Source organism: Hydrogenophaga sp., assembly GCF_011390835.1.
GTDB lineage: Bacteria > Pseudomonadota > Gammaproteobacteria > Burkholderiales > Burkholderiaceae_C > Hydrogenophaga.
This window is the reverse complement of sequence record NZ_JAABRQ010000020.1, coordinates 1-56119: the sequence shown is the minus strand read 5'-3', so window position 1 is coordinate 56119 and position 56119 is coordinate 1. Positions and strand designations below refer to the sequence as shown.

Below are 56119 nucleotides of genomic sequence, written 5' to 3'. Positions count from 1 at the left end.
CCGGGCCGGAAGGACCCAGTGGACCACAGAGCTCAGGCGAATGCCGGCTGGAGGCGGACCTTCGCCAGCGCAGCAGGGGTGTGACGCGACAAGCGGCGCCAAACGGGACCATCAGGGTGAGGCGACAGCGCTGCTGCCTTGGCCATCGCCGGCAGCGAGTGTGGCGCAATAGGCCATCAGTCCCTCGATCTCGTTGGACTTGTCGAACACCCTGTCTGCGCCCAGCGCGAGACACTTCTGGCGCATGACGGGTGTGGCGTAGTTGCTCAGGACCACCAGTCTGTAGCGCTGCGGCAGCGCTTGCGCCGCCCTGAGCACCCCCAGGCCGGAGCCCCCCTGAAGAAAGATGTCGACGATCACCAGGTCCACCGGATGAAGTGGGTCTCCGAGCCAGCGCACGGCGGTCGCTTCGTCCACAGCGGTGCCCACGACCTCGGCCGGCACCAGTTCTTCCAGCGTGGCGATCAGGTTCTCGCGGATCACCGGGCTATCTTCGACGAGGTAAATATTGAGCAAGTGGAAAAGCGCGTGGCCTGGTTGCAGCCTGCAACCCAAACCATGGCCCATGTGAAACGATGGGATTCATTGACAAGGCGATGTCGGGCCGTGCCAACGCACGTCCACGGACACGTGAGGGGAGGATACCCTCGCCAAGTCGGTCAAGCTGTCTCTCGACTCCACGACCTTTTGTAGGACCTCACCTACTCGCCACCCGCTGCAGTCCGTGTTCACCGCACACCGCAAAGCGCACCTGTAGGACTTCGATTACTCCGTGAGGCGGCAACGTCTGCTGGTCGTGCCGTTGCGTCGGTCGTAGTCTCTGTTCAGCCCATGAGCACGGCCTCCCCCTCGCATTGCCCGCTCGGGCATCTTTCCGGAGGCCGCCCCGCCACCGGGCGCAATTTTGGTCATACTGTTGCCTCAGGAGATATCTCATGCTGGAAACCATCGCGGTCGTCCTCATCGTGCTCTGGCTGGCCGGGGTGGTCAGCGCCTACACCATGGGTGGCTTCATCCACATTCTGCTGATCATCGCGGTAGTCCTGATCCTGCTTCGCGTGATCCAAGGCCGGCGCCTGTGACGACCACTTTCACCACCCCGGGGCACGATCGCACCGCGACCGAGACCCGACAACAGGAGACTCAACCATGAATTCCCTCAAGATGGTAGGCATTGCGCTGCTCGTGGCCGGCGCCATCGGCCTGGCCTACGGCAGTTTCAGCTTTACGAAACAAACCCACGAAGCCCAGGTGGGTCCACTCACACTATCGGTCGAGGAAAAGCAGACCGTCAACGTACCGGTCTGGGCAGGCGTCGGCGCGATGCTGGTCGGCGGAGCGCTGCTGATTTTCGGCGGCAAGCGAAGCTAGCTGCGGCCACAGCCAGTCAATGGCGAGCACAGCGATAAGACACGCTCAGGTCACCGCATTCAACCGGAGATGCTATGACGAACTTTTTTGTTGTCACGATAGCGAGCCACGGCTTACACGTTGCACCGCCGAAGCTGGACTTTACTCAGGCCGTCACCACGGTGACCCAGGTCCCCAAGGTGGAGGGGCTTGGCGTCTTCGCAGCAATCGATGTCCAGGCCACGATAAATGCCAAGCCCGGTGTCGACCGTCGCCTCCATCGCATTCAGGGCTCCTACAGTGCACCGATGGCGCACAGCGGAGCCCGGCAGCTGAGTCTGCCTGCTGCTGCCAGCGAAAGCACGCAGTTCGACGCCTGGTGCCGTTCGGAGGCATTTGCACTGGCGCCGGCAAACAGCTGCCCACAACTGCATATTGGAAGAAAACGCCACGAGCCTCGGTACGCTGCTGTTGATTGTCGGTGCCGTCCCGACCTGGGGCCACGGCAAGAGCTGGAGCCACGGGACGATCAGTGGGCGCGGCCTAGTGGCCGACATCCAGGTCGCTTTGCTGCTCACGGGGCACTTGTGATCACGCGTCCCACACCGGCGACCAGATGGTCGCCGGTGTGGGGCACGCAGTCTGAAGCCTGAGCACACGGTGATGAAACTGCACACGCTCTGGTGGGCCAGTCTGGCACTGGCCCTGGGTGCGTGCAGCAGCCTGCCGAGAATCAATCCGGATCTGGAGGGTCGGACCCGCCCGCCCGTACAGCTCGAGGGTGCACGAGGCCCCCTGTCGGCCGCACAAAGCAAGGCCGTGATCGACCGTCTGAAGAAGAGCGGCAACGTGACCGGCCTCTTCGACCGCCACCTGGCAGTGGCGGAAACCATTGCCGGCAGCCCGCTGACCACCGGCAACGAAGTGCGCCTGCTGCAGGACGGTCCGGCCACCTACCGGGCAATGGTCGCCGCAATCGAAGCGGCCAAGGACCATATCAACATGGAGACCTACATCCTCGACGACGACGAGGTCGGCCAGCGATTCGCTGAGGCCCTGATTGCCAAGCAGGCGCAGGGCGTGCAGGTCAACCTCATCCGCGACAGCGTGGGCACCGTCGGCACGCCGGCGGCGTTCTGGGAGCGTTTGACGGCAAGCGGCATCCGCGTGCTCGAGTTCAACCCGATCAATCCCCTGGCCGCGCGCAAGGCCTGGTCGTTAAACCAGCGCGACCATCGCAAGCTGCTGATCGTCGATGGCCACACCGCCTTTCTTGGCGGTATCAACATCAGCAGCGTCTATTCGGGTGGCTCGTTCAAGCGCGGGTCGCGCGCTCAGCCCAAAGTTGACGCGCCAGGGGCCCAGGAACTGGGCCCGGCCTGGCGCGACACCGACCTGCGGTTGCGCGGCCCCGTGGTGGCCGATTTGCAAGAACTATTCATCAACACCTGGGCCCAGCAAAAGGGCGCCGCGCTGGACGAGAAGAACTACTTCCCGCCACTGCAAAGCGTGGGCCCGCATGTGGTGCGCGCCATCGGAAGCTCGCCCGAGGAACCTTACAGCCAAATCTACGCCACGCTGCTGTCGGCGATTGGCAGCGCCGAGAACAGTGTGTGCATCACCAATGCCTATTTCGTGCCCGACCTGCAGTTGCTGGCCGCGCTTGAGGATGCGGCGCGGCGCGGTGTCGATGTCAGTCTGATCCTGCCCAGCCAGACCGATTCATGGCTGGTCTTTCATGCCGGGCGCCGCTCCTACGCGCGACTGCTGCGCGCCGGCGTGAAAATTTTCGAGCGCCAGGGCGTGATCCTGCATTCGAAGACCGCCTTGATCGACGGCGTATGGGCCACGGTCGGTTCGACGAATCTCGACTGGCGCAGCTTCCTGCACAACCACGAGCTCAACGCCGTGGTGCTTGGCGCGGAGTTCGGCCAACAGCTGCAGGCCATGTTCGACCGCGACCTTGCTGCGTCGGATGCCATCACGCTCGAAGCCTGGCAGCGCCGTGGCCTGGACTTGCGGGTCAAGGAGCTGTTCGCCGGGGCCTGGGAATACTGGCTTTGATCGCCAACGCGTTGGTCTGAAGGGGGCTACGCGGTCCACGAACAGCGCGCCACAACCCGCAGGGGGCTGGTCAGGCCTCGAGCATCTCGCCAACCGGCTTGAGGTCATCGACCCGGTCGCACACGGCCTTGATCATCAGCAGGATCGGAACGCCGAGCACCAGGCCCCACACCCCCCACAGCCAGCCAAAGGCGAGCACAGCGATGAACACGGCCACCGCGCTCAGGCGGCTGGCGCGGCCTGTCATCCAGGGCATGAGCAAGTTGCCCAGGATGATCTGGACCAGCGTGGAAACGCCGGCCACCAGCAGCGCCATCTCGACACTGCCGAACTGGACGAAACCGACCAGCGCCGAACCGCCCACCAACACCAATGGGCCCATATAGGGAACGAAGTTGAGCACAAAAGCCAGCAGTCCCCACACAGCCGGGTGTTCCAGACCGATGGCCCAATAGACGAGCCAGGTCACCAAGCCAGTGATCGCGCTGACCTGGACCTGCACGATTAGGTACCGTTGTATCTGATGCGTGATTTCGTCCAGGGCTTGCACCGTGACCCTTCTGCGCGCCAAGGTCGGACCGGCGAGCTTGACCACCTTGCGGCGAAAGGTGTTGCCCGAAGCCAGCAGAAAAAAGGTCAGAAAGATCACCACCGTGGCTTGTCCGATCGATGCCGCCATGGTGGGCATGCTGGTCCAGAGGTAGTCTTTCAGGTTGAACTGCGCCCGTTCGATTTGCACCCGCGTCACGCCCTTCGCCGCGGTAGCGGGCGCCGCTCCCTCCTTGGCGGCCTCTTCGAGCTGCGTGGCCGCGATCTGCACCTTGTCGATCGTGGTCGCGGGTTGGTGGCGAGTGGCGCGCGCCGCCTGCCGAATCTTCAGGGCTGCGTCGGGCAGGGATTCAACGAACTGGGTCGCGTCATCGCTCAAGGTGTAGACGACCCATCCGGTGCCACCGATCACCATCATCATCAGCAGCGCAGCACCAATAGCGCGTGGGATGCGCCATCGCTGCAGTCGGGTCACAGCCGGCGACAGGGCGTAGCTAAACATCACACCCAGCAGCAACGGGATGAATACCGGGCTGGCCCAGTGCAGCATGAAGATCGAGCCCAGTGTTGCGAGCAGCGCCAGCGACACACCTCGATGGCCATCCGATCGGTGCAAAAGAAGTGGCACTTGTGCAGACGGCGCGAGATCACCTGTCGGCTGAACGCCGGTTGGGGTGATAGCTTCAAAAGGGGTGGTGGGCGGCGTGTCGGTCATGTGCAAGCGTAAGGCACGCGACCCGTGCTGTGAGAAGTGATTGCATGAATGAAAAGAGCGGCGCGCAGGCTGCGTCCGAGCGGCTCGGTTCTGCCGTCACGGCCTGTTGTCCTACCTCGACTTGCTGCTCCCGCTGATGGCCGGGTCCGGCACGACCGGTCACAGTCGTGCTCAAGACAGGCCTGCGCAATGCAAACAGCGCAGGTCCTGCGGTACACAACCACGAATGAACTTCATGAAAACACTGGCTCTCCTGGTCCTTGCTGGCGCTGTCCTCACACCGGCCCATGCCGTGACCAACATCGGCATCTCCATCGGCATCCATGCGCCGGGCCAATACGGCCGCATCGACATCAACAACTACCCGCAGCCAAGGCTCGTGTACGCGCAACCGATCGTCCATGCACCTTCACCGGTTTCCATGCACCAGAGACCGATCTACCTCTATGTGCCACAACGCCACCAAGCCGACTGGGGCCGCTACTGCCGCAGCTACCGTGCCTGCGGGCAGCCGGTGTATTTCGTGCAGGAAGCCTGGGTGCAGGACGAGTACCGCCGTGAACACGACAACCGCAATGGCCGCAAGAAGTTCAAGAACAAAGAACGGGACGATCACAAAAAGGGACGCGGCCATTGACAACGCTCCGATCGATCTTGGCAACCCGCCAGCGACAGTCACCTCAACCACCGATGGAATCACCATGAAAATCCAACGCGCACTCTCTCTCCTCGTCATCACCGCCGCCTTCATGCTCGGTGGGTGTGCAGGCATGTCACGCCAGGAGGTCAGCACCGTGACCGGGGCGGCCGTCGGCGCCGTCGCCGGCGCAGCGGTGGGGGGTCCCATTGCCACCGTGGGCGGCGCAGTCGTCGGTGGCGTGGTCGGCAACGAGGTCGGCAAGAAGTAATCGCCAGGCACTTGAAGCCAGGCGCGCTAGGGGCGCGCTTTTTTTCGTCTTCTTGGTTATCGAACTTCTTCATGTGACGAAGCGCTGAAAGCGCCTGGACCGCGCATGCGCGTTTGCCGATGCGGTGCAGACTGTAGGGCGCGTCCTACAGCCATCTCGCTGCTGGTCCGATGGTGCGATCCGCCTTGCGGGACCACCATGGCTTGACTCAGCGCCCGCAATCCGCCGGCCGACTTGAAAGCCCGTCATGCACAGCTCAACCACCCAAGGAACGGCAATCGCAACAGCACAAGCGATGCTGGAAAACCGCCTGCATCGGCCGTCCCGTTACCCGTACGCCGTGTCGCCGCGCGCGTCGGTCTGGCCTGCGGTGGTGGCCACGATCTGCGCCGGCGCGCTGCTGTGGTCATTTCACCAGGTGGTGCAAGCGAGCGTTCAACAGGCCGAGGTCAGGACCCAGGCCGCCGCCGATCATGCCCACGCGGCCCTGAGATGTCACCCCACTCTCGGAGCGGTGCAGCGGGCGCATTGCCTCGAACAGCTCAACCCCTCTCGCCGGTATGTCGCTGCGCTGAGCACGACGGGTGGCGTCGAACCGGGCGTCGGGCTCCTGTTTCAGCGTTGATTCCGGTACTGGCCCGGCCTTCGGGCTCGCTCCATCAGCTTTTGACCAACCGCCACACGAACCCCAAGAAAGTCCGAATGACCAGCTGCCCATCATCACCAAAACGTTTGCGCTGGATGCTCCTTGCGGCGTGTGCCGCACTGGGTGCCGTGCCTGTGCTGGGCGCGGACAAGGAGGCGTCAAGTGGCTCGGAGGCACGCTACCAGCGCGATGTCGCAGCCTGCAGGACAGTTGCCCAGGGAGCCGACCCAGCCGCTTGCCTTCGCGAAGCGGGTGCGGTACGAGACAGCAAGGGCGTCAGCCGTGTCGACCCCGACCCCGAGCGCTTGGTGCGCAACGCACTGAAGCGTTGCGAACCCCTGCCCGAGCCCGAGCGCAGCGAATGCGTGGCACATATCCACGGCAATGGCAGCACGAGCGGCAGCGTCGCCGGCGGTGGCGTCTTGCGCGAGCTGGTCACGCCCAAACCAGCTGCGCCAATCGCGTCGTCGGCAGCCAGCACAGCACCGCCCACCGCAAAGTAGTCCATGTGGTCGGTCAGTGGCCAAGTGCGTGGTTCGCTACCCATCATTTTCAATCGTGGACATCGGCTCAGCATTCCCCTGAGGGCTGGTCGGCAAGGTCACCCATCGCCGGCGCAGTCGCAAAGCCCAAACGCGCTGCCGAACACCGAAACGGCTCCCTGAAACCGGGCGCCGTTGACGGCGTTGCAAAGGCTTTTCGCTCGGAGCAGCGTTCAGATGCGGTACAGCTGGCCATCCTGCACCTTGATGCGGTCACCGACACGCAGGTCGTTGATCTGCTGGAAGTCAAACTGAGCAATGCTGCCGGTGTCCAGGCGCACGCTGACGCGGTAAATCTCTCCGTCGCGCTTCTTGCGCTGCTCGACCTGGTTGCCGATCACCGCCCCGCCGACCACCCCCACGGCGGTGGCCGCCGTACGTCCACTGCCCCCGCCGACCTGGTTGCCAAGCACGCCACCGATCACGGCACCCAAGATGGCGCCTCCACCCGAGGTGCGATTGGCCACCTGGACGATCTCGATGTTGCTGACGTTGCCGAAGGTGATGCCTTGGCTTGTGACGGCCGGGGGGTTGACCACTGCCTCGTTGCGCGGCGGGTTGGCCGAGCAGGCCGCGATCAGCGCCAGCGCAGATAGCGAACCGACAAGGGAAAGTGTGCGTGACATCATGCTGTGACCTCAATGGGTTGAAGGGAGGGATTTCGGGTATCGGTGGCGGGCAGGGCGCGCCCCATCGGCGCGGGGTGCGCGCTTCACAACCGCCCTGTGAGCAACAAGATCAGGACGATGATGACCAACAGGCCTAGGCCCCCACTGGGCCAGTAGCCCCAGCTTTTGCTGTGGCCCCAGGTCGGAATGGCACCCACCAGCATCAAGATCAGGACTATCAACAGAATCGTACCCAGGCCCATGGCGTTCTCCTTGGAGTTGTGGTTGTAAAGATCAGTTCGTCGGTGTCGAGGTTGCGGGCTCGACAACGATCACGGTCATGTCGCCACCGGTTTTTCCTGTGGCGCCGGTGCCGCCGGTTTCGCCTGTGTTGCCCTGACTGCCGGTGTAGCCCGTGTTTCCGGTGCTGCCCGTCTCGCCCGTGGCGCCTTGCGGACCAGCTGGTCCGGGGACAGGCACAGGCACAGCGACCACCGCAGGTCGATCGCAGGCTACAAGGAAAAGGGTGGCCAGCAGGGCTGTGAGCGCGATGGAATGTTTCATGAAAAGGGCTCCTTGAAAAGTGATGAACCACCGACCGCGCAGGCCGTGAAGCGCTCGTGACCAGGGATGGAAACTGCCTGGTGCCCAGGTCCGCGGTGATCGACTTAGCGTTGTGCGGTGGACAGTCTCAGTTTGGAACAGGCGGCTCGAGTGGTCTGTCAGATATGCCTGATATCGGCGTAGGACGACAAGAGATTTGATCGCAGGGGCGCTCCAGGCGTGGCGCCTGGTTCGGGTGCGCCATGGCCCGTATGCCTGAATGCTCCTTTCACGCTGCAATTTGCCGCTCGAACGTCATTTGATCCACCGGAGCCTCGTCGGCCCAACGTGGGTCTATCAAGAAAAAAAACGGCCCCGAAGGGCCGCAATGCATAGCAAGGTAGCCTGCCTCAAACGCGCGGTTCGCCCCGTTCGTTGACCGTCACCGTGGCGCCAGGTGGCTTCGTCATCTGCATCCGATGCTCGACGCCGCGGAAGTTGTAGGTCACGTCCCAGTACGCGGGACGACCCTGGCCAGGCGCCGACACGCAGCGCCGCACATCCTGTGTCGCGGTTTGCTGGCCGCCACCCAAGCTGCCGCTGTTGGCACCGATGACCGCCCCGGCGACGGCACCCACGCCAGTGGCCAGATCTTTGCCACTGCCGCCGCCGACCTGATGGCCGAGGACTCCACCGATCACGGCCCCGATCAAGGCCCCGGGAACGTTGCTGCTGCGGCCCTCTTGCGCCACCTGTTGTTGTTCAACCCAGCAGCGCTCGCCGGCGTCTTCGACCACGGCACGAACCGAGGTGATGCTGGCTTCGTATGTCTGTTCGTACTGGCGTCTGCCGTAGTCGCCCACCGCCACTGGTGCCGGCGCGTAACGACCGTCTTCGATGCGTACCGACCCACTCGCCGCACGCACCGACGAGACGCGGTCGTTCAGACCCATGGCGGTCAGCGAGGCGTATTGTCCCGGGCGCAGCACGGTGCAGCGGCCCACGTAGCCCGCCTGGTCGCACACCTCCCAGCGTTCGCCGCGAACCACCGCCGATGACGCCCGGTCATTGAAGCCACTGCGGCGGAAATCGCCAACGGCTGCGTCGGCCGTGAAACTGCGACCCTCGAAGCCCTCGTGTTCATAGAAGACCACCTGGCTGACCGGCTCGACCTGCTGCATCGGGGCATAGCGCCTGTCATCGACACGAGCCGATTCGCTCACCATGCGCACCGAAGAGACGCGGTCGCCCAGACCCATCGCGGCCAGCGACGCATACTGGCCCGGGCGCAGCACGAAGCAGCGGCCAGCGTAGCGAATATCCTGGCAAACCTCCCAGCGCTCGCCGATGACCACGACCGACGAGGCGCTGTCATTGAAGCCGCTGCGGCGGAAGTCGTCCAGCGCTGCGTCGACCGTGAGGCTGCGGCCTTTGAAACCCTCGTGTTCGTAAAACACGATCTGATTCGCCTGTGCTGGCGATGGCGGTGGCGCTGGCGCGTAGCGGTCGTCGTTATACCGGGCATCGCGCGCGACGGCGCGCACCGACGAGACCCGATCGTTCAAACCCATGGCTGCCAGCGAAGGGTAGTCGCCGGGTCGCAAAATGGCGCAGCGGCCGCGATAGCGTTGGTCCTCACAGACCTCCCAGCGATCCGACCGATCGCCCTGGACAGTGACCGACGACACGCTGCCCTTGAAACCCGAGCGGCCCAGGTTGCTGATGGGCTCGCTGGTTGTGACGGAGCGGCCCTGAAATCCGTCTCGCTCGTACAAGGTGACCTGGGCCGCTGCTTGACCGGCCATAGTGAACCCGAGCACGGCCAGCCAAAGCCTTGAGATTCTTCGCATGCGATTCCCCGTTGAGGAGCAGACAGTGCCGGGGATCGACATGGCCCCCGGGATGCTTGCCATCGCACCAGTGTGCAAGTCGTCTCGCAGGCGGTCCATCGGACGTCGTCTCGGCGCAGCGTAGCCGCTGTCCTACGCGGTCCATCTGTGCGCGAGCCTCTTCAACTCGTCGCAGGCACAGCTGACCGAGGGCCGAGCGCAACCGGCGCCAGTGCTTCCCTGGACGGGTGCTACTGAATCAATCCGTTTTTCAATGCGTAATAGGTCAGGTCACTGTTGGAGGCCAACAGCATCTTTTCCATCACCCGCGTGCGGTAGGTGCTGACCGTCTTGACGCTGAGCGACATGCTCTCGGCCATGTGGCCCACCGTCTCGCCCTTGGCCAGGCGCAGGAAGACCTGCAGCTCGCGCTCGGACAACTGCTCGTGCAGCGGCTGGTCGCGACCCGCGCCCAGACCCTCGGCCAGCCGCTCGGCCACACCGGCGGTGATGTACTTGCGTCCGCGCACCACGGTGCGGATGGCCTTGACGATTTCTTCCGGGTCGCAATCCTTGTTCAGGTAACCACTGGCCCCCTGGCGCAGCAGCGCGGTGGCGTAGTGCTCCTCGGCAAAGCCGCTCAGGATCAACACTGGCAACTCTGGAGCGCGGGCCTTGATGCCGGCGAGGACGTCAACGCCGCCTTGCTCCGGCATGCCGATGTCCAGCACGATCACGTCGACATCGCCCTGGCGCACGATGTCCAGCGCCTCGCGACCGTTGGCAGCCTCGGCGACCACACTGAAGTCGACCTGGTCGGAAAAGAACTGGCGTAGCCCGGCGCGAACCATGGCGTGGTCGTCGACGATGGCGATTCGAATCATGGGCTGAGCGTGCGGTGCATAGCCGGATGATCTCACCCTTTGAGATCCATGCACGATAAAGATATGGTCCGCCAACGCCTGGCGGGACAGCTGGCGCCACGCGACGCCTTGACTCGATGACACCGAGCGAGCGCCACGCGTCAGGTTGACCGGAGTCGGTCGATGGCTGACGCCCCACCCTCAATGAAAATCCCGGCTGCGTCCCGCCGCCAGCCGGCCCAGCAGCGGCGTCAGGTCTTCCAGGTGGCCGGCGATCAGGTTGCGCACCTCGCCTTCTCGCTGCCAGGTGCCGTAGACCGCGAGCAGGCGTGATCGGGTGAGGGCTGCGCGCTGGCGTTCGCGCAGGGCTTTCCAGACGATGACCTGGACCACGCCGGTTTCGTCTTCCAGGCTGACGAAGACCACGCCATGGGCGGTCTCAGGCTGCTGGCGCAGGGTGACGATGCCGCAGTGGCGCACCAGCCGGCCGTTGGGCGCATCCTTGAGTTCTTCGGCGGTCTGCAGACGGCGCTTTTGCAACAGCGGGCGCAGCAGCGCCAGCGGGTGGCGGCGCAGGGTGAGACCGAGCGAGGCGTAGTCCCACACGATGGCTTCGCCTTCGGGCGCTTCGGGCAGCTTGAGCACGTCTTCCTCCACCGGTGCGTGGCTGAGCAGAACGGGTGCCGGTTTGAGCGCGGCGGCGTCCCACACTTGTTGCCGGCGGTGACCACTCAGGGATTGCAGTGCATCGGCTGCCGCGAGTTGGCGCATATCTTGTTGGCCCAATCCTGCACGGCGCGCCGCATCGTCTGCGCTGTCGAAAAGCGAATCGGTGCGCACAGCCACGATTCGGTTACCCGCTTCTTTCGACAAGCCGCCAACCAGACGTAGCCCCAGACGCACGGCCGGCTGCTCGCCAGCCGTTTCCTCCAGCGTGCAATCCCACTCGCTCACCATCACGTCTACCGCCCTCACCTCCACGCCATGGCGCGTGGCGTCTTGCACCAGCTGGCTGGGCGTGTAAAAGCCCAGCGGCTGGCTGTTGAGCATGGCGGCGAGGAATTCGGCGGGGTGGTGGTGCTTGATCCAGCAGCTGGCGTAGACCAGCAGCGCAAAGCTGGCGGCGTGGCTTTCGGGGAAACCGTAGCTGGAAAAGCCTTTGACTTGCTCAAAGACGCTTTGCGCAAACTCGGGTGTGTAGCCGCGCTCGGCCATGCCATCGATCAGGCGGCGCTCGTATTTCCCCAGACCGCCTTTGCGTTTCCACGCAGCCATGGCGCGGCGCAGACCATCGGCCTCGCCGGGGGTGAAGCCGGCGGCCAAAATGGCGATCTGCATGCACTGCTCCTGGAACACCGGCACACCCAGGGTGCGGCCCAGAGCCTGCTCCAGCGCCGCGCTGGGGTAGCTCACCGGCACCTTGCCTTGCCGCCGCTCCAGATAGGGGTGGACCGCGCCGCCCTGGATCGGCCCGGGGCGCACCAGCGCCACCTCGATCACCAGGTCGTAAAAACAGCGCGGGCGCAGGCGCGGCAACATGCTCATCTGCGCGCGGCTTTCGATCTGGAACACACCCACGGTGTCGGCGGCGCAGATCATGTCGTAGGTGCTGGCGTCTTCTGCCGGGATGTCCTGCATCTGGAACACCTGGCCCTGGCGCGCGCCGATGAGGTCGAGCGACTTGCGGATGGCCGTCAACATGCCGAGCGCGAGCACGTCCACCTTCAAGAGGCCCATGGCGTCGAGATCGTCCTTGTCCCACTGAATCACGGTGCGCTCGGCCATGCTCGCGTTTTCGATCGGCACCAGGCGCGAGAGCGGCCCGCGCGTGAGCACAAAGCCGCCGGTGTGTTGCGACAAATGGCGTGGAAAGCCCATGAGCTGCGCGGTGAGGCGAACGAGCTGGCGTACGGCCAGGCTGCTCGGGTCCAGCCCCACCTCGGCCAGGCGCTCGGGTGTGATGCCGCTGCTGTCCCACCAGTAATGGCCTTTGGCAAGGCGGCTCAACAGGGCTTCGTCAAAGCCGAGCGCCTTGCCCACGTCGCGGATAGCGCTGCGCGGCCGATAGCTGATGACGGCGGCGGTGAGCGCGGCTCGGTCGCGCCCGTATTTGGCGTACAGGTACTGAATGACTTCTTCGCGCCGCTCGTGTTCAAAGTCCACGTCGATGTCGGGTGGCTCGTTGCGCTCCTTGGAAATGAAACGCTCAAACAGCACCGCCGTGCGTGCCGGGTCCACCTCGGTCACGCCCAGGCAGTAGCAGACCGCGCTGTTGGCCGCCGAGCCGCGTCCCTGGCACAAGATGCCCTGGGCGCGCGCGAAGGCCACGATGTCGTACACCGTCAAAAAATAGTGCTCGTACTGGAGCTCGCCGATCAGCGCGAGCTCGTGCTCGATCTGGTGGTGCACAGACGCCGGCACGCCCTGCGGCCAGCGCCGCCCCGCGCCCTCCCAGGCCAGGCGACGCAAATAGCTAGCCGGTGTTTCGCCGGCGGGCACCACCTCGTCGGGGTACTGGTAGCGCAGCTCGTCGAGTGAAAACACACAGCGCTCGACCACGCGCAAGGTTTCCCGCATGAGGTCTTCCGGATACAGCCTCGCCAGCGCCAGGCGCGAGCGCAGGCGCTGCTCGGCGTTGGGCGCGAGCGCGTAACCGCATTGCGTGAGCGGCAGGCCAACGCGCGTGGCGGTGAGCACGTCGTGCAGCGGCTTGCGCGAGCGCAGGTGCATGTGCACATCGCCCAGCGCCACCAGCGGCACCGCCGTGAGCGCGCTGCTCTGGCGCAAGCGGTGCAGCAGCATCTCGTCATCGATGCGGCGCAGCTGCTCCACGCCCAGCCAGCAGCGGCCAAGAAAGTGGGCCAGCAACCAGCGGGCGGTGTCGTCCATCTGCGCCTGGGTGTTGTCGCGCTCGGGCACGGCGATGACCACGTTGTCGGCCAGTTGCTGCGCGCTGATGTCGCTCAGGCCGAGGTGGTAGGTGCCCTTGGGCGATGCTCTGCGCAGTCGCGTGATGAACTCACACAGGTTGCCGTAACCGTTCAGGTTGCAAGCCATCACCACCAGCGTGAACGGGTGACCGCAGTCCACCTTGAACTGGCTGCCCACCAGCAACTTGAGCCCCTGCTCTTTCGCCGCCACATGGGCGCGCACGATGCCAGCCAGCGAACACTCGTCGGTCAGTGCCAGCGCGGCGTAATCGAGCGCTTTGGCGCGCTCGACCAGCTCCTCCGGGCGGCTCGCGCCGCGCAGAAAACTGAAGTTCGAGAGGCAGCGCAGCTCGGCGTAGGGCGGGATGGGGTGGGCCGCTGCCGCTGATGCCGAGTGGGATGAAGGGGGTGCCATGGTGGTGACGCGTGCACAGATCGGGTTCAGGCGAAATGCCCGTGCAAGTACCAGGCGGGCGCTTCGTCCAGCCTCGTCTGGAACACCCACAGCACGCCGGCGTGTTCCGACAGCGCCACCCAGTAGTCGCGCGTCACGTTGCGCGTGTGGCCGGGTTGCTCCGCATCGGCGGTTTCGATGCGGTCCCACCAGCCGCCTTCGATGCGCTGCGGCCCGGCGAGCAATAGCAGCTCGCCCTGGTAGAGCGGCCGGTTGCCACGCATGGCGAGCTTGAGCGGCTGAGGCAATACGAAGGTGGGTTGCGGGCCTTCGGGACCGGGTATCGATTTGCGCGGCAGGGCCAGGGGCGCAGCCTGCCATCGGCACATCCACTCGGGCCGGTGGTCTTCCGCCAGCAGCGGGCGCAGCACGCGCTCCGGCCCCAGGCGCGCCGCCAGGCGCTCGAGCACCAGGTGCAGGGTTTCGCCCTGGCGCACGCTGTCGGGCAGCAGCGAGTGGCTGGTGGGCTGGAGCTTGTGCACCTCGTCGGCGGTGAGCCGCAGGTCACCCACGGGCGCGGCGAGCTCGACACGGGCCAGGTGTTCGGCCAGCAGGCGGCTCAGGTGCTCCACATCGCGCATGGGCTGGGCGGTTCGCACGGTCCAGCGATCGCCCTCGCCCACCGACCGTGAACGCATGGCGTCGTGCGCCCAGTGCAGGGTGAAAGCAGTCACGCCACTGTGGCGCGCGCTCAGCCAGCCGCACAGCTGCAGCAATAAACGCCGCGCGCCGAACAGCAGGGCGCTGGCGTCTTCCACGCGGTGCATCAGCTCCAGCCGCGCGTCAAACGTCTCGGGCAATTCGATCCACTGGTGGATCTCGGGCGCCAGACCATAGGCCTGATCGAGCGCGTGCAGCAGCTGTTTGTCGAAGCGCCTGGCCACGCCGCCGCGCGGCAAGGTGCGCAGGTCGCCCAGTGTGAGGCAGCCGATGTGGGCCAGGGTGACGGCGTGCGGGCGTGCAGCGCTCAGGGTGTGCAGGGGCAAGGCATCGAGCAGGCTGGCCAGTGGCTGGGTTGGGCTGTGGGGCAAGCCGTTTTGAACCCCGGCACGCGCCAGCGCCAGCGCGGCCAGGCTGTTGGGCGCCCAGGCGAGCTGGCGCACGCCGAGCTCCTGGCCTTCGGTCCACACACGCTCGGTGAGCGCGCGCCAGCCACCCCACAGGCGCACGCTGCCCGCCACCTCCATGACCACGGCTTCGTCGGCGACGGCGACCCGGGGCGTGAACTGCAGCGCCCAGACCGCCAGCGCCTGCAGCGCCGCATCAATGGAGGGGGACGCGTCGTCGGGGCGGGGCAGCAGCAGCGCGGACCAGCGCATGGCGGGTGTCGGCGGAAGATCGGGGGACCGCCGCCTGGGCGGCGGCTGGCGCGGTGACCTGCTCCGGCTGGCGCGGCAGCCAGGCGCTGGGTTGTTGCAAGCGCGGCGTGAGGATGGCCAGCAGTCCGGCCGGCACCGAGGGCAGGTGCAAGGTGGCGGCCAGCGGCGGCCCTTTGCGCTTGAGCACATCGAGCTGCAGCGCCCAGTCAGGCCCCACGCGGGCGAGCACGCGCAGCGGCGCCGCAGAAGACTCTTGCGCCGCCGTGCTGGGCCGGCATAGAAATACCGGCCCCTCGTGGCCGGCGGCCAGCACCTGCAGGCGGCGCACCTGCTCGGGGCGCACCTGCGGCAGCCAGACCAGCAGGGCACCGCCCGCGTTGGCCTTGACCAGCTGTTCGGCCGACCACAGGCGCTCGGCCGGTGTCTCGGCCTGCACCCAGATCAAAAGCCGCTCGTTCAGCCCGGCCAGCCGCAGACCCGGCAGGTGCGGCGAGCGCGGCGGGCCCACCACCACCACCGAGTGCCCGGTGGCACACAAGCGCTGCAGCGCAGGGCCAAGCAGCCGCCACTCCAGCGTGGCGCTCTGCGGACTCAGGATCTCGGTGAGGCTGTGGCCCGGCCAACCGCCGCCGGGCAGTTCAGCGTCAAGCGCATGGAAACCACTGGGATGCACAGTGGTCACCGGTGCACCGAGCTGGTCGCCGCGCCACAGCGCCGCCGACACCGCAGCCGGCAAAGCGCCCGCCGCAAAGACCGGGCGGCTGGCGCAGGGGACAGAAGGTCCGGCCGACGGCGTGTCGGCCAGCAAGGCGGTGGAGGGAGGCATGGAGGGGTAACAAGGGCAAAGGCAGACAGCGGCTGGAAGAGCCAGAAAGTCGATACATACTGTTTTTTTGTACAGTATCAAAGATGCTTCGGCCTGTCCAGAGAAACTTGCAAACCCGACCGGCAAGGCCTGGCAGGCAAAATCGCCGAGTAGGGCAGCCGCCGCTTCACGGCGCCCTCACCCAAGGGACATGACCACCACGTTTCTCTACTTCGCTTACGGCTCCAACATGAGCGCTCCGCGCCTGCGGACGAGAACACCGTCTGCAGAACCCATAGGGACGGCTGAGCTGCGGGGCTTTCGGCTGGTGTTTGACAAGTGGGGGCGCGATGGCTCTGCCAAGGCCGATTGCGAACGCACGGACGCGCCCGACCAGGTGGTGCACGGTGGTCTTTTTCGCATTCATGCGGTGGACCGCCCGGCGATGGACCGCGCAGAAGGCCTGGGCCAGGGTTACGACGCCTGCGAGGTGGCCTTGAAGACCGAACGCGGCGCCGTGACCGCATGGACCTATGTGGCCACCGACAAGCGGCCTGGCTTGTTGCCCTACAGCTGGTACCTGCAACACGTGCTGATCGGCGCCAAGGCATGGCGGCTCCCACACCGCTACATCGCATCGATCGCCAGCCTGCCCACGGTGGCCGACCCCGATACCGCGCGCCACGCGATGGAGTTGTCCATCTACGCACCGCGCTGATGCGAGGCCTGTGAAGCCGGCTCAGGCGCTGATCAGCTTCAGGTCCAGCACCCGCTCGGCCAGCCACACCAGGGCCAGCAGCATGATCAGCAGCGAGCCACCCACCAGCACGCCCCAGCGGTAAAAGGCCGTGTGGCGCAGCCAGAAAATCACCGGCAACAAGGCCACCACGATGGTGAGCTGGCCGGCTTCCACACCCAGGTTGAAAGCCACCAGGCTCAGCACCAGGGTGTCCTGCGGCAGGCCGAGCTCGGCCAGCACGCTGGCAAAACCGAAGCCATGGATCAGGCCAAACACAAACGCCACCAGCCAGCGCCGCCGGTTGAACAGCGGCACGATGTTATTGAACGCCGCTAGCACCACCGACAGGGCAATCGCCGACTCGACCAGCCGCGACGGCAGCGAGATGAAGCCCAGGGCGGCGAGCGACAAGGTGATGGAATGCGCCACGGTGAACGAGGTGACCACCCACAGCACCTCTCGCACCGACTCGCCGAGGCGGTCCACACCGCGCCAGCCGCCGTTCACGCGCACCATCACCACCGGCAGCAACAGCGACAGCAAAAACAGGATGTGGTCGAACCCGATCCAGATGTGCCAAACACCTTGCACCAGAAACCGGCCAAATTGCACCAGCCGGGACACGCTTTCACCCGAAAAGGTCTGGCGACGGCTATCGGGCGCGATCACGGTCGAATGCGTCAGACCATCCAGGTCCAGCCGCAGCAGGCCCCGGTGCAAACCGTCCAGATCGAACAGCAGGCGGTAGTCCAGTGCCAGATCGCCCGTCTCGGCCGGGCAGGTGCCGGCGAACGTCAGCACCGCGTAGGTGCCATCGGTGTGCTCGTCGACCTGGTGCTGCGTGACCTGCAACGGGCAGGCGCCGCCGCGCTCCAGCGTCAGGGCGCTGAAGGCCCAGGCCGCCACCGCGTCGTGTCGGGCGCGCAGTTCGCCCCAGGTGATCTCGCCGTTGCCGTCGGCATCCAGTCCGAGCGCAAAGTCGATGTCGCGCAAGGCAATGTCCCACTGCCCGCTCACCTGCGCGCCCTGCACATCGAGTCTCAAATAGCTGTCACTGGCCTTGTGGGCCAGCACCGGGCCGCAGAGCAGCAGCCAGCAGCAGATCAAAAAGCGGCGCCAGTTCATCGTGTGGCCCCAGTATCGGTGCCTGAGGCCTGGCCGAGGCGGCGCAGGCGGGCGTCTTCAAAGCCGCTGCTGCGCAACCAGTCGCGCGCCGGCTGGGCGCTGGCGCTGTCTTGCGCGGCAATCGCGGCCTCCAGCAGGATGCGGGCATCGCGCGGCTCGCGCTGGACAGCGTAGTTGTCGCGCGCAAGACCCACCGCCCTTTTCGCGTCCTGGCGCAAGCGCAGCTCGAAGCGCGCCTCCTCTGCGCGGTGTGTGGTGTCGCCTCGGGCCCGGGCGGCGGCAAAGCGGTCGGCCATCGTCTGGCGGTAGCGCGCGGCGTCGGGCAGTTGCAGCGCGGTCCCCGCTTCGGCCAGGCGCAGCAGCAGGCTGTCGGACGCCTCCCAAGCCTGCAGCCACTGCACCACCTCGGCGGGCCGTCCGGCGTCGAGCAAAAAGTCGGTCCAGGCGGCCAACAGGTACACGTCGTCCCGCCCCAGGGCCAGTGCCGCGCGGTAATGGGCCTCAGCCTGCGCCGGCTGGCCGCGCCAGGCCGCCACCTCACCCAGGCGGGTCTGCAGCCAGAGCTTGTCTTCGGGAAAACCGGCCAGGCCCAGGCTTTTTTGTAGCGTCTGATAGCCCGCATCGAGCTGGCCGCCATAGGCCTGAACCAGCCCCAGGCAGCCGCCCGCCAGCACATCACGCCCCAGGCGTTGCAGCGCATCACAGGCCTGCCCTGCTGCCGCGTAGTCGGCTTTCACGAGAAAGATGGCGCCGCGCCAGGCCTGGGCGCTGGCGTAGCCCGGGTCTTGTTTCAACGCTTGGTCGAGGTCGCTTAATGCGCCGGCGAAATCGTGCCGGTACTGGCGCAGCATGCCGCGCAGGGTCAGCAGCGCTGCGCTGTTCGTGGCCGGGAAACGGCTCACCACAGCATCGGCGTAACCGATGTAACGGGGATCCCCCTGGGCCATCGCCAGATCGAAGTAGCGCCAGGCCAGCTGGGTGGCGGCGGCCTCGTCGGTCGGCGCCTGAACCAGGGCCGCCCGCAGGCGGCTCAGTTCGCGCGCCGTGCTGTCGCCCGCCCGGGTGGGCAGTTTTTCCAGCACTTCGGCATCGTTGGTGGGCGTGCGCGGAGCGGCCTGTGCACCCAGCGCCAGCAGCAGGCCCGTCGCGGCCAGAAATCCACCGCGAAAGGACAAAAAATTTGGTAACAACAATAGCCCCTATATGCAGTACATTGCGCGGGCACCCATTTCGGTGTCAGTCATTTAATGAGTCACTGGAGACCCCCTATGCGCAACCTGATTTCTGCCCTGATCGCTTCGACTTTTGCCTTCGCCTCGTTCGGCGCCCTGGCAGCTTCCCATGGCGGCGCCATGACGGATGCCCAGAAAATGGAAGCCTGCAAGAAGATGGACGAATCCAAGGCCGACGACAAGATGAAGGCCGAGTGTAAGAAGATGATGGAAAAGAAGTAATCGGTTTTCCGATGTCCTTCAAAACGGGCCAACTGGCCCGTTTTTTTTTGGGCGCCAGGGCTTGCTCCCTGACCCGACGCACACCCTGGGTGTGCGGCCCTGTTGCGGTGATGAACATCTGGTCACGCTTGCATGCACCTGTCCGCCGCGCCAGGGCTATGGTGAGTCTCTACAGGTCAAGGAGGCCAGCCAATGAAATCCCATGCGTTGCCCAATGTGAATCTTGCCGAGCACAGCGTTGCGCCGGTGGCGTCCGAAGCGCGGGTCGCCACGCTGATCGGGCAGGTGTACGAGGGTGCACCCGCCGTGGACCGGCGCCGCTTGCTGGAATACATGTTGCCCCGAGTGGGCGTGTTGTCGCTGGCCGTGGTGGCAAACGGTCTGTTTGCCCACATTCTTTTTCGCAACGAATCGCCGCGCATCTGCGTGGGGCTGGAAGACGTCGGGCGGGTGCGGGGCAACGATGTGAGCGCTCTGGTTGAGCGCTTGCAGCAAGTCAGCACAGACGCCGTCTATGGGCTGGCTCACATCGTGGCGGCTTCTCCGGTGATGGCCTCGTCAGCGGCGGCGGCCCTGCTGGTGACCGTGCTGGTGCAGCGGTCGCGATCCCAATTTGCAAACGATGCCGACCCGGGCAATCCCCTGGATCAGGCCGCCGCCCGTAGCGATGCGCCGTAGCGCGCGATGGTCAGGCCCTCGGTGTCGATCTCGGGCTGGCCTCCGCCCATCCAGTCGGCCAGCAGGCGGCCGGTACCAGCGGCCATGGTCCAGCCCAGCGTGCCGTGGCCTGTGGCCAGCCACAGACCGGGCAGGCGGGTGGGACCGACGATGGGGGTGCCGTCTGGCGTCATGGGGCGCAGGCCGGTCCAGAACTCGGCGCGCGAGACATCGCCACCGCGCGGGAACAGGTCGGTGCACACATGCTCCAGCGTCTTGCGGCGGCTGGCGTCCAGCCGCAAGTCGAAACCCGAGAGCTGCGCAGTGCCGCCGACCCGGATGCGGTCGCCCAGCCGGGTCACGGCCACCTTGTGCGTCTCGTCCATGATGGTGGACTCGGGGGATTTGGTGGCGTCGGTGATCGGCACCGTGATCGAAAAGCCTTTGACGGGGTAGATCGGCACGTTCAAACCCACCGGTGCCAGCATCTGGGCAGAGTAGCTACCCAGCGCCAGCAGGTAGCGGTCGGCCATGACCAGCCCGGCGTCGGTTTCCACACCGGTGATGTCGGCGCCGTCGGAACGCAAGCCGCGGATGTTGACCCCAAAACGAAACTGCACGCCCAACGTCTTGGCCATTTCGGCCAGGCGGTTGGTGAACAGGAAACAGTCGCCAGTTTCATCGCCTGGTAGGCGCAGCGCACCGACGAACTTTTCTTTCACGTCGGCCAGTGCCGGCTCGTACTGCAGGTACCCGGCGCGGTCCAGCAACTGGTAAGGCACGCCGTACTGCTGCAAGATCTCTACATCCTTGGCTGTGCCGTCGAGCTGCTTCTGGGTGCGAAAGAGTTGCAGCGTGCCTTGCATTCGCTCGTCGTAGGCGATGCCGGTGTCTGCGCGCAACTGCACCATGCAGTCACGGCTGTACTCGGCCAGCCGCACCATGCGCGACTTGTTCACCCGGTAGCGCCCCTCGGTGCAGTTGCGTAGCATGCCCAGGCCCCAGCGCCACATGGCCCAGTCCAGCATGGGCTTAATGACCAGCGGGCTGTGGTGCATCAGCAGCCACTTGACCGCCTTGATCGGGACCCCCGGGCCCGCCCAGGGCGCCGAATAGCCCGGCGAGACCTCGCCGGCGTTCGCAAAACTGGTCTCCAGCGCCGGCCCAGCCTGCCGCTCCAGCACCGTGACCTCGTGCCCAGCCTTGGCCAGGTAGTAAGCGGCTGTCGTACCAATGACGCCGCTGCCCAGAATGGTAACTTTCATGAATGCACTATAGGCCTTGGGTGGCTGGCTGCTGAAATGGGCGGGTGTCTCGAAGGCAAGCGCTGGCCGGGCCTCGAGCTTCTTGGCCCGGCACCCGGTCTGCGGACCGAACATCGATGTTCATAGACTAAATTTGCTATTTAATCAATAAAATCAATGGCTTACATAACATCTTCCCATTGAAATTTCAACTATCGAGTCGCACTGAGTCCTGAATTTCTCCGAACTCGCCTCACTGAGTTCTGAATTTTCGGAAGGGTGGTGGCGCCCCGATCTACCAACCATCTCGCTTCTGGCAAGCAGACTCCGTGCAGCAGACCGATTCGACGCTCAGCAGTCGATGTCTGATGTGATCTGAGTGGCCGAAATGCAGCGGTTGGAGCCTGTCGCCAGCGGCGAATGCACTCACTCTAACTGGCACCAAGCGGCAGCTGTGCCCAGCGACAGGCGACGGTCCGAACGGCAGTTGTAAAAGGCATTGCAGCACAGGAGGGGGCTAGGCAGACCGCGCGACACCGCCGACTGCTTCTTTTCCACCTGAACTTGCGGTGCCGACACTAAGCCGACACGCGCACAACCTGCCTAAAGCGGACGATCAACCTGTTACGGCCCAAGTACACGCTTGAAGAGTCGACTTCAAATATCGCTGATCGCACCATCCACCGTCGAGCTAAATGAATGTTGAATGCCATCTGCACTTCTATCAGCACGCTGAGCGCGAGTCGTTTATCAACGCTTGACCCTGCAGTCTCCGGACTTCTAAAGGTTCATCTCACTGAGCCCTCAATGCTCAAGGCAGAACAACCACCTGCCGGATCCCGAGCGAAAACCAGGATGTCACTGGCTCGCGTTGCACAGCCCAAAGAAGCGGCCGTCGGGTCTCGATCAAAGCGGCACAGACGCACCAATAACGCGCAGATGGCACGGCTTGAGCGGTTGATGGTTGGACAAGATGTCGCATTTTGGTGCGATTCAGCCGCGGGGACCGCAAAAGGTTGGAAGATCAGCCTGGCACGCTTTCTGCTCACATCATTGGGGCAAGAAGAGAGATCCGTGATTCGCACGGTTTCCTCAACCGCACAGGTGCACTAGGGTTCCGACTGTCTGCACGGCAGTGTCTGGTCCGAGAGTGTGCCGGCCTCATCGCAGGCTCCACGGAGGGACAAAAGCCCGGGAGAACGATCGCTGATCGATCTTCCTGCATGTCCTCACCAACCTCGGAGCCCCCATGAAAAAAGCTTGTCCCCCCACCTGCGTCAGCCCTTCTTCGCGGCGCAACCACTTCCTCAAGCCGGCTCTGGGCCTGGCACTCTCATTGGCGCTGGCACCCGCCATTGCGCAAACACCCGCGCAGCTCAAAATCGCCACCGTGGTGTGGATCGGGTACGGTCCTTTCTACGTTGCCGAAGCACTCGACCTCTATAAGAAATACAACCTCAAAGTCTCGCTGCAGGTCTTCAACGACCCAGCGCTGATCCCAGCAGCCATCTCGTCGGGCGCCGTGGATGGCGGCATGCTGACGTACGACCAAGTGGTAGGTCAGGTCGCGGCTGGTCGCAACATGAAAGTGGTCATGCCAATCGACTACTCCAATGGCGGTGACGCCATCGTGGCCGACGCCAGCATCAGCAAGGTCACCGACTTCAAGGGCAAAAAGGTGGGCTACAACCCGCTGTCACCCAGCGACTTTTTGCTCTCTTATGCGCTCAAGATCAATGGACTGGGCGAGAAAGACATCAGTCCTGTCAGCATGACGCCAGAGGCTGTTCCCGCCGCCATGGCATCGGGCCAGCTGCCTATTGGCGTGACCTACGAGCCGAGCTTGTCGCAGATCCTCAGCCAGGGTGGCGGTAAGAAATTCAAGGTGGTGTTTTCCTCCAAGGATGCGCCGGGGCTGATTGCCGATGTGCTGGTGTTCGACGACAAGGTCATCAAGGCCAAGCCAGCGGAAATCACCGGCATCATGAAGGCCTATCTGGATGGTCTTGCCTACATGAAGGCCAAGCCCGACGAGGCCAACAAGATCATCGGCAAGTTCATGGGTGTGTCGGCCGTCGAAGTGAAGGAACAGCTCTCCGGCGTCTACAACATCCCCAAGGCCGAGATGCCAAAGGCTTTCCTGCCCGCCAAGGAGACCACCTCCTACTACGCCAGCGGCGAGATCATTGCGCAACTGCTCAAGGCCAAGGGTCAGATCACCACAATCCCGGCGACCGAGGCGACCTTCGACGCCAGCCTGGTCAAGGCACTCAAGTAATCCTTGAGACAGGCGCACCGGTGCCCGCGCGGGCGCTGGTGCGCTGATGCGGTTTGCCGAAACCGGCATCGACAGCGATCACTACAGAAGGCATTTTCATGAAACCGGTTTTCCGATACGAGGACGGCGTGTGGCCGAATATCGCCGCCATCAGCCTCACCGTGCTAGGTTGGCCTGCGGGCATTGCCCTGCTGGGGCAGACGAGCTGGCTCCTAAACGCACTGGGTGTGCTGCTGGTGGCACAAACGCTGGTGTGGTCGGCCTACTTTATCCACGAATTCGCGCACAACGCCATCTTCCGCACGCCCCAGGCCAACGAGCGCTGGGGCACCCTCATGAGCTGGATCAACGGCAGCTGCTACGCCAGCTTTGCCGACATGCGCCGCAAACACATGCGCCACCATGTCGAACGAGCCGACGTCATCACCTTCGATTCTCAGGCTTTCCTGCGCGCCCACCCTCTCGTGCGCCGTGTGGTGCTCGCGCTGGAATGGGCCTACATCCCTGCGGTGGAGTTCGTCATGCGCGGCTACGTGATGGCCATGCCCTTCATAAGCGAGCAGAAGAAGTCAGCACGCTTGCGCGTCGTGGGTACCGCCGTGTTGCGCATCGCTGCCCTCGCCTTGCTCGGCTGGTGGTCGCTCAAGGCGCTTGTGCTGTATGGCGTGGCCTTCCTTGTCTTCATCACCGTACTGCGCTTTGCCGACTGCTTCCAGCACACCTACGACGCCTACCCCATCCTGGACGAAACGCCCATCCCCAAGGACAAAGTGCGTGACCGCGCCTACGAGCAGGCCAATACCTACAGCGACGTGGTGAGCCTGGACGCGAAGTGGTTCAACATGGTGTGGCTCAACTTCGGCTTCCACAACGCCCACCACGAGCGGCCCACCGCGCCGTGGTACCGCCTGCCCGCGTTCCACCGCGAGCTCTACCCCGACAACTACGCGCAGGTGATCACTGTGGGCGAACTGCTGCGCAGCTTCCACATCAACCGCGTCAAACGTGTGCTGGCCAGCAATTACGGCGAGGTGCAGCCACCCGGCACACCTCATCGCGCCGATGGTTTTCTGGGTGCTGTCGGCGTGTCGTTCCTCACCGCCGTCTGACATGTCCTCCGTAAGCTACGGCCTGCAAGACAAGACCGTGCTCATCACGGGCGCGGCGGGTGGAATTGGTGATGGCCTGGCGCGAGCCTTTGCCGCACAGGGCGCCCGGCTGATGCTGCTCGACCGCACCGGGAGCGCCCTGCAGGCACTGGCCAGCGAACTCGGCGCCAAGGCGGCCGAGTGCGACCTCGGCAACGCCGCACAGGTGGCCACCGTGGCCACGCAGGTGCGCGACCAATGGGGCACGCTCGACGTGCTGGTGAACAACGCCGGCACGGAGTACCCCACGCCGCTGATGGACGCCGCGCCCGATGCCATGGACCGCTGGGCTAGCTTGCTCGACAACAACGTCACCTCCATGGTTCGGCTCACGCAAGCGCTGTTGCCGCTGCTGCCCAGTGGCGCCAGCGTCATCAACCAGTCTTCCATCTGGGGCCGCATCGGCGTGTCCGGCTTTTCGGCCTATGTCGCCAGCAAGCACGCGGTGGTGGGCCTCACGCGTTCGCTGGCCCTGGAGCTGGGTCCACGCGGCATCCGCGTGAACGCGGTCTGCCCCGGCTGGGTCCGCACCGAGGCCGCGCTGCGCTCGCTCGCCGCCATGGCGCAGGAGCAAGGCCGCAGCGAGGCCGAAGTCGAGCGAGAGATCCTTTCGCGCCAGGCTCTGCCCGGCATGCTCTCCCCCGCTGACATTGCTGGCGTTTTCCTTTTTCTCGCCAGCAGCGGTGCCCGATCGCTGACAGGCCAATGCATCGTGGCGAGCCATGGCGAGGTGATGGCATGAGCGTTTCCCTGTCACTGGCGGGCCAGACCGCGCTGATCACCGGAGCGGCCACCGGCATCGGTCGGGCCACAGCCCTGCTGTTTGCGCAGGCGGGTGCGCGCGTGGTGGTCAACCACTGGAACCAGCCTGAAGATGCTGCCGCGGTGGTGCATGCCATCGAAGCCCTAGGCGGCCAGGCGCTGGCCATCAGCGCCGACGTGAGCGATCCGGTTGACGCGAAACGGCTGGTTATGGAAGCGCTGCAGAGCGTGGGCCACATCCATGTGCTGGTCAACAACGCCGGCATCCTGCAAGAGAAGCCCTTCCTCGACACAACCGACGCCGACTGGCAGCGCATGATAGCCACCGACCTCGGCTCGGTGTTTCTCATGTGCCGCGCCGTGCTGCCAGGTATGGTGGCGCAGGGCAGCGGGGTGATCGTCAACATCGCATCCGATCTCGGCATCACCGGGCGCGCGCAGTTCGCGCCCTACTGCACCGCCAAGGCCGGCGTGATCGGCCTGACCAAATCGCTGGCGCAGGAGTTCGCGCCCACCATTCGCGTCAATGCCATTGCACCCGGCGCCGTAGCCACGGCCATGGTGTCGTTGGAGCAGATGAGTCCTGAGTGGATGGAGAAAGAGCTGGACATCCCGCTGCACCGGCTGGGCGAGGCCCAGGAGATCGCTGCCACGGCGCTGTTCCTGGCATCGGACCTCTCGCGCTTTTACTGTGGGCAGGTGCTGGGCCCGAACGGCGGCTCGGTCATGCCCTGAAGAACAGCCCATGAACCTGCTGCCAGACAGCCCCACCGACCGCTTGGCAACTGGCGTTCTGCTGTTCTCCGCCACTCTCTGGGGCCTGACCTGGATACCGCTGAAGGGCTTCATCGCCCAGGGTCTTAGCGGTCCCCAAGTGTCCTTGCTGACATACGGTTCGGTGGGCGTGCTCGCGACAGCACTGCTCTGGCGAGATCGTGCCGCATGGCGCGCCCAGTGGGGTCTGGTGCTGACGCTCGTCGTGGTGGGCGGCTGGGCCAATACGTCCTTCGTCAACGCCATCATGCTGGGCGACGTGGCGCGGGTGATGTTCCTGTTCTACCTCTCGCCGGTGTGGTCGGTGCTCGGTGGCTGGTTGTTCCTGAAGGAGCGGATCCCACCCGCGCGCTGGGTGGCGGTGGCTGGCGCCATCGTGGGTCTGTGGCTGGTGCTGGGCGGACCGGGAATCGGCGGCGCTGAGGTGCTGGCCTTCACCTGGGTCGATGCACTCTCGCTATCGGCCGGCTTCGCGTTTGCCGCCAACAACGTCATTGCGCGCGCGGCCCACCGCGTGCCGCTGCGCACCAAGACCTTCGCTGTCTTCATCGGCTGCGGACTGCTCTCGGCAATTGCGACAGGGCTCACCGGCCGTGCGCTCCCGGATGTCCTGGCCAGCATCGGTCCGCTGCTGTGGCTGGCTCTTCTGGCTTACGGCTTTGGCTGGATGCTGCTCGCCACCGTGACCTGGCAATATGGCGTGAGCCACTTGGAGAGCAGCCGCGCCGGCGTGATCCTTCTGGCCGAACTCGTCGTCGCGGTGGGAAGCGCCATCGCCTTTGGTGGTGAGCGCCTCACGCCCCTCGGTTGGGCCGGCGGCGCGCTGATCGCCGTGGCCGCACTGGCCGAGGCCCTGCTCCCCCCAGCCAACGAACCCGTTCCCCCCCCCATTGCCGCCACCGGAACCCGCACGCCATGAGCACCACCCCCACCCTCTGGATGAACCAGCTGTCCTGGATCGACTACCAGCACCGAATCCGGACCGAGCAGCCGCCGGTGTTGCTGCCGGTCGGTGCGCTGGAGCAGCACGGTCCACACCTGCCCCTGGGCACCGACGGCCTACTGGCCAGCGCCGTGGCCGCCGACACCGCGGCCCAGGTCCGCGGGCTGGTCGCGCCGACCCTGAGCTACGGCTACAAGTCGCAACCCAAGTGCGGCGGAGGGCAGCACTTTTGCGGTACCACCAGTGTCGACGCGGCCACGCTGATCGGGCAGGTGCGAGACGCGGTCCGCGAGTTTGCACGCCATGGGGTGGACAAGCTCGTCGTGGTCAACGGCCACTACGAAAACCAGTGGTTCCTGATCGAAGGCATCGACCTCGGCCTGCGCGACGCCCGCGCAGCCGATGCCGCCTGTGTGCTGCAGGTGATGCGCCTGGAGTACTGGGACTTCATGACGCCCGAGACGCTGGGTGACGTGTTCCCCGATGGCTTTCCCGGCTTCGCGCTCGAGCACGCGGCGGTACTCGAGACCTCGATGATGCTGCATCACCACCCCAGTCTGGTGCGCATGGATCTGCTGCCGGGCGATGGTCCGGCCGAGTTCCCGCCCTACGACATGTACCCGCCACGCACCGACTGGGTACCTCCCTCGGGTGTGCTGTCGTCGGCGCGTGGCGCAGACGCCACCAAGGGGAAACTGCTAGCGAATGAAGTCGCACGCCGCATGGCAGAGGCCATCAGCACCGGGTTCAACCGCCCCGCGCCATGAGCGATCCGCTTCAGCTCGAACCCGCGACCACCGCGCTCGTCGTCATCGACATGCAGCGAGACTTCTGCAGCCCCGGCGGCTACGCGCACCAGGCTGGCCTGGACATCGCGCGAATGCAGGTCGTGGTGGGTCAGGTCCAGCGGTTGCTGGGTGCCGCCCGCGCAGCAGGCCTGCTGGTGATTCACACGCGGGAAGGCCACCTGCCCGACCTGTCGGACTGTCCGCCGGTCAAGATGGCCCGCAGCGTGAGTGCGGGAGCACCCATTGGCAGTGCCGGGCCACTGGGCCGTCTGCTGGTGCGCGGCGAACAAGGCCACGACTTCGTACCCGCGCTGCGCCCGTTAGCCGGTGAACACGTGATCGACAAACCGGGCTACAGCGCCTTCCATATGACCGCGCTCGCCCCCTTGCTCAACGCCTTCGGCATCCGTAGGCTCGTGCTCTGCGGCGTGACCACCGAAGTCTGTGTGCACTCGACCCTGCGCGAGGCGGTAGACCGGGGCTTCGAATGCATCACCATCGGCGATGCCACGGCGGCCAGCCAGGCTGAGCTGCAGGCGCCCGCGCTGGCGATGATCGCCGTGGAGGGCGGCATCTTCGGGCAGGTCTGGGACACCCATCGCTGCGTGAGTGCGATGGAAGTCCAGCAGCCGGTCGCACCCTAAGGAGCCTCACCGGACCATGACTTCGGCAACCCGACTGTGGCCGCTGCTGACCGCCACCCACCGCTACGACAAGTCGATCTCGACACGCCACCGCGGCGAGGGACAGATGATCGACGCGCCCATCCTGGCCTACCTGATCGAGACCCGCAACGGCCGAATTCTCTACGACGTCGGTTGCGACCACCGCAAGATTGCCGACCCGATCTTGCGCGCCAGGCACTACGACCCAGAGACCTTCATTTTTGGTGCGCCGGAGATGAGCGAGGACCAGCGCATCCCGTACCATCTGGCCCGCCTGGGCCTCACGCCCCAGGATGTGGACCTGATCTTCATCGGTCATCTGCATTTCGATCACGCTGGTGGCCTGCGCGATCTGCGCCGCTGCGGATGCGGTGCCGAGATCCATCTGCAACACGACGAACTGGCCGCGGCCAAGGCTGGCGACGACCCGGTGGTGTTCGCGGATGAACTGCTGGACGAAGACGGCACCCCCCTGCAGTTCCGTCTGCAACGCGGCGAATATGCGGTCGCACCCGGAGTCCAGGCGGTGACCACACCCGGCCACACCGCCGGGCACATGTCCTTGTGGGTAGAGCTGCCGCAGGGACGACCGATCTTGCTGGCCGGCGACGCGGCCGACCTGCAGGAGAACATCGACGACGAGATCGCACCGGGCGGCCTCTGGCAGAACCAGGAACAGCTCGCGGTGGAGAGCATACGCAAGCTCAAGGCGCTGGCGCGTGACACCGACGCTTGGCTCTGGCCCAACCACGACATGGCGTTCTACAGAAACCTTCCAGTGTTTCCGATCCCGATCACATGAGCACACCTGCGTTTGACCCGGTCCCAGACCGCTACCACGGCGTGTGGACCCGTACCTTGCTGGAAACGCCCGAAGGGCGGGACACCACCACCTGGGTGCGATGGCTTCAAACCAGCCAATGGCATGCCGACCTTCGCGTGCCCGTCAACCTCGACAGGGCCGAAGCCACCGGTCTGGCACAACAGCAAGGCTTCTGCGGGGTCACCGAAATCACGCCCGCCCTTGGCGACCAGCCCGAGATCTGCACCTGGCATCGGCAAGTCGACTTGCAGCCTGCTCGCTCCACACCGGACGCCGGCCACATGGTGTTCGAGGGATCGCACCGGGTCATCGAAACCGGGATTCATGGTCGGTATCTCGAAGTCTGGGAACGGTTGCCCGACTCAGTGGGGCGACAACTGGTGCTGCTGGGCCTGGATGCGGCGGGGGAACTGACAAACGAGCGTATCCTGATCTCCGGCAGCCACCTTGTGCGCGTACGTCCCCGGCGCACCGCATGGCCCGAAGACACCCTTCCTGACGAAGATCTCGCGACAGTGCTCGCCCGCCATCCGCTCCTGACCGGCCCACTGCTCGCGATGGAAATCAGCTTTGGGCGATTGAAAGATAGCATCTGGACCATTGAGTGCTCATCCCTGCCGCTGCTGGAACATCAGGTGTTTCCTTTCCACTTCGAATTGGGGGTTCAGGGGGAAGCCGTCGTTGCGTTTGGCGAGGAAATGCCCACCCCATGGCGGGTGGCCTCTCAGAGCGGGATCGAGCCATGAAGCATGCCTAGAAACCAGTTAAGGTCCGACCCCGGCCGGATTCGAGACACAGCGCCTGCGCGTGCGTCCGCTCACCATCCACGATCTGGTGAAAGACTACGACGCCGTCATGAGTAGCCGCACCGACCTGCTCGGCCTTTTCCCGGTAGCGACTGGCCGCGCGAGGACCCCATCCTTAAGCAGCACCTGATCGACGTTGCCTGGCACCAGAAGGGATTCCAGACCTGCAGCTGGTACACCTACACCGTGGTCAGCCTGGACTGATAACCAGGTACTGGTGTGCCTCTACCTGTTTCCCACCAGCCAGCCCGAGCACGAGGCCGATCTGATTTTCTGGGTCCGCACCGACGACCCGGCCAGCGGACTGAAAAATCACCTGGGTGAAGCGCTGGACAGCTGGTTGTCGACAACTTGGGCCTTCACCCGCCTGCATGTGCGCAAGTGACCACTGCAGTCCTTTGCCAACCGGCGCGACCGCATCTTTTCGGTGCACATTGAATCGAATCGCCCCATTTCGGGGCGCGAAAGATGTGCCCCCCCTCCAGCAGGACTGGCACTGATTTTGCTGAGCAAGGTACCAGAGAGAGGCGCTGTGAACATTTGCCGCGCTGGACTTGAAGACCGCTAGGGTTCCGGGTCTTGACCATCAGCGTCAAGACCGTCTGGTCCGAGAGCAGTCGGCCGCGATCGCGCGGTTCCACGGAGGGACAAAAGCCCGGGAGATGCCAGGTATGCACCTGCCTCTCCTTGCTTTTTTTCTCTGTTTTGGAACTCGCATGACACAACCTCTTGTGCCCACCGCTGCCCTCCCATCATCTGATGGTCGTGCTCCTGCGCCGAATCGTGCGTCGGGGACCAGAGCACCCGGCAAGGCACCCGCGAGTAAGTTGTTGAAATCCGTCCAGCGTCCCTCTCGCCTGTGGACGGTCAGGGCAGCCATTAGCCGGCGCACCTACTGGGTGCTCGCACTCACCGGCTTGATCACGCCCCTCGTGCTGTGGGCCATGCTCTCAGCTTGGGGCGGCATGGACTCCACGTTCCTGCCGGCGCCCCTGCAGGTTCTGCAAAAGGCATGGTTCTGGGCTACCGAGAACGACCTCCTGGGCGATGCAGGCATCAGCATCTACCGGGTGGTGACGGGCTTTCTGCTGTCGGCCGTGATCGCGCTGCCGCTGGGCCTGCTGATCGGCTCCTACCGCTCGGTTCAGGCCCTGCTGGAGCCACTCACCGACTTCATCCGCTACATGCCGGCGGTGGCGTTCATTCCCCTGGTGATGATCTGGGTCGGCATCGACGAAAGCGCCAAGATCGCCATCATCTTCATCGGCACATTCTTCCAGATGGTGCTGATGGTGGCCGAAGACGTGCGTCGGGTGCCGGCGGCCCAGGTAGAAGCCGCACAGACCATGGGCGCGAATCGCCGCGAGCTGATCGAGAAGGTGATCTTTCCGAGCGCTAAGCCAGCGCTGCTGGACACGCTGCGAATCACCATGGGCTGGGCCTGGACCTATCTGGTCGTGGCCGAACTGGTCGCGGCCAATTCGGGTCTGGGGTACGCCATCTTGCGTGCGCAGCGCTTCCTGCAGACCGACACCATCTTCGCCGGCATCATCATCATTGGCCTGATCGGACTGATCACCGACCAGCTCTTCCGCTGGGGCCACCGGCGCGCCTTCCCCTGGCTTTACCTGAAAGGCTGACACCATGACCACCCCGACCAAGATCAGCATCCGTGGCCTGACCAAGAACTTCGACGGCGCCGCCGTGAATGCCCTGGAGCACATCGACCTGGACATCCCCGCCAACGAGTTCGTCACGTTCGTCGGTGCCTCGGGCTGTGGCAAGTCCACGCTGCTGCGAACCATCGGCGGCCTGGAGGTTCAAAGCGCGGGCGAGCTCATCGTGGACGACCGCGCGGTGACTGGCCCCGGCATCGACCGCGCCATGGTATTCCAGCACTACAGCCTCTACCCGTGGATGACGGTGAGCGAGAACATCAAGTTTTGCCGCCAACTCGCCGCTCACACCAGGGACCGCACGTCCAGCGACGTGGAAGCGGCTTCGGGCCGTGCCGACGCCCTGCTGCGCCTCATGGGCCTGTCCGCCGTGGGTAGTGCCTGGCCCAATCAGCTCTCTGGCGGCATGCAGCAGCGCGTGGCGATCGCGCGCGCCCTCATGGGCAAGCCGGACATCGTGCTCATGGACGAGCCATTTGGCGCGCTGGACGCGCAGACGCGCGAGGTGATGCACGACCTCATCCGGTACGTGCACAAACTGGAAAAGGCCACCATCGTCTTCGTCACGCACGACGTCGAAGAAGCGATTTACCTGGGCGATCGCGTGGTGCTGATGGCACCAAGGCCCGGCCGCATCGACACGATCTACGAGGTGCCTTTCGGCGATCAGCGTACCCAGGACCTCAAGCATGCACCTGAGTTCGTTCGTTTGAAGCGCGAGATTCTCGACCGCATCCGAGAAACATCGGGCATGAAGACCGACCTTGAGCAACTGCAGCGTCTCTCGGGTGCGCAGGGCACCACCGATGAGCATCTTGAAGCCGTCTGATCCCTTCGAAGAACAGCAAATGACCACTTCGCGCGCCATGACCGTCAACGACCTGCCCGACCCCCTGACCACTGTCCTGCCCAATCCGCCAGAAGCAGCGCCCGTCGACGCTCCAGTCTTCTGGCAACGCTTTCCACAGGCTGCGCTGTCGGGCGTGGACACCGCCCGCACCCTGTGGAGCGAAGTCCTGCCGGGTGGAAGCCACTGGAGCTGGCGCATGCCACGCGGCAGTGCCATCCGCTTTGTGGGGCTGGACGCTGGCGCCAACCTAAGCCTGGTGATGTACTCGGCGTTGGAGAAGTTAGAGCGCTACAACATGCCCGACTCGCTCAAGGCGCAGCACACGGCTCACTACTCGAAGGGCCATGTGCTGATGAGCGACATGGGCCGCAGCATGGCGAGCTTCACCGCCGACAACCTTGGCTGGCACGACCCGCTGGGTTCGCTGCTTGATAACGAGCTGATGACCGAAAAATACGGTGAGAAGCGCTACGGCGAAGCACGCAATGCCATGCACCGCTCGGGCAAGGACGGCCTGCTGATCGAGATCGGCAAATACGGCCTTACCCGGCGCGACCTCGTCGCACCGGTGAACCTGTTCAGCAAAGTGAGCGTGGACGAGCAGGGCCGCTTCGCCTTTGCTGCCAACCACAGCCAGGCCGGTGACTTTGTCGAGCTGCGCTTCGACATGGACGTGATCCTGGCTGTTTCCAGCGCACCGCACGCACTAGACCCCAGTCCGGCCTACGCGCCGAAAAAAGTTGGCCTGCTGGCCTGGCGCTGCGGCGCTGCGCCGGCCAACGACGCCTGCCGCGCCTTCCGCCCCGAGAATGCGCGCGCCCTGCACAACACGGACATGCTGTACCTGTGAGGACCACCCCAATGAACACCGCCACCCTCACACCGGATCGCGTTACCGCAGGGGCTGCCGCCAGTGGCCCGGCGGCCATCCGCATCCAGGAAAGCCAACTCGATCCGGCCAGGGCCGTGAGCGACCAGCGCCACGCCGCGGGCGAGCCCATCCTCTTCCAGCTCGACAAGGGCCAGACGCTGCGCATCGTCGACCTGGAGGGTAACCAGGCTGCCGACGTGATCTTCTACAACCGCGATGATCCGGCCGAACACTACAGCGCCACCGACACCATCCAGCGCCAAGGTGGGATCTACCTCACAACCGGATCGGTGCTGCGCAGCAACGACGCGAGAGCCATGCTCACCATCGTGGCCGACACCTGCGGCCGACACGACACCCTGGGGGGGCATTGCGCGGCCGAAAGCAACACGGTGCGCTACGCATTGCAGAAAAAGTACATGCACAGCTGCCGTGACAACTACCTCATCGCTCTGCAACACGCCGATATTGGCCTGACCAAGCGCGACCTGGTCCCCAACATCAACTTTTTCATGAATGTGCCTGTGACCGCAGGCGGCGATCTGAAGTTCGATGACGGCGTGTCCGGGCCCGGCAAGTACGTGGAGATGCGCGCCGAGATGAACCTCTGGGTCCTGATCAGCAACTGCCCACAGCTCAACAATCCGTGTAACGCGTACAACCCGACTCCCACGCAATTGCTGATCTGGGATCCGATGTAGCCCCCGAACGAGAAAGCGCCTCTGGACGACCTTTGGCCATGAGACATCCCGGCAGGACGGCCTGCCGACTTTGATTTCCAAGGTTGACCATTCATGTTCAGCAAGGTCCTGATAGCCAATCGCGGCGCCATCGCCTGCCGCATCATCCGCACGCTCAAAAGCCTTGGCGTGAAGAGCGTGGCGGTGTACTCCGAGGCCGATGCCCAAGCGCGCCATGTGCGCGAGGCCGACGAAGCCTACCTGATCGGCCCGGCGCCTGCGGCGCAAAGCTACCTGCGCGCCGAGCGCATTCTGGAAATTGCCAAGCAATGCGGCGTCCAGGCCATTCATCCGGGCTACGGCTTTCTGTCAGAAAACCCGGCCTTTGCCGACGCCTGCGAGGCTGCAAACATTGCCTTCATTGGTCCCACCGCAGACCAGATGCGCGCTTTTGGCCTCAAGCACACGGCGCGTGACCTGGCCGAGCAGCGCGGCGTGCCGCTGCTGCCTGGCTCGGGCCTGCTGGCCGACGCGCAACAGGCGCGCGCCGAGGCGCTGCGCATTGGCTACCCGGTCATGCTCAAGAGCACGGCGGGCGGTGGCGGCATTGGCATGCGGCTGGTCTGGAGCGAAGACGAGCTCAGCGACGCCTTCGGCTCGGTGCAGCGCCTGGCCTCAGCCAATTTCAAGGACGCCGGTCTGTTTCTGGAGAAGTACGTCGAGCAGGCCCGTCACATCGAGGTGCAAGTCTTTGGCGACGGTACGGGCACGGTGCTGGCGCTGGGCGAGCGCGATTGCTCGGTGCAACGGCGCAACCAGAAGGTGATCGAGGAAACGCCAGCGCCCGGCCTTACAGACACGCAGCGCGTCGAGCTCCACGCCACCGCAGTGCGCCTGGCGCAGGCAGTCAACTACCGCTCGGCCGGCACGGTGGAATTCGTGTACGACGCGGCCACCGGCCAGTTCTATTTCCTCGAAGTCAACACACGCCTGCAGGTCGAACACGGCGTGACTGAGCAGGTCACCGGTGTCGATCTGGTCGGGTGGATGGTGCGCTTGGCCGCTGGCGAATTGCCGCCGCTGGCCTCGATCGCAGCTGTCGCACAGGGCGCGTCGATTCAGGTGCGGCTCTACGCCGAGGACCCCGCTAAGAACTTCCAGCCCAGCGCCGGCCTGCTGACCGAGGTGGTCTTCCCTACCGATGCACGCGTGGATAGTTGGGTCGAGCGCGGTACCGATGTGCCGGCCTGGTACGACCCCATGCTGGCTAAGCTGATCGTCACAGCACCCGACAGGGCGCAGGCGCTGGCAAAACTCGACGCGGCGCTGGCCGCCACGCGCCTGGCCGGCATCGAGACCAATCTCGATTACCTGCGCCAAGTGGTGCGCGATCCGGTGTTCCGCGAGGGCCGGCAGGTCACCCGCTTCCTCAACGGCTTTCACTATTTACCCGCGACAGTTGATGTGATCGAGCCCGGCGTGCAGACCAGCGTGCAGGACTGGCCCGGACGACTGGGTCACTGGGACGTGGGTGTGCCGCCGTCTGGGCCGATGGACGCCTACGCCCACCGCATGGCCAACCGCTTGGTGGGTAACGCCTCCAACGCGGCGGCGCTGGAGATCACGCTCTCGGGCCCCACGCTGCGTTTCAACGCCGACGCGGTGATCGCGGTCACCGGGGCCCCCGCGCCGCTCACGCTGGACGGCGAGCCGCTCGCGCTTTGGCAGAGTCACCGGGTGAGCGCCGGGGCCGTACTGGCCATCGGCCGCGCCGAGACCGGTGCGCGCCTGTGTCTGGCCGTCGGCGGCGGCTTCGAGGTGCCGCTCTACTTGGGCAGCCGCAGCACCTTCACACTGGGTCAGTTCGGCGGCCACGCCGGGCGCCACCTGCGCACTGGCGACGTGCTGCACCTGGCAGCGCCCGGCACCGGCACCGCGGGCGTGACGGTGACGAAGACGGCCGTTCCGGACTTCGGTCGGCACTGGGACGTAGGCGTGCTCTACGGCCCGCACGGCGCGCCCGACTTCTTCACGCCCGACGACATCGCCACCTTCTTCGCCACCGGCTGGGAGGTGCACTACAACTCCAGCCGCACCGGTGTACGCCTGATCGGCCCCAAGCCGCAGTGGGCGCGGCCCGACGGCGGCGAGGCCGGCCTGCACCCGTCGAACATCCACGACAACGCCTACGCCATCGGTGCCATCGACTTCACCGGCGACATGCCGGTCATCCTCGGCCCCGACGGCCCCAGCCTGGGCGGCTTCGTCTGTCCGGCCGTGGTGGTGGACGCCGAACTGTGGAAACTCGGCCAGCTGAGGCCTGGCGACACGGTCCGCTTCCACCGCCTCTCGCTCGATGAAGCGCTGGACCGCAGCACCACCATCGAGGCGGCGCTGGCGACTCTGAGGCAGGCCCTGCCCGCCGCGCCGGCCGACGATGCGAGCGCGCACCCCACGCCGGTGATCCTCGACGACCCGGCGCGTGTGGACGTATCCGTGCCCGCCATGGTGGTGCGCCAGGCCGGTGACCGCTATCTGCTGGTCGAGTTCGGTCCCCTGGTGCTGGACATCGAGCTGCGCCTGCGGGTGCACGTGCTCATGCAAGCCCTGCAGGCGCGCATCGACGCCGGGTCGCTACCCGGCATCATCGACATGACACCGGGCATCCGCTCGCTGCAACTGCACTACGACCCGGTGCAGATCTCGCGCGAATCGCTGCTCCGGCGGCTGGTCGAAGAGGAGGCCGCTCTGCCCGCCGTGGACGACATGGTCGTGCCCAGCCGCACCGTGTACCTGCCCCTGTCGTGGGACGACCCGCAGACCAGACTCGCGATCGAGAAGTACATGCAGTCGGTTCGACCCGACGCACCCTGGTGCCCAAGCAACATCGAGTTCATCCGCCGCATCAACGGCCTTGACAGCATCGACGACGTGTTCAAGGTGGTGTTCGATGCGAGCTATCTCGTGCTCGGCCTGGGTGACGTTTACCTGGGCGCACCAGTGGCTACGCCGATCGATCCGCGGCACCGCCTCGTCACCACCAAGTACAACCCGGCACGTACCTGGACGCCCGAGAACGCGGTGGGCATCGGCGGGGCCTACCTCTGCGTCTATGGCATGGAAGGCCCCGGCGGCTACCAGTTCGTCGGCCGCACCCTGCAGATGTGGAACCGCTGGCGGCACGGTGAGGCGGGGTCGGTGTTCGAGCAGCCCTGGCTGCTGCGCTTCTTCGACCGGATCCGCTTCGTGCCGGTGGACCAGGACGACCTGCTGCGCATCCGCGCCGCCTTCCCGCACGGCGGTTATTCGCTGCAGATCGAAGAGACCACTTTTAGCCTGCGCGACTACCGCCGCTTCCTAGCCGACAACGCCACCAGCATCGGCGCCTTCAAGGCACAGCAGCAGGCCGCTTTCGACGCCGAGCGCGAGCGCTGGGCTGCCAGCGGCCAGCTGAGTTACGCGGGTGACGCTGATGTCGCTGCAGCCGATGCCACGGTCGAGCTGGATCTGCCACCCGGTGGTCGATCACTGGCCAGCAGCGTGCCCGGCAGCGTGTGGAAGGTGCTAGTCAGCGAAGGGCAGCGTGTGGCGGCCGGCGACGTGTTGCTGGTCGTCGAGTCCATGAAGATGGAGTTCAGCGTGCTCGCTCCGCAGGACGCCACAGTGCACCGCCTCATGTGCCGCGAAGGCGCGCCCGTGGCCGCCGGCCAGGACGTGCTGGTCCTGGTCACCGATTAAATCCAACTCTCCCTGATCTGCCATGAACCTGAACGACCTCTCCTTCGACCTCGCCAGCCTGCGCACCGCCTACGCCACGGGAACCCCGGTGCGCGCCGTCATCGCCGAGGCCATACGCCGCTGCGCCAGCGACACGAACAACGCCTTCATCCACCGCCTCACCGAAGCCGAAATCGAGCCGTACCTGGCCCTCCTAGATGGTGTCGATCCAGCCAGCCGGCCGCTGTACGGGGTGCCGTTCGCGCTCAAGGACAACATCGATCTGGCCCACATCCCCACCACCGCCGGCTGCCCCGAATTTGCCTACACCCCCAGCGAGAGCGCGTTTCTTGTGCAACAACTCATCGCGGCTGGCGCGGTACCGCTGGGCAAGACCAACCTCGACCAGTTCGCGACCGGCCTGAACGGCACGCGCTCGCCCTACGGTGCCTGTCGCAATGCGATCAACCCCGACTTTATTTCTGGCGGCTCCAGTTCGGGCTCGGCGGTCTCGGCCGCCCGGGGCTGGGTGTCGTTCTCACTCGGCACCGATACCGCCGGCTCAGGCCGCGTGCCTGCGAGCTTTAACAACCTGATCGGTCTCAAGCCCACCATCGGCCTGCTCTCGGCCACCGGCGTGGTGCCGGCCTGCCGGTCGGTGGACACGGTGTCGGTGTTTGCGTTCACCGCAGCGGACGCGCAGGCCGTCCTGGCCGTGGCCGCGGTGCCGGACGAGGCCGATGCTTTCAGCCGCGCGGCCGAACCTTTCGGTGTGGATTTCTCGGTCGGCCCGTTCCGCTTTGGTGTGCCGCGCCCGCAAGACCTCGCCTTTTTCGGCAACGAGGCCGCAGCCGCGCTCTTCTCGCAGTCGGTCGATCGCCTGAAGGCAGTGGGCGGCGCACCGGTGGAAGTCGACCTCACGCCCTTCCTCGAAGCCGCTCGCCTGCTCTACGAAGGGCCCTGGGTGGCCGAGCGTTACGTCGCGATCAAGGACTTCATCGACGCGCAGCCCGATGCCGTCTTCCCTCCGGTTCGTACCATCATCGAAGGCGGGCGTGACAAGACCGCAGCCGATGCTTTCGCCGCGAGCTACCGCCTCAAGGCACTCAGGCGCGTGTGCGACGCCGTGTGGAAGGAGATCGACTGCCTGCTCACGCCCACCGCCGGCACCATTTACCGCATCGCCGACATGCAGATCGATCCGATCCGCCTCAACTCCAACTTGGGCTATTACACCAACTTCATGAATTTGCTGGACTACGCGGCCGTTGCGGTGCCAGCGGGTTTTCAGGCTGACGGAGATGCGAAGGGTCTGCCATGGGGGGTGACACTCGCCGCGCCGGCTTTCAAAGACGTACCGTTGCTGCGTCTGGCCGACCGCTTCCACCGGTCACAGCCGTTGAGGCTGGGCGCCACCTCCACATCGCTGACCACCACGCCCGCCATCGGGGAGCCTCCCAAGGGGTCGAACACCGCCGGCACGGTGAAAGTCGCGGTATGCGGCGCGCACCTGTCGGGCCTGCCACTGAACTGGCAACTGACGCAGCGGGGCGCGCGTCTCCTGGGAGCGGTGTCGTCCGCGCCGGAATACAAGTTCTACGCGCTTGCCGGTGGGCCCGTGCAGCGACCTGGCATGGTTCGGGTGGCCGAGGGCGGAGGAGCGATCGACATGGAGGTCTGGGAAATGCCAACTGAACATTTCGGCAGCTTCGTCGACGGCATTCCCACACCGCTGGGCATCGGCAAGGTCAAACTGGCGGACGGAACTTGGGTCAGCGGATTTGTCTGCGAGGCCGTCGGTGCCGAGGACGGAACCGATATCACCCACCTAGGCAACTGGCGGGCCTGGCTGACGCACGCCAGTTCGACCGCCTGATTGACGACCACTGCCGAGTCGCGTTGAAATCTGAACACCGAGTTCAACTTGCCCGGCCCCGCGCCGGGCTTCTGTTTGGGAGTTTCAGCAGAGATGATTTATCGATCATTCGGCGCGCTGCTTCTTGCGCTGGTCCTGTCGCCGGCCTGGGCAGAGGTCCTGGTCGGTAAGGTGGTTGCCCTGGCCGATGGCGACACGATCACCGTCCTCGATGGTTCAAAGGTTCAGCACAAGATCCGCCTGGCGGGCATCGATGCCCCCGAGAGAAAGCAGCCGTTTGGCCAGCGGGCCAAAGAGCAGCTTTCACATCTGGTGTTTGGCAAGACTGTCCACGTCGAAACCGAGAAGATCGACCGGTACGGGCGTCAGATTGGCAAGGTGCTGATCGACGGGCGCGATGCCAACCTGGCGATGGTCACTGCAGGCCTGGCCTGGCACTACAAAAGTTACCAGGCGGAGCAGTCCTCGGCGGACCGACTTCTGTACGCGAGTGCGGAGGAGGATGCGCGCGCTGTTCGGGCGGGCTTGTGGCGGGAGCCGGCGCCGGTGGCGCCTTGGAACTGGAGAAGGGGGGAGCGGTAGATTGCTAGGGCAGCGCCATCATGATCGCCTATTGCATGGACCTCGCGGGTCTCTTTACAGATCGGTGCGTTGCTCTGGGCTGAATCAGAAATCCCAGCTCAGGCGTTGCGATCCTCGCGTGAACATGACGCTTGTACGGGTCGCCTTGCAGTGCCAGGTCTGTTTGGTGGCCTCCAGGCCAGCGGGCGGCTCTGACAGGCTGTTGGGATCAAATACGACAGCGCATTGCTGGCCAGCTGCGCGCACCGACTCGTACGTCAGCCAATGGACGCCTTGGCGTTGAGCTTCGGCAGCAACAGCATGAGTGGCGGCGTAGTCAGCGCCGCTAGTCCAAATTTCGCGCGAAGCGCTCCATGGCGTTGCCATCAGGTCGATAGAGCGCCCTGCGATGGCGCCCTGGAAGAAGGTGTGCTCGGTCAGCAATGTTTCGTTGGTCAGGCCCGCGCTGTCCAGAATGAACCGGTGGCGCCAGTACGCTACCTCGGCACAGGACGTGCCAATTTTCTGCGCTCCGTACCATTGCCCTTTTGCATGGGCGGGTCTGAAGCGGCTGGCGTGTGCAGGAATGTACCTGAAGGGCGTCGCGAGCAGATAGTGCTTGGGGTGTTGGGTCGTTGGCATGGCTGGCTTGCTGCCTTCGAGGAGGCGTTCGATCAGCTCCTGCTCATCTGGTGTGTCAACCAGGCGCATCGTCGAGATCACATGCTGAGCCTCCACACCGCGCCAAGCCACCAAGTTGCGGTTTTGGATCGAGCCCTCAAACCAGGTAACTTCCCAGCTCATGCTGGCGCGCGCATGCCATCGAGGTAGTTGAGGGTTGCCACCAACCCGGCCGCACTCTGCACGAGTTGCTGAGGCACTCCACCCAAGGCTTTGTTGTGCGTGGTCATCCAAAGCAGACGCTTCTGATCATCGGTACCTACGAGGGCGTCCAGCGAGCGAAACACGCGCACGAGCAAAAGCGCCAGTTCGCCTTCCTTGCTGTTTGGATCGAGCATCTTGTCGCCGTGCAAAAGGCGAGAGATCGTTGGCTCGCTCAATCCGATAGTGCGAGCCAGGGCTGCGCCTGAGAGACCCAGCATCTTGCTTGCGCGGGTAGTGGCCTTGGCCAGCACCATGCTTGCATCGAGCTTGGCAACGGCTTGTTCCATTTGCTTTCTCCTGAAGGGAAACTTGGTTTCCCCAGAAATATTATGGCAACAAAACCAAAAATATGCATATTCGGGCGCGCATTCTCTCTATTCAAATCCCGCCACATCCTCATCGCCCACCCACTCGCATGTCCATTCCTGGGCGACCCACGCCTGGTCCACGCACTCCATGCCGACGAAGAACATGCTATGGCTGGAGCAGCCCGAGAGCTTGGAGTCGCAGAGGTCTGGCAAGAGCGGACGGCCGTCCCGCCCGAGGAGCTGCAGCGAAACTGTTGTCCGAATGCCGGCATTGATCGTGCAGGCGAACCTCTTTGGTGCTCTTGAGATTGTCCAGATCTGGGGAGCGGCCTCATCGGCTCGCGGCGGGTTCAAGGTTGACCCGGTCAGCTCGACGAACCACTGCCACAAGCTCTTGGCCAGGATTCCCCCGGGCTGCCCGCTGGCGAAAAGGATACGTGCCTGTTGCAGAAGCAGGCCGTTCAACCGGTTGAACTGGCACATTGAGCGCGATGGATACCCACTGATTCTGTGGTCTAGGCTGTGGATATCTTCCGGCGATCGGCCGCTAGGGCTGGCCAACGTTGGGCTCTAGGAAGATGCCCGTTTTTTACGCAAGCGGCCCAGATTGATGGTCACTCCGCAGCCAGCCATAACTGGCTGGCCCCTTCTGCTCGCGACACGTCGTCGATCATCCACTTGAGCTGCTGCTCTGTGGGGTAGTGCCTCAGGGTTGCCCTGGCCTGTTGCTTCAGGTCATCAGGAACATCCTCTCGGACGAGCATCTCCCGCAACACCTCCCCCGCAAAGCGCAGCGCCCGCGCTCTTTCATCTGGCATCGTCATAGTGCTTCCCCTAGATCTCGATCAGAAGGCCAGGCTTAAACCGTTCGTTTTCATTACTCCCGTCCCGCCGGCCGTACCCCCTCGGGTTGCAAACTACGCGGGTGCCATTGACTCGATAGTCCGCGGAATCGTGCATGTGGCCGTGCACCCAAATCGCAGCTTGACCCATCAAATGCGACAGATCCGAAACGTAGGCTGCGCTCACCATGTCGCGCTCATACCGAGGATGCACCGATAGCCGGTGAGGTGCGTGGTGCGTAACCACCACGGTTTTTGCTGGGTCGCCGCGGGAAAGTTCACCCGCAAGCCAGGCTGAGCTCTCTTTGTGCATCCCAGCCGTGTCCTCCGCACGCAGCAGCCGTGCCTGGCGGTTCATCGCATCACCGGGACTCGCTACAAATGTCTTGATGCACTGGTAGTCGTTCAAGTACATCTCGGCCGCGCCCACGGCGCCCTGGCGATGCTGCGCTCCGAAGAAGTTGAAGTCTGTCCAGAGCGTCGTGCCAAGAAACCGCACGCCACCTAGCCCAATGGCATCATGCTCCAAGAGGTGCACACCCATGCGATTGGCCACATCGCGGGCGTGTTTCGTCAGGAACTGGATGTGCCCGCTGTAGAACTCGTGGTTGCCGAGCACGTAGACGATCTCCTTGGTGACGAACGTCTCCCGCGCCCAGCGGATGCCCTGCGTGCCCTCAGCGATGTCGCCCGCCAGCAGCACCACATCCACGCCGTCGTCGATGCGCTGGTCGTTCCAGACTGGCGAGAACCTGGCAAACTCTAGGTGCAGGTCGGATAGAACAAGCATCCTCATGACCAGCTCGCTTTCTCCGGCGGAGGTCCAGAGATGAACTCCCCCAGCCCGTTCTTGATGCAGCAGAAGTTCACCGCACGCGCGTCGAATCCAAGCTGATCGCGCTGCATGGCGTACTGCTCGCTCAAATCATCGTGCGTGTGACCATGGAAGGTCCTCACGACCCGCATGTCGCGGGCCAGCTGGTCCAGGGTCTCCCAGCCGTAGGGATGACAAGACGGCGCCTCGTGCGTGACCAGGATATCCGCACGCTGCTTGGCCAGCGCGGCCACATCGTCTCGGTAGATCGCGCCGTGCAGCTTCGGGCTGGGCTGCTGCCCATCACGCCAGGCGTAAGGCCCGCGCTTCATAGCCTGCGCCTTGCTCGCAAAAGTTGGTCCTGAAGGCGGGGCCCAGACACGTCCCATGAAGTTGCCGCCTAGGCCGGCCACCCGAATGCCAACCAGCTCCACCACCTGGCCATGAAGTGCCACCGCGTCAGCGCAGTCGTGCAGGCACGCCCAGTTCTCGTGCGTGTCGGCGTCGTGGTTGCCGTGGATAAAGGCAACCTTCACGCCTGGAAACTCCAGTCGCAAGGGCGCCAGGATCTCCCGTAAGATCGTGTCAAGCTCCACATCCCCAAGAGAGATCAACCAGCTGGGCAGGTTGCCAGCCTGCTCGGCTTGCCTCAGCGCCACACCGATGTGTCGGAACTCACCGTGGACATCCCCTAGGAACCAGAGCTTGCGCATGGCAGATGCGTTCTCCTGATCAAAGGCAGCCATGTCCCGCAGCGGAGCGGCCTTGCCGTAGTTTGCCGGTCTGTTCACAGCTCATCCTCCTCGAACCAGATCGAGCCCAGCGTGTCGTCCAGACGCGCCTGGTGATGCTTCTCGCACAGCGCCAGCATCCAGCCTGAGCGCTGGTCAATCCAGCCAGGACGGCCGCAGGCTGCGCACGTGGTCGCACTGGCCGCCTCGGCAGCGAACTTCTTCTCCGTTAGCCGCTGCGCCAGGTCCGGCTCCTGGTCCCGCACGCCTTCTGCCAGGCGGAAGTACACGCGCGCCGCGCCAAACTTCTCCTTGACCTGGACCCACTGAAAGCCGCGTTTGTCTTTACCCAGCGTCTCGTCGATGTCGGCGCACAGACGCGAGAAGAGGTGGAACCAGCCGCGCGAGTAGCTCATGCTGATGGCCTCGCCTTCGAACTGGTACGGGAAGCGAGCTTTGAGTTCTTTGGGGTTGTTCATGTTGAAAGTCTCCTCAGTACGGATTGAAGGTGGGCTGCGTTGGCCGGCGTGAAGCCGGTGCGGTGGTGGGTCAGCAGCAGATTCGGGCACCCAGGCTTGAACAGCCAGGGCACGTCATCGATCGCTATCCACGGGTGATCCGGGCGGTGGAACGTGAGCCAGGTCAGGCACTCGATGTAGCGAACGCCGGCAGGTCCGGGCCTGGCGCACTCTTCTGGCGCCACCGGGGTGCAGCCCACGACCCGCGGTGCGATGTCCTCAGCAAAGAACTCGCGCAGCTCGCTCAAGGGGTGGTGCTCGCGCCAGGAGCTGCTGATCACGATCTCTGCGTGCTCGTGGAGGCGCAATACGTCCTCAATCAGCGGCAGGCAGGTGAACAGCTGGTCCGTGGTGCAGAGCTCGGGATGGGTCACGCCGTCAAAGTCGAGGAAAACAATGGGTGCAAGGCGGCGGCCTTGCTGCAGCGTCTTGTCGATGCTCATCGCAGAATCCTCTGGTTCCAGTCAATGCAGAACGCGTCCATCAGCCGGCTCGCTGCCATCGTCCTGCAGCACCTCGGCTGGCAGGTCCTGGCGCATCAGGTGCCTGCGCCCGTTGACCAGCGCTGTCGCGTAGGCATGGTCCAGCGCCTGGATCTGCTGGCGCGGCGTGAGATGGGCCAGCAGCGTGACCAGGCGCCGGGGTGGCTCCGCAAAGCCGCTGTATCGAAGGTGCACCGATCCCGCGACCGACTGGGCCAGGTCAATGGACTGCTCCGCCGTGGGCTGCTCGATGTGAAACACCTGAAACCGCGACTGGATGGGCGGTGGAACGAGGCGCAGGTCGTTGGCCGTGGCGACGAAGAGCACGTGGCTGGCATCGAACTGCAGGCCGGCTGAGATGTCCGTCACGTTCGCTGAAGTCACCGGTTCGAGCAGGCTATGCAGCGGTGCCAGCGGACTACCGCCGTAGGTGTGCTCGGCCACCTTGTCCAGCTCGTCGAGCAGGATGACGGGGTCGGCCCGCTCGCCCAGGCACACCGCATCAAAGATCAGTCCGTAGCGTGTGTTTGCCCAGTTTCGGTCTGAACCCATGAGCGCAGAGGCCGTGTGCGCTGCATCGAAGCTGTGCCGGCGCACAGGACGCTCCATCAGTCGGGCGAGCTCCAGCGTGAAGTGGGTCTTCCCTACGCCAGGGGGGCCTGCAAGCAGAATCGGCGGAATGCACATGGGCTCATCGACCTCTTGCGCCAGGCGCACCCTCGCCTCGATGAGATCGATCACCCGGGCGAAGTGCGGCTGCGAGGCGCGCAAGTAGCGCAGCCCATCGAGCACGGTGTACATACGTTCCCAGGTGCACACCCGCCGGAAAGCACCGAGCTTCTGCAGTTGCCCAAACAGTTCCTTGTCCCGCTGCCTCAGTTCGTGGTCGGGCGTCGTCTTGCGGTCTTCGATGAGCTTGAGCGGAGCGTCCCAGGCGTAGACCTGGACCTGGTGCCGGTCTGACCCTTCGTCGGCTTTAACCATGTCGCGCACCAGCTCATAGTCGAGCTGCATCTGAGCGCGAGCGTCGATAGCTGCGAGGCGCTCATTGTCCTTCCGGGTGAGATAGACAGGCTCCTCCGGCGCCTTGTTCGGGCTCCTGGCGGCGGCCTGGGCGTCCAGCCGCTGGGCGCGCTCTTCGACCGCCCTTGCCTCGTCTTCGCGGGCAGCCCTGGCGCGCTGTTGCAAGAGGTCGTCGACTTCTGCCGTCGCGGGCAGCAGGAGCTTTACCCGGCTCGGCGTATCGCCCTCGATGTAGTCGATCGATCGCTCTGCGAAGTCGGGAAACTGCGCATCTGGCTCTGGCCTGAGGCTGGGTCGGTACTTGTTCATGTCGGGCTCCTGAACGGAGCCCGGCCGGTGCTGTGTGTTCTGCCCTGGCTCCTTGTTGATTCACTGGGTGAGTGACAAGGTGGGCTGAACGCAAAACGACTATTGACGCGGTCGCAGATGCCCACCCCACCTGGTGCTTATGCGCACGGTGGACTTGGCGTTCATCAGGGAGAAGTGCTGCGACATACTTGAAATAATGCGGGACAAACCGATAGTAGGCAAGTGGCAGCGCCCAGATGCAGTCGCAAAACTAATCAAGTTCGCATGGTTTCGCTGCACCGAGCTGCGCAGCAGGTCTCAGATCGCCCGATCTGGGTTGGTTCCGGCGGTTTGGTCGTGCAGTCGATGCGAGACAAACAGGTGATTTTCGACATACGCTGCGTCTTAAAAAGACCCGCGACGCCGAAGCGATCTTTGGCGCCAAGAACCTCAAACAGGCACAAAGTCTACGCTTTTGTATACGGCCCAGAAGGTCAAGACTGTATGCGGCGGCATTTTCTTTATTAATAACAACAACTTACGGTTGCCCGAGGGCGCGTTCAAGTTCAAAACTCACTGAGAAGCGACAAACAGGCTCCCATCCGCGGCATTCCGGGAACCAATGGGATTAGCACTCCCTCCTATAGAGTGCTAACATTTCTAGAAGATTACCCTTAGGAGGGAACACACCATGTCTGCTGCAACTCTTGCTTTCAACGCCGCACCGTCCACTACCCTAGCGGTGGCTAGTCCGTGGGCGAGTCGCTCGCTGACCTTGCCAGCGCTCGGCAACCTCGACGCCTACATTTCCGCCGTCAACCGCATGCCGCTGCTGACGCTGGAAGAAGAGCAGAGCGCCGCGCGCCGCCTGCGCGATGACAACGACATCGACGCAGCGGGCCAGTTGGTGATGTCTCACCTGCGGCTGGTGGTGTCGATCGCCCGCCAGTACCTGGGCTACGGCCTGCCCCACGGGGACCTGATTCAGGAAGGCAATGTGGGCCTGATGAAGGCGGTGAAGCGGTTCGACCCCGATCAGGGTGTGCGCTTGGTGAGCTACGCCATGCACTGGATCAAGGCCGAGATTCATGAATATGTGTTGAAAAACTGGCGCATGGTGAAAGTGGCCACCACCAAGGCCCAGCGCAAGCTGTTTTTCAACCTGCGCTCGCGAAAGCAAAATTTCCGCGCCGAAGCGCTGGACGGCGACACCCACCGCGAGGTGCTGTCTGACGGCGAGGTTGACGTGATGGCGCAGGAGCTGCGCGTCAAGCCGGAAGAGGTGCGTGAAATGGAAACCCGGCTGTCGGGCGGTGACGTGGTGCTGGACCCGTCGCCTGGCAACGACGGCGAAGAGAGCTACGGCCCGATCGCCTATTTGGCCGACGTGAACCACGAGCCCACTGCGGTGCTGGAGAGCGCCGAACGCGACGCGCTGGCGACCGAGGGTGTGGCGCGCGCCATGAACGAGCTGGACGACCGCTCGCGCCGCATCGTCACCGAGCGCTGGCTCAAGGTGAACGACGACGGGTCGGGCGGCATGACGCTGCACGAGCTGGCGGCCGAATACGGCGTGAGCGCCGAGCGGGTGCGCCAGATCGAGGTGGCGGCGATGAAGAAGATGCGCAAGGCTCTGATTGAATTCGCCTGACACCGCGCCACCCAGCCCGCCCGGTCAGACTTCGGTCTGCCCGGGCTTTTTTGCGCCAGATCAAGCCGGCGCCAGATCGGCTTGACGCGCTCAGCCCAGATCTGCACCATGAATTCGCAAGCTGGTTCATCCCGAGCCGGTCACACATAGTCCGAAGGCCTATCCATGACCCGCCAAAAAGCCTTCTGGGCAGCCCTCTACCTTTTGTTGATGCTGTTGCCGATGCTGGTCGGCGAGTGGGCAGCGCGCGCGTCGGGGCTGGAACGCAGGCCCTGGCTGGACGAATGGGCCTCCGGGCTGGGCATGATCGGGTTTGCCTTGGTCTTGCTGTCGTTCTTCCTGCTGGGGCGGTTCAAGCCCTTGTCGGGGTGGTTGGGCAGCGACTTGCTGATGCAGACGCACCAGCTGTTTGCGAGAACCGCCGTGCTGCTGCTGTTGCTGCATCCGTTCTTCTACAGCCTGTGGCATGCGCCACGCGGACCGGTGAGCGCCTCCACCGCGGAGGTGCTGCGCATTGACGGCAGCTCATGGGGCCTGATCACCGGCGTGCTCGCCCTGGGTTGTTTGCTGGTGCTGGTGGCCAGCGCGATCTGGCGGCAGCGCAGCGACACGCCCTACGAGCGCTGGCGGCTGATGCACAGCGCGCTGGCGCTGGCGGTGCTGGGCTTGGGTCTGCACCACACGCTGGTGTCGGGCCGCTACGCGCAGCTCGGCGCGGTGGCTGCCGTCTGGTGGGCGCTGGCCGGGCTGGCGCTGCTGTCGTGGGTGCGGGTCTACCTGGTGAGGCCGCTGTGGCAAGGGGCACACCCGTACCGCATCGAAAAACTCGAGCGCTGCGCCGACCGCATCTGGCTGCTGGAGATCGCACCACGCTCGCCAGAAGGCGCGCACTTTCGCGCGGGCCAGTTCGCCTGGCTCAAGCTGGGCCACCGCTGGCCGCACCGCGACAACCCGTTTTCCATCAGCAACGCGCCTGTCGCCGGGGGACGGGTGCAGTTCCTGATCAAGGAGGCGGGCGACATGACGCGTGGGCTCACCCAACACGCAGTGGGCGAGTCCGCCTACCTGGACGGGCCGCATGGCCGCTTTGAAATACCCGCCGACGCCACGGCCGTGGTGATGCACGCGGGCGGCATCGGCGTGGTGCCCTTTGTGAGTCTGCTGACCGATGCGGTAGCGCGGCAAGAACGCCGACCGCTGCGCCTGATTTACGCCGACAAGCATCGCGACCAGATGGTGGACGTGGTGGCACTCTCAGGCGCCAGTGCCCTGCCCGACTTCCAGTTGCTGCCCATGGTCGAGCAATCGGATGCCGCATGGGAAGGCCTTACCGGGCGACTCGATGCGAACGGCCTGGCGCAGGCACTGGCTCACCCAGCCGTGGCACCGGTGGCCGATACCGCATGCCACTTGGTCTGCGGGCCCGAGCCCATGATGGACGCGATAGAGACCGCGCTGGTGGCGCGTGGCGTGCCACCAGTGCGCGTCTTCTCCGAGCACTTCAAATACGACTTTTCCGGCCAGTCCCCCTTGGCCAAGCGCATGCGCCACGTCTGGTGGGGGCTGTCAGCAGCAAGCCTGCTGGGCCTGGTGCTGGCGCTGGCCTGGCGCTGAAGAGGCGCCGGGCTCAGGCCTCGCGGCGCAGGGCGGGGAACAGGATCACGTCGCGGATGCTGGGGCTGTCGGTGAGCAGCATCATGAGGCGGTCGATACCGATACCGCAGCCACCTGCTGGCGGCATGCCGTATTCGAGCGCTCGGATGAAGTCGGCGTCGAAGTGCATGGCTTCGTCGTCACCGTCGTCTTTGCTGGCCACCTGGGCATGGAAACGCGCGGCCTGGTCTTCGGCGTCGTTGAGCTCGGAAAAAGCGTTGCCAAATTCGCGACCCGTGATGTAGAGTTCAAATCGCTCGGTGATCTCGGGGTGCTGGTCGTTGGCGCGGGCCAGCGGCGAAATTTCGGTTGGGTGGTCCATGATGAAGGTGGGGTTCCACAGCTTCTCTTCCACCCGCTCCTCGAAGTACAACACCTGCAGGCTGGCCAGGCTGCGCTGGCTCAGCTGGTGCTTGGCTTCGCTCAGACCGAGTTTCTTGAGCTGCGGAATCAGCCACTCGGCCGAGTCGACCTGCTCACCCGCGTCGGTGTATTTCAGGATGGCCTGACGAATGGTCAGGCGCTCGAAAGGCGACATCACATCAACCGGCTGGCCGTTGTAGGTCAGCGGCGTGTCACCGTGCACCTGGCGCACCACATGGCGGATCAGCTGCTCGTTGAAGTCCATCAGGTCCTGGTAGTTCCAGTACGCCGCGTAGAACTCCATCATGGTGAACTCGGGGTTGTGACGGACGCTGATGCCTTCGTTGCGGAAGTTGCGGTTGATCTCGAACACGCGGTCGAAGCCGCCGACCAGCAGGCGCTTCAGATACAGTTCGGGCGCGATGCGCAGAAACATCTCCTGGTCAAGCGCGTTGTGGTGGGTCTTGAACGGCCGCGCGTTGGCGCCCCCGGGAATGGGGTGCAGCATGGGCGTTTCCACCTCCAGGAAGCCGTGGCTGACCATGAACTCGCGCATGCACGACAGCGCCTGGCTGCGCACGACAAACCGCCGACGCGTGGCCTCGTCCGTCATCAGATCCACATAACGCTGGCGGTACTTCACCTCTTGGTCGTGCAGACCGTGAAATTTGTCGGGCAGCGGGCGCAGGCTCTTGGTGAGCAGGCGAATGCTGTCCGCGTGGATGGTCAGTTCGCCCTTGCCGGTTCGGAACACCACGCCCTCGGCGGCCACGATGTCGCCCAGGTCCCAGTGCTTGAAGGAAGCGTGCACCGCCTCGCCCACGCTCTCGTTATTCAGGTAAATCTGGATGCGGCCACCGCTCTCGCCCAAAGACGCGTCCTGCAAGGTGGCGAAACTGGCTTTGCCCATCACCCGCTTGAGCATCATGCGACCGGCCACACTGGCGCGCACGGGCGCCGCTTCCAGCGCTTCCTTGCTGGTCTGTCCATGCGATGCGAACAGCTCGGCGGCTTTGTCGGCGGGTTTGAAATCGTTCGGAAACGCCACAGCGCCGCCCTGTCGCTGAATCTCACGCAAGGCATTGAGCTTGTCGCGGCGCTCGGCAATGAGCTGGTTTTCGTCGTGCGCGGGGGCCTCGATCGGGGTAGCGCTGGGATTGGGGGCTTGGGACATGGAAACGAACCGGTGGGCGCCAGAGCGGCGGGAACGCGCCAGCAAAACCGGCTGGCGCGAGGCACACGAGCGGACTCGGCACCAAACCCCTGATTTTAGTGGGCCGACCCCGGCCCGCTCGGCCGCACACGCCGCCCCGGATAATCCGGGCCATGTTCTTGCGCGCCGGTCTGGTGTCTCTCGCGTTGTTGCTGGCCAGCCGCCTGCTGGGGCTGCTGCGCGAGTCGGTGCAGGCCGCTGCCCTGGGCGCCACGGGCCTGGCCGACGTGGCCGTGCTCATGCTCACCCTGCCCGACTTGTTGACAGGCATCCTGGCAGCGGGTGCACTGAGCTATGTGCTGCTGCCCCTGTGGGCGCGCCAGCAAGCGCCTGAGCAGGCCGTGACCCAGGTTCGGCTGTTGCGCTGGCTGCTGGTGGCGGGCGTGGTGTCGGGCGCGGTGCTGGTGCTGGCGCCCGAGCTGGTGACGGCGGTGCTGGCCCCCGGCCTGACCGACATCGGCCGCGCCACCGCCCACGGCGCGCTGGTCTGGAGCGCGGCCGCCATGCCGCTGGCCCTGGTGGCCGCCCTCTGGACCACCCGCCTGCAACACGGACGCGACTTTTTGGGCATGTATGGCGCCAACCTGGTGGTCAACGCCTGCATCGTGGGCGCCTTGCTGCTGGTGGCCCTGAGTGGTTCCGTGTCAGCGCCCATCGGACTGGTGGGCGGCGGGTTGTTGCTGGGCATGGGTTTTCGACTGGTTTGGCTGCGCTGGCGCCAGCGCAGGGTGAATGAACCGCCAGCGCGACCAGCGCGCGACAGCGTCCCCCCTCGCGTCGGGGCCGTGGGGTTCCCCGCCGCCTCGGTCTGGCTCTGGGCCTTGGCCAGTGCGGGCTTGCCGCTGCTGCTGCCCTTGCTCGGCCGCAGCCTGGCGTCCACCTCCGGCGAAGGCGCGCTGACCACCTTCAACTACGCGTGGAAGCTGGTTGAACTGCCCCTGGTGCTGGCCATTCAGCTCGTGGCCGCGCTGGCCTTTCCCGGCATAGCGGCGGCCTTCGCAGCGGGTGACGCTGCTGTCGGCCCTGCCCGTCGCGAGCAACAGGTGAAAGCCTTACGTGACGCCTTGGTCCTGGCCTGGGTGCTGGCCTGCGCCGCTGCAGCAGCCATTGCCGGCATGGCACCGGCGCTGTCGCAGCTGCTGTTTGGCTGGGGCCGCATGACACCCGAGGCCGTGGCGCAAGTGGCTGCCTGGGGCCGCATCGGCGCTTGGTCGCTGTTGCCGCAAGCGCTGCTGGCGGTGCTGCTGACCCTCATGGCAAGTACAGGGCGGCTGCGCGGCGCGGTGGGAGCCTACCTCGGTGCGCTGGGCCTGTTGCTGCTGTTGGGTGGTCTGTCCTACGCAGCGGGCCAGCTCGATGGCGCGGGCGTGATGTGGACCCTGAACGCGGCGCTCAGTGCGGCGGCTGTGGCACTCCTGGTGCGAGAGCGTGACTTCCTGCGCGGTGTGCTGGTCTTTCGCGATCTGTTGCCGGCGCTGCTGGCGGCGGTGATCTTGGCCACGCTCGCCAGCAGCCTGCCCGCGCCGCAACGCCTGCCCGGTCTGGGGCTGGCCTTGGGGCTGGCGCTGTCGGTATTGCTCGTGGCCTGGGGGGTTTCCCCCGGGCTACGTCAAGCACTGCGTCGATAATTCCCCGCTAACATGATTGACCTGATCCAGATCACCAACGATCCCGAGATGGCCCGGCGCTGCGATGCGCTGCCGGGCATGCGGCTGTTTGTGGATCTGGAGCAGCATGGCAAGGCCGAACGCCAGGCAGGGCGCAACACCTTCATCAGCACGCACACCCTGTCTGATGTGGGCCGCGTCAAGGCGGTGCTGCAGCAAGCGCCCTTGATGGTGCGCGTCAACCCCTTGCACGAAGGCACCGCAGCCGAGGTGGACGCGGTGCTGGGCGAAGGCACAGACCTTTTGATGCTGCCGATGTTCAGCGAGGCGCATGAAATTCGCAGTTTCTGCGACCTCGTCGATGGGCGCGCGCCGGTGGTGGCCTTGCTGGAGACCGCGGGCGCGTTCGAGACACTGCCGATGTGGATAGGTGCACACGGTCTGCATGAGGTGTTCGTGGGGCTGAACGACCTGCACCTGTCGCTGGGTCTTCACTTCATGTTCGAGCCACTGGCCCTGGGTCTGCTCGACAGCGCCGCGCGCCTGGTTCGGGCGCAAGGGCTTCGCCTGGGCTTTGGCGGCATTGCCCGGCTGGACGAAGGCCTGTTGCCCGGGCGCGATGTGCTGGCCGAGCATCTGCGGCTTGGCTCGCAGTCGGTGATTCTCTCGCGCACGTTTCACGGCAGCGCCGCTGCAGGCAGCTTTGAGGACCAGGTGGCCGCGTTGCGCGAAGCCGAGCAGCAGCTGGCCCTGCGGGAGCCGGCTCACGTGCAAGCCGACCGCCAACGCATCGCGGAGGTCATTGGCCGCATCGCGATGCAGGCGGCCTCGCCCCCTGCGGCCGTGGCATGAAGCGTTTGATGGATGTGCTGCTTGCACTGATCGCGCTGCTGGTGCTGGCGCCAGTGATGCTGGTCGCAGCGGTGGCGATTGTTGTCGAATCGGGCATGCCGGTGCTGTTTCGCCAGACCCGCGTGGGCTGGCAAGGCCGCGAATTCGGCATGTTCAAGTTCCGCAGCATGGTGAAGAATGCGGCCAGCCTCGGCCCCTATTTCACTTCAGCCAACGATCCGCGCATCACGCACGTGGGCCGCTTCCTGCGCCGCACCAGCATTGATGAGCTGCCGCAGCTGATCAACGTGATCACAGGTGACATGAGCCTGGTTGGCCCTCGTCCCGATGTGCCGGCTCAGCGCAGTCTTTACACCGACGCCGACTGGGCGCAACGCTGCAGCGTGCGTCCCGGCATCACCGGCCTGGCACAGGCACTGTACCGCTCGGAGTCCAGCGAAGCACAACGGCTGGCTGCCGACCTGAGCTACACCCGCGAGCACTCGATCTGGCTCGATCTTAAGATCTGCTGGTGGACGGTGAAACGTCTCACAGGTCGGGGAGCCAATTGATGCCCCCACGCTATTCACCTCGCTTAATCGCTGCTCCCCAAGGGGATGCGATCGCCCTTGGGACGGCCCGGCGGGCGATCTGACCATGTGCGGCATTTTCGGCTACTGGGATCGCAGGCAGCGGGCGCTGGACGGCGATGCCTTGCGCGGCATGGCAAAGGCACTGGTGCACCGGGGGCCGGACGACGAAGGCATTCACCACCAGCCAGCGCAAGGTGTGGCGATCGGAAACCGGCGCCTGTCCATCATCGACCTTGGTCATGGTCACCAGCCTTTTGTAAGCGACGATGGGCAGATTGCGCTGGTGCAGAACGGCGAGATCTTCAACTATGTGGAGCTCGCTGCCGAACTGCGAGCCCAGGGCGTTCGGCTGGACACGCACTCCGACACCGAGGTCATTCTGCGGCTGTATGAGCGCGAAGGCATCGCTTGCCTGAAGCGACTCAACGGCATGTTCGCCATCGCCATTCACGACGCGCGGGAAGACGCACTCTACCTGGCGCGCGACCGCATCGGCGTCAAGCCGCTCTTCACGCTGGACGACGGCACGCGCCTGCTGTTTGGCTCGGAGCCCAAGGCGCTCTGGCCTGCGCTGGGTGGCCAGCGCCCGGCCATGGACCTGGAAGCCATCCACCACTACCTGAGCTTCAACTACATCCCGGCGCCTTGGACCGCCTACGAGGGTGTGCGCCATGTCATGCCGGGCACATGGCAGAAGTTCACGCGCGGCCAGCACGTGCGAACCGAGCGCTGGTGGAGTCTGGCAAACCAGCACGAGCAAGACCACACGTTCGAGCGCTGGTCGGAAGAATTCATGGCCTTGCTCGACGACGCCACCCGCATCCGCCTGCGCGCAGACGTACCGTTCGGCGCCTTTCTGTCGGGTGGCGTCGACTCCAGCACCATCGTCGGCTTGATGGCGCGGCATGTGAAGGATCCGGTCAAGACCTTTTGTATCGGCTTCGCCGACCCGCACTACGACGAGTCGGCTTTCGCCCAGGCAGCAGCGGACCGATTCGGATGTCAACACACCAGCGAATTGGCTGAACTCAACATGCTGTCGCGCTGGCCGCAGGTGCTTCACCAGCTCGACCAGCCGCACGGCGACGCGTCCTTCCTGCCCACGCTGAAGGTGAGTGAACTAGCCGCGAAGCACGTCAAGGTGGTGCTCACCGGCGACGGCGGCGACGAGCTGTTTGCCGGCTACGACAAATACGCCCAGTTCTTCAATCGGCCCGAATCGGCGACGCTGCCGAAGGCCAGCTTCGAGCGCGGCTATTTCGACAGCATCTCCCTGTTTTCCCCACAAGCGAAGGTAGCGCTGTACCGCCCAGAAGTTCGCACTCGCTTGAACGGCATCGACAGCTTTTTGGCTGCGGCCCAGCCCTGGTTCGCCGAGTCGCAGCACTTCGACCGCATCAACCAGGCGCTGTATCTCGACATGCAACTCCTGCTCAGCGGCAACAACTTGGTCAAGCCCGACCGCATGGGCATGGCGGTGAGCATCGAGGCGCGCACGCCGTTTCTCGACTGGCGCCTGATGGAGTTCGCCTTCCGCTCGCGCGGCATCACCAAGCTGTCCGCCCAGGGCGACAAAAAGCACTGGTTCAAGCGTGCTGCGGCTCCGCTGATCGGTGAAGACTTGGCGCATCGCAAAAAGCAGATGTTCACCGTGCCCGTGGGTGACTGGTTCAAAGGTGAACTGCACGGCTGGCTGCGCGAGACGCGGGCGGGCAGCGAGGTGATGGCACAGGTGTTTGAGCCAGCAGGTATTCA

Annotated in this window: 56 protein-coding genes, 1 pseudogene and 2 riboswitches; of the genes and pseudogenes, 34 read left to right on the top strand and 23 right to left on the bottom strand. The window is 64.8% G+C overall.

Features of this window, described 5'->3' with window-relative positions; genetic code table 11:
- Window positions 1-111: 111 nt before the first annotated feature.
- Entirely contained in the window at window positions 112-567 is a 456-nt protein-coding gene (locus GPT34_RS12850; RefSeq protein WP_291013046.1) for a response regulator, read from the bottom strand.
- 368 nt (window positions 568-935) lie between these two features.
- On the opposite strand from GPT34_RS12850, the gene GPT34_RS12845 reads away from it, so the two are divergent.
- The 4 genes and pseudogenes from GPT34_RS12845 to cls all read left to right on the top strand — a co-directional run bounded on the left by GPT34_RS12845 (window position 936) and on the right by cls (window position 3414).
- Window positions 936-1082, top strand: coding sequence for a lmo0937 family membrane protein (locus GPT34_RS12845; protein ID WP_291013043.1), 147 nt, complete (start codon window positions 936-938; stop codon window positions 1080-1082).
- Window positions 1083-1137: 55 nt separating this feature from the next.
- Window positions 1138-1371, top strand: a pseudogene (locus GPT34_RS12840) (hypothetical protein); the annotation flags it as partial.
- A 375-nt stretch (window positions 1372-1746) separates the two neighbouring features.
- The gene (locus GPT34_RS17750) at window positions 1747-1941 is read left to right on the top strand and encodes a DUF3309 family protein (protein WP_363356873.1); all 195 of its coding nucleotides are present in this window, start codon (window positions 1747-1749) and stop codon (window positions 1939-1941) included.
- A 72-nt stretch (window positions 1942-2013) separates the two neighbouring features.
- Window positions 2014-3414 (top strand): cardiolipin synthase, encoded by a 1401-nt coding sequence (gene cls / locus GPT34_RS12830; RefSeq protein WP_291013039.1) that lies wholly within the window; start codon window positions 2014-2016, stop codon window positions 3412-3414.
- Between the two features lie 70 nt (window positions 3415-3484).
- On the opposite strand, the gene GPT34_RS12825 is transcribed toward cls, so the two are convergent.
- Window positions 3485-4678: an AI-2E family transporter gene (locus GPT34_RS12825; protein ID WP_291013037.1), complete on the bottom strand. Its 1194-nt coding sequence runs from the start codon at window positions 4676-4678 to the stop codon at window positions 3485-3487.
- Between the two features lie 235 nt (window positions 4679-4913).
- On the opposite strand from GPT34_RS12825, the gene GPT34_RS12820 reads away from it, so the two are divergent.
- From GPT34_RS12820 to GPT34_RS12805, 4 genes are all read left to right on the top strand, one after another.
- The gene (locus GPT34_RS12820; RefSeq protein ID WP_291013035.1) at window positions 4914-5315 is read left to right on the top strand and encodes a hypothetical protein; all 402 of its coding nucleotides are present in this window, start codon (window positions 4914-4916) and stop codon (window positions 5313-5315) included.
- Between the two features lie 64 nt (window positions 5316-5379).
- Window positions 5380-5586, top strand: a complete 207-nt coding sequence (locus GPT34_RS12815; protein ID WP_291013032.1) for a glycine zipper 2TM domain-containing protein — start codon at window positions 5380-5382, stop codon at window positions 5584-5586.
- Window positions 5587-5833: 247 nt separating this feature from the next.
- Window positions 5834-6211, top strand: a complete 378-nt coding sequence (locus GPT34_RS12810) for a hypothetical protein (RefSeq protein WP_291013028.1) — start codon at window positions 5834-5836, stop codon at window positions 6209-6211.
- A gap of 116 nt (window positions 6212-6327) precedes the next feature.
- Window positions 6328-6735 carry a hypothetical protein gene (locus GPT34_RS12805; protein WP_291013026.1) on the top strand — a complete coding sequence of 136 codons (408 nt, stop codon included), beginning with the start codon at window positions 6328-6330 and terminating at the stop codon, window positions 6733-6735.
- Between the two features lie 212 nt (window positions 6736-6947).
- Here GPT34_RS12805 and GPT34_RS12800 read toward each other — a convergent pair whose 3' ends face one another.
- The 8 genes from GPT34_RS12800 to imuA form a co-directional block, all read right to left on the bottom strand.
- Window positions 6948-7403, bottom strand: coding sequence for a glycine zipper 2TM domain-containing protein (locus tag GPT34_RS12800; RefSeq protein ID WP_291013025.1), 456 nt, complete (start codon window positions 7401-7403; stop codon window positions 6948-6950).
- Between the two features lie 83 nt (window positions 7404-7486).
- Entirely contained in the window at window positions 7487-7645 is a 159-nt protein-coding gene (locus tag GPT34_RS12795) for a DUF3309 family protein (RefSeq protein WP_291013023.1), read from the bottom strand.
- 31 nt (window positions 7646-7676) lie between these two features.
- On the bottom strand, window positions 7677-7946 hold the full coding sequence (locus GPT34_RS12790; RefSeq protein WP_291013021.1) for a hypothetical protein: 270 nt from the start codon (window positions 7944-7946) through the stop codon (window positions 7677-7679).
- A 389-nt stretch (window positions 7947-8335) separates the two neighbouring features.
- Entirely contained in the window at window positions 8336-9775 is a 1440-nt protein-coding gene (locus GPT34_RS12785) for a beta/gamma crystallin-related protein (protein ID WP_291013019.1), read from the bottom strand.
- Window positions 9776-10005: 230 nt separating this feature from the next.
- Complete coding sequence (locus GPT34_RS12780; RefSeq protein WP_291013016.1) at window positions 10006-10638, bottom strand: response regulator transcription factor; 633 nt, start codon at window positions 10636-10638, stop codon at window positions 10006-10008.
- 180 nt (window positions 10639-10818) lie between these two features.
- A complete protein-coding gene (locus GPT34_RS12775; RefSeq protein WP_291013013.1) occupies window positions 10819-13962 on the bottom strand; it encodes an error-prone DNA polymerase in 3144 nt (1047 codons plus the stop codon).
- A gap of 26 nt (window positions 13963-13988) precedes the next feature.
- A complete protein-coding gene (locus GPT34_RS12770; RefSeq protein ID WP_291013010.1) occupies window positions 13989-15320 on the bottom strand; it encodes a DNA polymerase Y family protein in 1332 nt (443 codons plus the stop codon).
- Complete coding sequence (gene imuA / locus GPT34_RS12765) at window positions 15265-16146, bottom strand: translesion DNA synthesis-associated protein ImuA (protein ID WP_291013008.1); 882 nt, start codon at window positions 16144-16146, stop codon at window positions 15265-15267. The genes GPT34_RS12770 and imuA overlap by 56 nt, the downstream gene beginning before the upstream one ends.
- Before the next feature lie 190 nt (window positions 16147-16336).
- Between imuA and GPT34_RS12760 the strand changes: the two genes are divergently transcribed.
- On the top strand, window positions 16337-16843 hold the full coding sequence (locus GPT34_RS12760; RefSeq protein WP_291013006.1) for a gamma-glutamylcyclotransferase family protein: 507 nt from the start codon (window positions 16337-16339) through the stop codon (window positions 16841-16843).
- Between the two features lie 21 nt (window positions 16844-16864).
- On the opposite strand, the gene GPT34_RS12755 is transcribed toward GPT34_RS12760, so the two are convergent.
- Both GPT34_RS12755 and GPT34_RS12750 read right to left on the bottom strand, forming a co-directional pair.
- Window positions 16865-17989 (bottom strand): HupE/UreJ family protein, encoded by a 1125-nt coding sequence (locus tag GPT34_RS12755; protein ID WP_291013003.1) that lies wholly within the window; start codon window positions 17987-17989, stop codon window positions 16865-16867.
- A complete protein-coding gene (locus GPT34_RS12750; protein WP_291013000.1) occupies window positions 17986-19164 on the bottom strand; it encodes a hypothetical protein in 1179 nt (392 codons plus the stop codon). Before GPT34_RS12750 ends, GPT34_RS12755 begins: the two co-directional genes overlap by 4 nt.
- Before the next feature lie 93 nt (window positions 19165-19257).
- Between GPT34_RS12750 and GPT34_RS12745 the strand changes: the two genes are divergently transcribed.
- Window positions 19258-19443, top strand: coding sequence for a hypothetical protein (locus tag GPT34_RS12745; protein WP_291012998.1), 186 nt, complete (start codon window positions 19258-19260; stop codon window positions 19441-19443).
- A gap of 192 nt (window positions 19444-19635) precedes the next feature.
- Window positions 19636-20121 carry a hypothetical protein gene (locus tag GPT34_RS12740; protein WP_291012995.1) on the top strand — a complete coding sequence of 162 codons (486 nt, stop codon included), beginning with the start codon at window positions 19636-19638 and terminating at the stop codon, window positions 20119-20121.
- On the opposite strand, the gene GPT34_RS12735 is transcribed toward GPT34_RS12740, so the two are convergent.
- Window positions 20091-21365, bottom strand: a complete 1275-nt coding sequence (locus tag GPT34_RS12735; RefSeq protein ID WP_291012992.1) for a D-amino acid dehydrogenase — start codon at window positions 21363-21365, stop codon at window positions 20091-20093. The genes GPT34_RS12740 and GPT34_RS12735 overlap by 31 nt on opposite strands.
- Before the next feature lie 1077 nt (window positions 21366-22442).
- Window positions 22443-22544, top strand: a riboswitch (guanidine-I (ykkC/yxkD leader).
- A gap of 49 nt (window positions 22545-22593) precedes the next feature.
- Here GPT34_RS12735 and GPT34_RS12730 point away from each other — a divergent pair.
- From GPT34_RS12730 to GPT34_RS12650, 17 genes are all read left to right on the top strand, one after another.
- Window positions 22594-23622 carry an ABC transporter substrate-binding protein gene (locus GPT34_RS12730; RefSeq protein WP_291012989.1) on the top strand — a complete coding sequence of 343 codons (1029 nt, stop codon included), beginning with the start codon at window positions 22594-22596 and terminating at the stop codon, window positions 23620-23622.
- Window positions 23623-23720: 98 nt separating this feature from the next.
- Window positions 23721-24731 (top strand): fatty acid desaturase, encoded by a 1011-nt coding sequence (locus GPT34_RS12725; protein ID WP_291012986.1) that lies wholly within the window; start codon window positions 23721-23723, stop codon window positions 24729-24731.
- A gap of 1 nt (window position 24732) precedes the next feature.
- Window positions 24733-25512 (top strand): SDR family oxidoreductase, encoded by a 780-nt coding sequence (locus GPT34_RS12720; protein WP_291012984.1) that lies wholly within the window; start codon window positions 24733-24735, stop codon window positions 25510-25512.
- Window positions 25509-26267, top strand: a complete 759-nt coding sequence (locus tag GPT34_RS12715) for a 3-oxoacyl-ACP reductase family protein (RefSeq protein WP_291012982.1) — start codon at window positions 25509-25511, stop codon at window positions 26265-26267. Before GPT34_RS12720 ends, GPT34_RS12715 begins: the two co-directional genes overlap by 4 nt.
- A gap of 10 nt (window positions 26268-26277) precedes the next feature.
- A complete protein-coding gene (locus GPT34_RS12710) occupies window positions 26278-27225 on the top strand; it encodes a DMT family transporter (RefSeq protein ID WP_291012980.1) in 948 nt (315 codons plus the stop codon).
- Window positions 27222-28016 carry a creatininase gene (locus tag GPT34_RS12705; RefSeq protein ID WP_291012978.1) on the top strand — a complete coding sequence of 265 codons (795 nt, stop codon included), beginning with the start codon at window positions 27222-27224 and terminating at the stop codon, window positions 28014-28016. The genes GPT34_RS12710 and GPT34_RS12705 overlap by 4 nt, the downstream gene beginning before the upstream one ends.
- Window positions 28013-28681, top strand: a complete 669-nt coding sequence (locus GPT34_RS12700; RefSeq protein ID WP_291012975.1) for an isochorismatase family cysteine hydrolase — start codon at window positions 28013-28015, stop codon at window positions 28679-28681. The genes GPT34_RS12705 and GPT34_RS12700 overlap by 4 nt, the downstream gene beginning before the upstream one ends.
- 16 nt (window positions 28682-28697) lie before the next feature.
- Window positions 28698-29504 carry an N-acyl homoserine lactonase family protein gene (locus tag GPT34_RS12695; RefSeq protein ID WP_291012972.1) on the top strand — a complete coding sequence of 269 codons (807 nt, stop codon included), beginning with the start codon at window positions 28698-28700 and terminating at the stop codon, window positions 29502-29504.
- The gene (locus GPT34_RS12690) at window positions 29501-30271 is read left to right on the top strand and encodes a hypothetical protein (RefSeq protein ID WP_291012970.1); all 771 of its coding nucleotides are present in this window, start codon (window positions 29501-29503) and stop codon (window positions 30269-30271) included. The genes GPT34_RS12695 and GPT34_RS12690 overlap by 4 nt, the downstream gene beginning before the upstream one ends.
- Before the next feature lie 277 nt (window positions 30272-30548).
- Complete coding sequence (locus GPT34_RS12685; RefSeq protein ID WP_291012968.1) at window positions 30549-30716, top strand: hypothetical protein; 168 nt, start codon at window positions 30549-30551, stop codon at window positions 30714-30716.
- Between the two features lie 168 nt (window positions 30717-30884).
- A riboswitch (guanidine-I (ykkC/yxkD leader) is annotated at window positions 30885-30995 on the top strand.
- Between the two features lie 166 nt (window positions 30996-31161).
- Window positions 31162-31971, top strand: coding sequence for an ABC transporter permease (locus GPT34_RS12680; protein WP_291012966.1), 810 nt, complete (start codon window positions 31162-31164; stop codon window positions 31969-31971).
- Window positions 31972-31975: 4 nt separating this feature from the next.
- Window positions 31976-32836, top strand: coding sequence for an ABC transporter ATP-binding protein (locus GPT34_RS12675; protein ID WP_291012964.1), 861 nt, complete (start codon window positions 31976-31978; stop codon window positions 32834-32836).
- A gap of 19 nt (window positions 32837-32855) precedes the next feature.
- On the top strand, window positions 32856-33707 hold the full coding sequence (locus tag GPT34_RS12670; RefSeq protein WP_291012961.1) for an urea amidolyase associated protein UAAP1: 852 nt from the start codon (window positions 32856-32858) through the stop codon (window positions 33705-33707).
- A gap of 77 nt (window positions 33708-33784) precedes the next feature.
- Window positions 33785-34429 (top strand): urea amidolyase associated protein UAAP2, encoded by a 645-nt coding sequence (locus GPT34_RS12665; RefSeq protein ID WP_291013082.1) that lies wholly within the window; start codon window positions 33785-33787, stop codon window positions 34427-34429.
- Window positions 34430-34522: 93 nt separating this feature from the next.
- Window positions 34523-38146 carry an urea carboxylase gene (gene uca, locus GPT34_RS12660; protein ID WP_291012958.1) on the top strand — a complete coding sequence of 1208 codons (3624 nt, stop codon included), beginning with the start codon at window positions 34523-34525 and terminating at the stop codon, window positions 38144-38146.
- Window positions 38147-38168: 22 nt separating this feature from the next.
- Window positions 38169-40001, top strand: coding sequence for an allophanate hydrolase (gene atzF / locus GPT34_RS12655; RefSeq protein WP_291012956.1), 1833 nt, complete (start codon window positions 38169-38171; stop codon window positions 39999-40001).
- A 48-nt stretch (window positions 40002-40049) separates the two neighbouring features.
- On the top strand, window positions 40050-40583 hold the full coding sequence (locus GPT34_RS12650; RefSeq protein WP_291012954.1) for a thermonuclease family protein: 534 nt from the start codon (window positions 40050-40052) through the stop codon (window positions 40581-40583).
- Window positions 40584-40667: 84 nt separating this feature from the next.
- Here GPT34_RS12650 and GPT34_RS12645 read toward each other — a convergent pair whose 3' ends face one another.
- From GPT34_RS12645 to GPT34_RS12605, 9 genes are all read right to left on the bottom strand, one after another.
- Complete coding sequence (locus GPT34_RS12645; protein WP_291012952.1) at window positions 40668-41366, bottom strand: RES family NAD+ phosphorylase; 699 nt, start codon at window positions 41364-41366, stop codon at window positions 40668-40670.
- A complete protein-coding gene (locus GPT34_RS12640) occupies window positions 41363-41734 on the bottom strand; it encodes an antitoxin Xre-like helix-turn-helix domain-containing protein (protein WP_291012950.1) in 372 nt (123 codons plus the stop codon). The genes GPT34_RS12645 and GPT34_RS12640 overlap by 4 nt, the downstream gene beginning before the upstream one ends.
- An 87-nt stretch (window positions 41735-41821) precedes the next feature.
- Window positions 41822-42238, bottom strand: a complete 417-nt coding sequence (locus tag GPT34_RS12635) for a hypothetical protein (protein WP_291012947.1) — start codon at window positions 42236-42238, stop codon at window positions 41822-41824.
- A 131-nt stretch (window positions 42239-42369) separates the two neighbouring features.
- Entirely contained in the window at window positions 42370-42579 is a 210-nt protein-coding gene (locus GPT34_RS12630) for a BPSL0761 family protein (RefSeq protein ID WP_291012945.1), read from the bottom strand.
- Between the two features lie 10 nt (window positions 42580-42589).
- Window positions 42590-43393 carry a metallophosphoesterase gene (locus GPT34_RS12625; protein ID WP_291012943.1) on the bottom strand — a complete coding sequence of 268 codons (804 nt, stop codon included), beginning with the start codon at window positions 43391-43393 and terminating at the stop codon, window positions 42590-42592.
- Window positions 43390-44202 carry a metallophosphoesterase gene (locus tag GPT34_RS12620; protein ID WP_291012941.1) on the bottom strand — a complete coding sequence of 271 codons (813 nt, stop codon included), beginning with the start codon at window positions 44200-44202 and terminating at the stop codon, window positions 43390-43392. The genes GPT34_RS12625 and GPT34_RS12620 overlap by 4 nt, the downstream gene beginning before the upstream one ends.
- Window positions 44199-44621: a hypothetical protein gene (locus tag GPT34_RS12615; protein WP_291012939.1), complete on the bottom strand. Its 423-nt coding sequence runs from the start codon at window positions 44619-44621 to the stop codon at window positions 44199-44201. The genes GPT34_RS12620 and GPT34_RS12615 overlap by 4 nt, the downstream gene beginning before the upstream one ends.
- Entirely contained in the window at window positions 44618-45103 is a 486-nt protein-coding gene (locus GPT34_RS12610; protein WP_291012937.1) for an HAD domain-containing protein, read from the bottom strand. The genes GPT34_RS12615 and GPT34_RS12610 overlap by 4 nt, the downstream gene beginning before the upstream one ends.
- A gap of 21 nt (window positions 45104-45124) precedes the next feature.
- Entirely contained in the window at window positions 45125-46474 is a 1350-nt protein-coding gene (locus GPT34_RS12605; RefSeq protein WP_291012934.1) for an AAA family ATPase, read from the bottom strand.
- Between the two features lie 670 nt (window positions 46475-47144).
- On the opposite strand from GPT34_RS12605, the gene rpoH reads away from it, so the two are divergent.
- Both rpoH and GPT34_RS12595 read left to right on the top strand, forming a co-directional pair.
- Window positions 47145-48104, top strand: a complete 960-nt coding sequence (gene rpoH / locus GPT34_RS12600; protein ID WP_291012932.1) for an RNA polymerase sigma factor RpoH — start codon at window positions 47145-47147, stop codon at window positions 48102-48104.
- A 165-nt stretch (window positions 48105-48269) separates the two neighbouring features.
- Window positions 48270-49718 carry a ferredoxin reductase family protein gene (locus tag GPT34_RS12595; protein ID WP_291012930.1) on the top strand — a complete coding sequence of 483 codons (1449 nt, stop codon included), beginning with the start codon at window positions 48270-48272 and terminating at the stop codon, window positions 49716-49718.
- 13 nt (window positions 49719-49731) lie between these two features.
- Here GPT34_RS12595 and lysS read toward each other — a convergent pair whose 3' ends face one another.
- Entirely contained in the window at window positions 49732-51294 is a 1563-nt protein-coding gene (gene lysS / locus GPT34_RS12590; RefSeq protein ID WP_291012928.1) for a lysine--tRNA ligase, read from the bottom strand.
- A gap of 152 nt (window positions 51295-51446) precedes the next feature.
- On the opposite strand from lysS, the gene GPT34_RS12585 reads away from it, so the two are divergent.
- The 4 genes from GPT34_RS12585 to asnB form a co-directional block, all read left to right on the top strand.
- Window positions 51447-52961, top strand: coding sequence for a lipid II flippase MurJ (locus GPT34_RS12585; protein ID WP_291012926.1), 1515 nt, complete (start codon window positions 51447-51449; stop codon window positions 52959-52961).
- Between the two features lie 12 nt (window positions 52962-52973).
- Window positions 52974-53792 (top strand): aldolase/citrate lyase family protein, encoded by an 819-nt coding sequence (locus GPT34_RS12580; protein ID WP_291012924.1) that lies wholly within the window; start codon window positions 52974-52976, stop codon window positions 53790-53792.
- An 8-nt stretch (window positions 53793-53800) separates the two neighbouring features.
- Window positions 53801-54343 (top strand): sugar transferase, encoded by a 543-nt coding sequence (locus GPT34_RS12575; RefSeq protein WP_291012922.1) that lies wholly within the window; start codon window positions 53801-53803, stop codon window positions 54341-54343.
- A gap of 85 nt (window positions 54344-54428) precedes the next feature.
- Window positions 54429-56119 (top strand): asparagine synthase (glutamine-hydrolyzing) (gene asnB / locus GPT34_RS12570; protein WP_291012920.1); only part of this gene is annotated, 1691 nt, incomplete at its 3' end.

Coding starts and splice junctions, on each gene's coding strand:
- GPT34_RS12720 (WP_291012984.1), top strand. CDS start 24,733: ATGTCCTCCGTAAGCTACGGCCTGCAAGACAAGACCGTGCTCATCACG.
- GPT34_RS12695 (WP_291012972.1), top strand. CDS start 28,698: ATGACTTCGGCAACCCGACTGTGGCCGCTGCTGACCGCCACCCACCGC.
- imuA (WP_291013008.1), bottom strand. CDS start 16,146: ATGCCTCCCTCCACCGCCTTGCTGGCCGACACGCCGTCGGCCGGACCT.
- GPT34_RS12640 (WP_291012950.1), bottom strand. CDS start 41,734: ATGGAACAAGCCGTTGCCAAGCTCGATGCAAGCATGGTGCTGGCCAAG.
- cls (WP_291013039.1), top strand. CDS start 2,014: ATGAAACTGCACACGCTCTGGTGGGCCAGTCTGGCACTGGCCCTGGGT.
- GPT34_RS12705 (WP_291012978.1), top strand. CDS start 27,222: ATGAGCACCACCCCCACCCTCTGGATGAACCAGCTGTCCTGGATCGAC.
- GPT34_RS12770 (WP_291013010.1), bottom strand. CDS start 15,320: ATGCGCTGGTCCGCGCTGCTGCTGCCCCGCCCCGACGACGCGTCCCCC.
- GPT34_RS12825 (WP_291013037.1), bottom strand. CDS start 4,678: ATGACCGACACGCCGCCCACCACCCCTTTTGAAGCTATCACCCCAACC.
- GPT34_RS12760 (WP_291013006.1), top strand. CDS start 16,337: ATGACCACCACGTTTCTCTACTTCGCTTACGGCTCCAACATGAGCGCT.
- GPT34_RS12845 (WP_291013043.1), top strand. CDS start 936: ATGCTGGAAACCATCGCGGTCGTCCTCATCGTGCTCTGGCTGGCCGGG.
- GPT34_RS12805 (WP_291013026.1), top strand. CDS start 6,328: ATGCTCCTTGCGGCGTGTGCCGCACTGGGTGCCGTGCCTGTGCTGGGC.
- GPT34_RS12610 (WP_291012937.1), bottom strand. CDS start 45,103: ATGAGCATCGACAAGACGCTGCAGCAAGGCCGCCGCCTTGCACCCATT.
- GPT34_RS12740 (WP_291012995.1), top strand. CDS start 19,636: ATGAAATCCCATGCGTTGCCCAATGTGAATCTTGCCGAGCACAGCGTT.
- GPT34_RS12675 (WP_291012964.1), top strand. CDS start 31,976: ATGACCACCCCGACCAAGATCAGCATCCGTGGCCTGACCAAGAACTTC.
- atzF (WP_291012956.1), top strand. CDS start 38,169: ATGAACCTGAACGACCTCTCCTTCGACCTCGCCAGCCTGCGCACCGCC.
- GPT34_RS12850 (WP_291013046.1), bottom strand. CDS start 567: ATGGGCCATGGTTTGGGTTGCAGGCTGCAACCAGGCCACGCGCTTTTC.
- GPT34_RS12745 (WP_291012998.1), top strand. CDS start 19,258: ATGCGCAACCTGATTTCTGCCCTGATCGCTTCGACTTTTGCCTTCGCC.
- GPT34_RS12795 (WP_291013023.1), bottom strand. CDS start 7,645: ATGGGCCTGGGTACGATTCTGTTGATAGTCCTGATCTTGATGCTGGTG.
- GPT34_RS12700 (WP_291012975.1), top strand. CDS start 28,013: ATGAGCGATCCGCTTCAGCTCGAACCCGCGACCACCGCGCTCGTCGTC.
- lysS (WP_291012928.1), bottom strand. CDS start 51,294: ATGTCCCAAGCCCCCAATCCCAGCGCTACCCCGATCGAGGCCCCCGCG.
- GPT34_RS12790 (WP_291013021.1), bottom strand. CDS start 7,946: ATGAAACATTCCATCGCGCTCACAGCCCTGCTGGCCACCCTTTTCCTT.
- GPT34_RS12580 (WP_291012924.1), top strand. CDS start 52,974: ATGATTGACCTGATCCAGATCACCAACGATCCCGAGATGGCCCGGCGC.
- GPT34_RS12670 (WP_291012961.1), top strand. CDS start 32,856: ATGACCACTTCGCGCGCCATGACCGTCAACGACCTGCCCGACCCCCTG.
- GPT34_RS12605 (WP_291012934.1), bottom strand. CDS start 46,474: ATGAACAAGTACCGACCCAGCCTCAGGCCAGAGCCAGATGCGCAGTTT.
- GPT34_RS12630 (WP_291012945.1), bottom strand. CDS start 42,579: ATGACGATGCCAGATGAAAGAGCGCGGGCGCTGCGCTTTGCGGGGGAG.
- GPT34_RS12585 (WP_291012926.1), top strand. CDS start 51,447: ATGTTCTTGCGCGCCGGTCTGGTGTCTCTCGCGTTGTTGCTGGCCAGC.
- GPT34_RS12725 (WP_291012986.1), top strand. CDS start 23,721: ATGAAACCGGTTTTCCGATACGAGGACGGCGTGTGGCCGAATATCGCC.
- GPT34_RS12715 (WP_291012982.1), top strand. CDS start 25,509: ATGAGCGTTTCCCTGTCACTGGCGGGCCAGACCGCGCTGATCACCGGA.
- GPT34_RS12775 (WP_291013013.1), bottom strand. CDS start 13,962: ATGGCACCCCCTTCATCCCACTCGGCATCAGCGGCAGCGGCCCACCCC.
- uca (WP_291012958.1), top strand. CDS start 34,523: ATGTTCAGCAAGGTCCTGATAGCCAATCGCGGCGCCATCGCCTGCCGC.
- GPT34_RS12815 (WP_291013032.1), top strand. CDS start 5,380: ATGAAAATCCAACGCGCACTCTCTCTCCTCGTCATCACCGCCGCCTTC.
- GPT34_RS12595 (WP_291012930.1), top strand. CDS start 48,270: ATGACCCGCCAAAAAGCCTTCTGGGCAGCCCTCTACCTTTTGTTGATG.
- GPT34_RS12755 (WP_291013003.1), bottom strand. CDS start 17,989: ATGAACTGGCGCCGCTTTTTGATCTGCTGCTGGCTGCTGCTCTGCGGC.
- GPT34_RS12785 (WP_291013019.1), bottom strand. CDS start 9,775: ATGCGAAGAATCTCAAGGCTTTGGCTGGCCGTGCTCGGGTTCACTATG.
- GPT34_RS12800 (WP_291013025.1), bottom strand. CDS start 7,403: ATGATGTCACGCACACTTTCCCTTGTCGGTTCGCTATCTGCGCTGGCG.
- GPT34_RS12730 (WP_291012989.1), top strand. CDS start 22,594: ATGAAAAAAGCTTGTCCCCCCACCTGCGTCAGCCCTTCTTCGCGGCGC.
- GPT34_RS12810 (WP_291013028.1), top strand. CDS start 5,834: ATGCACAGCTCAACCACCCAAGGAACGGCAATCGCAACAGCACAAGCG.
- GPT34_RS12625 (WP_291012943.1), bottom strand. CDS start 43,393: ATGAGGATGCTTGTTCTATCCGACCTGCACCTAGAGTTTGCCAGGTTC.
- GPT34_RS12575 (WP_291012922.1), top strand. CDS start 53,801: ATGGATGTGCTGCTTGCACTGATCGCGCTGCTGGTGCTGGCGCCAGTG.
- GPT34_RS12780 (WP_291013016.1), bottom strand. CDS start 10,638: ATGATTCGAATCGCCATCGTCGACGACCACGCCATGGTTCGCGCCGGG.
- GPT34_RS12635 (WP_291012947.1), bottom strand. CDS start 42,238: ATGTGCCAGTTCAACCGGTTGAACGGCCTGCTTCTGCAACAGGCACGT.
- GPT34_RS12690 (WP_291012970.1), top strand. CDS start 29,501: ATGAGCACACCTGCGTTTGACCCGGTCCCAGACCGCTACCACGGCGTG.
- GPT34_RS12710 (WP_291012980.1), top strand. CDS start 26,278: ATGAACCTGCTGCCAGACAGCCCCACCGACCGCTTGGCAACTGGCGTT.
- GPT34_RS12615 (WP_291012939.1), bottom strand. CDS start 44,621: ATGAACAACCCCAAAGAACTCAAAGCTCGCTTCCCGTACCAGTTCGAA.
- GPT34_RS12820 (WP_291013035.1), top strand. CDS start 4,914: ATGAAAACACTGGCTCTCCTGGTCCTTGCTGGCGCTGTCCTCACACCG.
- GPT34_RS12735 (WP_291012992.1), bottom strand. CDS start 21,365: ATGAAAGTTACCATTCTGGGCAGCGGCGTCATTGGTACGACAGCCGCT.
- rpoH (WP_291012932.1), top strand. CDS start 47,145: ATGTCTGCTGCAACTCTTGCTTTCAACGCCGCACCGTCCACTACCCTA.
- GPT34_RS12645 (WP_291012952.1), bottom strand. CDS start 41,366: ATGAGCTGGGAAGTTACCTGGTTTGAGGGCTCGATCCAAAACCGCAAC.